Origin of the sequence: Pseudomonas sp. AN-B15, from assembly GCF_019056475.1 — a bacterium.
Lineage (GTDB): Bacteria > Pseudomonadota > Gammaproteobacteria > Pseudomonadales > Pseudomonadaceae > Aquipseudomonas > Aquipseudomonas parakoreensis.
The window spans coordinates 113789-171008 of record NZ_CP049737.1 but is presented as its reverse complement, the minus strand read 5'-3'; the positions used below and the strand labels follow the sequence as shown (position 1 = coordinate 171008).

The 57220-nt window shown below is 59.3% G+C and carries 49 protein-coding genes, 2 tRNA genes and 4 rRNA genes (2 of these 55 cut by a window edge); 33 read left to right on the top strand and 22 right to left on the bottom strand.

Features of this window, described 5'->3' with window-relative positions; genetic code table 11:
* Positions 1-2366 carry the 3' end of a retention module-containing protein gene (locus tag GTQ41_RS00815; RefSeq protein WP_217325407.1) on the top strand. Its footprint begins 11470 nt before the window's first position, so the window shows 2366 of its 13836 coding nt (coding positions 11471-13836); its start codon lies beyond the left edge, outside the window; the stop codon is at positions 2364-2366.
* A 147-nt stretch (positions 2367-2513) separates the two neighbouring features.
* A complete protein-coding gene (locus tag GTQ41_RS00810) occupies positions 2514-2852 on the top strand; it encodes a hypothetical protein (RefSeq protein ID WP_041070910.1) in 339 nt (112 codons plus the stop codon).
* Positions 2853-2979: 127 nt separating this feature from the next.
* Here the strand turns inward: GTQ41_RS00810 and lapD are convergent, their stop codons facing one another.
* Together lapD and lapG are read right to left on the bottom strand one after the other, a co-directional pair.
* Complete coding sequence (gene lapD, locus GTQ41_RS00805) at positions 2980-4926, bottom strand: cyclic di-GMP receptor LapD (protein ID WP_217325406.1); 1947 nt, start codon at positions 4924-4926, stop codon at positions 2980-2982.
* 14 nt (positions 4927-4940) lie between these two features.
* Positions 4941-5633 (bottom strand): cysteine protease LapG, encoded by a 693-nt coding sequence (lapG, locus tag GTQ41_RS00800; protein ID WP_217325405.1) that lies wholly within the window; start codon positions 5631-5633, stop codon positions 4941-4943.
* Positions 5634-5830: 197 nt separating this feature from the next.
* Between lapG and GTQ41_RS00795 the strand changes: the two genes are divergently transcribed.
* The 5 genes from GTQ41_RS00795 (at position 5831) to GTQ41_RS00775 (ending at position 12908) form a co-directional block, all read left to right on the top strand.
* Entirely contained in the window at positions 5831-6541 is a 711-nt protein-coding gene (locus GTQ41_RS00795) for a GntR family transcriptional regulator (protein ID WP_047290711.1), read from the top strand.
* A 768-nt stretch (positions 6542-7309) separates the two neighbouring features.
* Positions 7310-8086 carry a DUF3050 domain-containing protein gene (locus GTQ41_RS00790; RefSeq protein WP_047290710.1) on the top strand — a complete coding sequence of 259 codons (777 nt, stop codon included), beginning with the start codon at positions 7310-7312 and terminating at the stop codon, positions 8084-8086.
* A complete protein-coding gene (locus GTQ41_RS00785) occupies positions 8083-9012 on the top strand; it encodes a diiron oxygenase (protein WP_217325404.1) in 930 nt (309 codons plus the stop codon). The genes GTQ41_RS00790 and GTQ41_RS00785 overlap by 4 nt, the downstream gene beginning before the upstream one ends.
* A gap of 13 nt (positions 9013-9025) precedes the next feature.
* A complete protein-coding gene (locus GTQ41_RS00780) occupies positions 9026-12418 on the top strand; it encodes a non-ribosomal peptide synthetase (protein WP_047290708.1) in 3393 nt (1130 codons plus the stop codon).
* A 22-nt stretch (positions 12419-12440) separates the two neighbouring features.
* Entirely contained in the window at positions 12441-12908 is a 468-nt protein-coding gene (locus tag GTQ41_RS00775; RefSeq protein ID WP_047290707.1) for an SRPBCC family protein, read from the top strand.
* 146 nt (positions 12909-13054) lie between these two features.
* Here GTQ41_RS00775 and GTQ41_RS00770 read toward each other — a convergent pair whose 3' ends face one another.
* Positions 13055-14935, bottom strand: coding sequence for a methyl-accepting chemotaxis protein (locus GTQ41_RS00770; protein ID WP_047290706.1), 1881 nt, complete (start codon positions 14933-14935; stop codon positions 13055-13057).
* Between the two features lie 311 nt (positions 14936-15246).
* On the opposite strand from GTQ41_RS00770, the gene GTQ41_RS00765 reads away from it, so the two are divergent.
* The 3 genes from GTQ41_RS00765 (at position 15247) to GTQ41_RS00755 (ending at position 19337) form a co-directional block, all read left to right on the top strand.
* Positions 15247-15747 (top strand): sigma-70 family RNA polymerase sigma factor, encoded by a 501-nt coding sequence (locus GTQ41_RS00765; RefSeq protein ID WP_047290705.1) that lies wholly within the window; start codon positions 15247-15249, stop codon positions 15745-15747.
* A complete protein-coding gene (locus GTQ41_RS00760; protein ID WP_047290704.1) occupies positions 15747-16748 on the top strand; it encodes a FecR domain-containing protein in 1002 nt (333 codons plus the stop codon). The genes GTQ41_RS00765 and GTQ41_RS00760 overlap by 1 nt, the downstream gene beginning before the upstream one ends.
* Positions 16749-16835: 87 nt before the next feature.
* Entirely contained in the window at positions 16836-19337 is a 2502-nt protein-coding gene (locus GTQ41_RS00755) for a TonB-dependent siderophore receptor (protein WP_047290703.1), read from the top strand.
* Between the two features lie 243 nt (positions 19338-19580).
* Here GTQ41_RS00755 and rrf (GTQ41_RS00750) read toward each other — a convergent pair.
* The 8 genes from rrf (GTQ41_RS00750) to GTQ41_RS00715 form a co-directional block, all read right to left on the bottom strand.
* Positions 19581-19696 (bottom strand): 5S ribosomal RNA (gene rrf, locus GTQ41_RS00750).
* Between the two features lie 105 nt (positions 19697-19801).
* Positions 19802-19917 (bottom strand): 5S ribosomal RNA (gene rrf, locus GTQ41_RS00745).
* Positions 19918-20070: 153 nt separating this feature from the next.
* A 23S ribosomal RNA gene (locus tag GTQ41_RS00740) occupies positions 20071-22962 on the bottom strand.
* 237 nt (positions 22963-23199) lie between these two features.
* Positions 23200-23275 (bottom strand) — tRNA-Ala (locus GTQ41_RS00735).
* Between the two features lie 9 nt (positions 23276-23284).
* Positions 23285-23361, bottom strand: a tRNA-Ile gene (locus GTQ41_RS00730).
* Positions 23362-23485: 124 nt separating this feature from the next.
* Positions 23486-25022 (bottom strand): 16S ribosomal RNA (locus tag GTQ41_RS00725).
* The 16S, 23S and 5S rRNA genes sit together here with 2 tRNA genes alongside, the layout of an rRNA operon.
* A gap of 642 nt (positions 25023-25664) precedes the next feature.
* Positions 25665-26885 carry a CaiB/BaiF CoA-transferase family protein gene (locus GTQ41_RS00720; RefSeq protein ID WP_047297499.1) on the bottom strand — a complete coding sequence of 407 codons (1221 nt, stop codon included), beginning with the start codon at positions 26883-26885 and terminating at the stop codon, positions 25665-25667.
* Positions 26886-26898: 13 nt separating this feature from the next.
* Positions 26899-28080 carry an acyl-CoA dehydrogenase gene (locus GTQ41_RS00715; protein ID WP_003220420.1) on the bottom strand — a complete coding sequence of 394 codons (1182 nt, stop codon included), beginning with the start codon at positions 28078-28080 and terminating at the stop codon, positions 26899-26901.
* Positions 28081-28237: 157 nt separating this feature from the next.
* Here GTQ41_RS00715 and GTQ41_RS00710 point away from each other — a divergent pair, with 157 nt between their 5' ends.
* From GTQ41_RS00710 to GTQ41_RS00660, 11 genes are all read left to right on the top strand, one after another.
* Entirely contained in the window at positions 28238-29137 is a 900-nt protein-coding gene (locus GTQ41_RS00710; RefSeq protein WP_047297498.1) for a LysR family transcriptional regulator, read from the top strand.
* Between the two features lie 434 nt (positions 29138-29571).
* Positions 29572-30693, top strand: coding sequence for a Re/Si-specific NAD(P)(+) transhydrogenase subunit alpha (locus GTQ41_RS00705; RefSeq protein ID WP_047297497.1), 1122 nt, complete (start codon positions 29572-29574; stop codon positions 30691-30693).
* Between the two features lie 15 nt (positions 30694-30708).
* Positions 30709-31029 (top strand): NAD(P) transhydrogenase subunit alpha, encoded by a 321-nt coding sequence (locus GTQ41_RS00700; protein WP_003220416.1) that lies wholly within the window; start codon positions 30709-30711, stop codon positions 31027-31029.
* Positions 31029-32462, top strand: a complete 1434-nt coding sequence (locus tag GTQ41_RS00695) for an NAD(P)(+) transhydrogenase (Re/Si-specific) subunit beta (RefSeq protein ID WP_047297496.1) — start codon at positions 31029-31031, stop codon at positions 32460-32462. The genes GTQ41_RS00700 and GTQ41_RS00695 overlap by 1 nt, the downstream gene beginning before the upstream one ends.
* A 214-nt stretch (positions 32463-32676) precedes the next feature.
* Positions 32677-34170 carry an acetyl-CoA hydrolase/transferase family protein gene (locus GTQ41_RS00690; protein ID WP_047297495.1) on the top strand — a complete coding sequence of 498 codons (1494 nt, stop codon included), beginning with the start codon at positions 32677-32679 and terminating at the stop codon, positions 34168-34170.
* Between the two features lie 320 nt (positions 34171-34490).
* Positions 34491-34706, top strand: coding sequence for a DUF1127 domain-containing protein (locus GTQ41_RS00685; protein ID WP_003220409.1), 216 nt, complete (start codon positions 34491-34493; stop codon positions 34704-34706).
* 254 nt (positions 34707-34960) lie between these two features.
* Positions 34961-35170: a DUF1127 domain-containing protein gene (locus tag GTQ41_RS00680; RefSeq protein ID WP_047297494.1), complete on the top strand. Its 210-nt coding sequence runs from the start codon at positions 34961-34963 to the stop codon at positions 35168-35170.
* A gap of 133 nt (positions 35171-35303) precedes the next feature.
* Positions 35304-35621 carry a DUF2388 domain-containing protein gene (locus GTQ41_RS00675; RefSeq protein ID WP_007962831.1) on the top strand — a complete coding sequence of 106 codons (318 nt, stop codon included), beginning with the start codon at positions 35304-35306 and terminating at the stop codon, positions 35619-35621.
* Positions 35622-35728: 107 nt separating this feature from the next.
* On the top strand, positions 35729-36037 hold the full coding sequence (locus tag GTQ41_RS00670; protein WP_047297493.1) for a DUF2388 domain-containing protein: 309 nt from the start codon (positions 35729-35731) through the stop codon (positions 36035-36037).
* A 43-nt stretch (positions 36038-36080) separates the two neighbouring features.
* A complete protein-coding gene (locus tag GTQ41_RS00665) occupies positions 36081-36401 on the top strand; it encodes a DUF2388 domain-containing protein (protein WP_007911662.1) in 321 nt (106 codons plus the stop codon).
* Positions 36398-38359 carry a DUF4105 domain-containing protein gene (locus tag GTQ41_RS00660; RefSeq protein ID WP_047297492.1) on the top strand — a complete coding sequence of 654 codons (1962 nt, stop codon included), beginning with the start codon at positions 36398-36400 and terminating at the stop codon, positions 38357-38359. Before GTQ41_RS00665 ends, GTQ41_RS00660 begins: the two co-directional genes overlap by 4 nt.
* 85 nt (positions 38360-38444) lie before the next feature.
* On the opposite strand, the gene GTQ41_RS00655 is transcribed toward GTQ41_RS00660, so the two are convergent.
* The 3 genes from GTQ41_RS00655 to trpB form a co-directional block, all read right to left on the bottom strand.
* Positions 38445-38885 carry an anti-virulence regulator CigR family protein gene (locus GTQ41_RS00655; RefSeq protein WP_047297491.1) on the bottom strand — a complete coding sequence of 147 codons (441 nt, stop codon included), beginning with the start codon at positions 38883-38885 and terminating at the stop codon, positions 38445-38447.
* A gap of 123 nt (positions 38886-39008) precedes the next feature.
* Positions 39009-39821, bottom strand: a complete 813-nt coding sequence (gene trpA / locus GTQ41_RS00650) for a tryptophan synthase subunit alpha (protein ID WP_047297490.1) — start codon at positions 39819-39821, stop codon at positions 39009-39011.
* Positions 39821-41053 (bottom strand): tryptophan synthase subunit beta, encoded by a 1233-nt coding sequence (trpB, locus tag GTQ41_RS00645; protein ID WP_041074734.1) that lies wholly within the window; start codon positions 41051-41053, stop codon positions 39821-39823. The genes trpA and trpB overlap by 1 nt, the downstream gene beginning before the upstream one ends.
* A 113-nt stretch (positions 41054-41166) precedes the next feature.
* Between trpB and GTQ41_RS00640 the strand changes: the two genes are divergently transcribed.
* On the top strand, positions 41167-42084 hold the full coding sequence (locus GTQ41_RS00640; RefSeq protein WP_047297489.1) for a LysR family transcriptional regulator: 918 nt from the start codon (positions 41167-41169) through the stop codon (positions 42082-42084).
* Here GTQ41_RS00640 and GTQ41_RS00635 read toward each other — a convergent pair.
* Positions 42057-42383 (bottom strand): YqjD family protein, encoded by a 327-nt coding sequence (locus GTQ41_RS00635; RefSeq protein WP_003220391.1) that lies wholly within the window; start codon positions 42381-42383, stop codon positions 42057-42059. The genes GTQ41_RS00640 and GTQ41_RS00635 overlap by 28 nt on opposite strands.
* A gap of 157 nt (positions 42384-42540) precedes the next feature.
* Between GTQ41_RS00635 and GTQ41_RS00630 the strand changes: the two genes are divergently transcribed.
* Positions 42541-42756, top strand: a complete 216-nt coding sequence (locus GTQ41_RS00630) for a dodecin (RefSeq protein ID WP_027610201.1) — start codon at positions 42541-42543, stop codon at positions 42754-42756.
* A gap of 124 nt (positions 42757-42880) precedes the next feature.
* Entirely contained in the window at positions 42881-43105 is a 225-nt protein-coding gene (locus GTQ41_RS00625) for a DUF1161 domain-containing protein (protein ID WP_047297488.1), read from the top strand.
* 166 nt (positions 43106-43271) lie between these two features.
* Here GTQ41_RS00625 and GTQ41_RS00620 read toward each other — a convergent pair whose 3' ends face one another.
* Positions 43272-44273: an LLM class flavin-dependent oxidoreductase gene (locus GTQ41_RS00620; protein WP_047297487.1), complete on the bottom strand. Its 1002-nt coding sequence runs from the start codon at positions 44271-44273 to the stop codon at positions 43272-43274.
* A 240-nt stretch (positions 44274-44513) separates the two neighbouring features.
* Between GTQ41_RS00620 and GTQ41_RS00615 the strand changes: the two genes are divergently transcribed.
* Together GTQ41_RS00615 and GTQ41_RS00610 are read left to right on the top strand one after the other, a co-directional pair.
* Positions 44514-44945 carry an OsmC family protein gene (locus tag GTQ41_RS00615; RefSeq protein WP_047297486.1) on the top strand — a complete coding sequence of 144 codons (432 nt, stop codon included), beginning with the start codon at positions 44514-44516 and terminating at the stop codon, positions 44943-44945.
* A 242-nt stretch (positions 44946-45187) separates the two neighbouring features.
* Positions 45188-45427 carry a DUF1161 domain-containing protein gene (locus GTQ41_RS00610; RefSeq protein WP_047297485.1) on the top strand — a complete coding sequence of 80 codons (240 nt, stop codon included), beginning with the start codon at positions 45188-45190 and terminating at the stop codon, positions 45425-45427.
* A gap of 6 nt (positions 45428-45433) precedes the next feature.
* On the opposite strand, the gene GTQ41_RS00605 is transcribed toward GTQ41_RS00610, so the two are convergent.
* Together GTQ41_RS00605 and GTQ41_RS00600 are read right to left on the bottom strand one after the other, a co-directional pair.
* Positions 45434-45853 carry a lipoprotein gene (locus GTQ41_RS00605; RefSeq protein WP_047297484.1) on the bottom strand — a complete coding sequence of 140 codons (420 nt, stop codon included), beginning with the start codon at positions 45851-45853 and terminating at the stop codon, positions 45434-45436.
* A 40-nt stretch (positions 45854-45893) separates the two neighbouring features.
* The gene (locus GTQ41_RS00600; protein WP_047297483.1) at positions 45894-46316 is read right to left on the bottom strand and encodes a hypothetical protein; all 423 of its coding nucleotides are present in this window, start codon (positions 46314-46316) and stop codon (positions 45894-45896) included.
* Between the two features lie 58 nt (positions 46317-46374).
* Here GTQ41_RS00600 and GTQ41_RS00595 point away from each other — a divergent pair, with 58 nt between their 5' ends.
* Positions 46375-47451 (top strand): aminopeptidase, encoded by a 1077-nt coding sequence (locus GTQ41_RS00595; protein WP_047297482.1) that lies wholly within the window; start codon positions 46375-46377, stop codon positions 47449-47451.
* A 54-nt stretch (positions 47452-47505) separates the two neighbouring features.
* On the opposite strand, the gene GTQ41_RS00590 is transcribed toward GTQ41_RS00595, so the two are convergent.
* The gene (locus GTQ41_RS00590) at positions 47506-48156 is read right to left on the bottom strand and encodes an HAD family hydrolase (RefSeq protein ID WP_047297481.1); all 651 of its coding nucleotides are present in this window, start codon (positions 48154-48156) and stop codon (positions 47506-47508) included.
* A 28-nt stretch (positions 48157-48184) separates the two neighbouring features.
* Positions 48185-48730, bottom strand: coding sequence for a gamma carbonic anhydrase family protein (locus GTQ41_RS00585; RefSeq protein WP_047297480.1), 546 nt, complete (start codon positions 48728-48730; stop codon positions 48185-48187).
* An 89-nt stretch (positions 48731-48819) separates the two neighbouring features.
* On the opposite strand from GTQ41_RS00585, the gene prlC reads away from it, so the two are divergent.
* Positions 48820-50871: an oligopeptidase A gene (gene prlC / locus GTQ41_RS00580; RefSeq protein ID WP_047297513.1), complete on the top strand. Its 2052-nt coding sequence runs from the start codon at positions 48820-48822 to the stop codon at positions 50869-50871.
* The gene (locus GTQ41_RS00575) at positions 50868-51152 is read left to right on the top strand and encodes a YheV family putative zinc ribbon protein (RefSeq protein WP_007962808.1); all 285 of its coding nucleotides are present in this window, start codon (positions 50868-50870) and stop codon (positions 51150-51152) included. Before prlC ends, GTQ41_RS00575 begins: the two co-directional genes overlap by 4 nt.
* Before the next feature lie 45 nt (positions 51153-51197).
* Here the strand turns inward: GTQ41_RS00575 and GTQ41_RS00570 are convergent, their stop codons facing one another.
* Positions 51198-51842: a dual specificity protein phosphatase family protein gene (locus GTQ41_RS00570; RefSeq protein WP_047297512.1), complete on the bottom strand. Its 645-nt coding sequence runs from the start codon at positions 51840-51842 to the stop codon at positions 51198-51200.
* Between the two features lie 306 nt (positions 51843-52148).
* Here GTQ41_RS00570 and GTQ41_RS00565 point away from each other — a divergent pair, with 306 nt between their 5' ends.
* Genes GTQ41_RS00565 through GTQ41_RS00555 form a run of 3 tightly spaced genes read left to right on the top strand, consistent with a single transcriptional unit; the run spans position 52149 to position 55996 of the window.
* Positions 52149-52895 (top strand): gluconate 2-dehydrogenase subunit 3 family protein, encoded by a 747-nt coding sequence (locus GTQ41_RS00565; RefSeq protein WP_047297479.1) that lies wholly within the window; start codon positions 52149-52151, stop codon positions 52893-52895.
* A gap of 2 nt (positions 52896-52897) precedes the next feature.
* Positions 52898-54682, top strand: coding sequence for a GMC family oxidoreductase (locus tag GTQ41_RS00560; protein WP_047297478.1), 1785 nt, complete (start codon positions 52898-52900; stop codon positions 54680-54682).
* 12 nt (positions 54683-54694) lie between these two features.
* The gene (locus GTQ41_RS00555) at positions 54695-55996 is read left to right on the top strand and encodes a cytochrome c (RefSeq protein WP_047297477.1); all 1302 of its coding nucleotides are present in this window, start codon (positions 54695-54697) and stop codon (positions 55994-55996) included.
* A gap of 73 nt (positions 55997-56069) precedes the next feature.
* On the opposite strand, the gene GTQ41_RS00550 is transcribed toward GTQ41_RS00555, so the two are convergent.
* Positions 56070-56372 (bottom strand): hypothetical protein, encoded by a 303-nt coding sequence (locus GTQ41_RS00550; RefSeq protein WP_047297476.1) that lies wholly within the window; start codon positions 56370-56372, stop codon positions 56070-56072.
* Positions 56373-56597: 225 nt separating this feature from the next.
* Here GTQ41_RS00550 and GTQ41_RS00545 point away from each other — a divergent pair, with 225 nt between their 5' ends.
* Positions 56598-57220, top strand: the 5' portion of a protein-coding gene (locus GTQ41_RS00545) for a PA0069 family radical SAM protein (protein WP_047297475.1). 436 nt of this gene lie beyond the right edge of the window; the window shows 623 of its 1059 coding nt (coding positions 1-623); it begins with the start codon at positions 56598-56600; the stop codon falls past the right edge of the window.

Below are 57220 nucleotides of genomic sequence, written 5' to 3'. Positions count from 1 at the left end.
ACGGCAGCGTGACCGCCGGCACCGCGTCGAAAACCTCGGGCCTGATCTATCTGGAAGCCGGCAAGACCTACAGCTTCAGCGGCGTGGCTGACGACAGCCTGCTGATCACCATCGGCGGCAAGAGCGTGGCTTCGGGCACCTGGGGCGCGGGCGGTACGATCAGCGGTTCGTTTACCCCGACCACCAGCGGCTACTACACCCTGGACATCTACCACCACAACCAGAGCGGCCCGGGCAGCTATGACGTGAACCTGTCGGTCAACGGCAGCACGCCGATCGACCTGAGCAGCGCCGGCGTGCCGATCTACACCGGCGTGCAGGATCTGGTGAACGCCGGTGTGACCGTCTCCGACCTGCACGGTACCAACGGCGAAGGCTATTACGACGGCTACAAACTCAACACCGGCGCCGAAGGCACCACGGTGAAACTGTCGGCGATCAACACCGCGCTGACCGACACCGACGGCTCGGAAACTCTGAGCGTGAAGATCAGCGGTGCGCCGGTCGGTTCGGTACTCTCCGACGGCCATGGCCACAGTTTCACCGTCACCGCGGGCAACGGCGAAGCCAACGTCACCGGCTGGAGCCTCGGCAGCCTGACCGTGACCCCGCCGACCTACTACAACGGCCAGTTCAACCTGACCGTGACGTCGACTTCCACTGAGATGGTCGGCGGCTCGGCCAGCAGCACCGCGACGATTCCGGTCACCGTGGTGCCGGCGGTGTACAACGCCGTGGTCGGTACTTCGGGCGATGACACCTTCAACGGCACCGACGGCAACGACATCATGGTCGCCGACATCGGCGGTCTGACTGTGGTGCCGGGTACCAACTACAACATTGCGTTCATGGTCGACAGCTCGGGCAGTATGAGCACCTCGTCGATCAACGCGGCCAAAGACTCGCTGACCTCGGTGTTCAACACCCTCAAGCAGAGCCTGGGCGGCAGCAACTCGGGGACCGTGAACATCTTCCTGGTGGACTTCGATACCCAGGTCAACAAGTCGGTCTCGGTGAACCTCAACGACCCGAACGCGCTGACCCAGCTCAAAGCCGTACTCGACTCGATGACCTCCGGTGGCGGCACCAACTACGAAGACGTGTTCAAGACCACGGCCAACTTCTTCCAGAGCACGGAAGCGCTGGCCAACACCGGGGCGAAGAACCTTACCTACTTCATCACCGACGGCCAGCCGACCTACTACCAGAGCGGCGAGCAGACCAACCCGACGCTGTATGGCAGCGTGAAGTTCGACAGTGTGGTCACGACCAGCAACTACAAGCTGGGCGATACCTTCAGCACGTACATCGACAACACGCATTACCTGAGCATCAACTCCAGCGGTTATGCCCAGTTGCAGACCTACAACGGCCGCGGCTGGACCACCACCAACCTGGGCACGGTTCACGCTCAGGGTGACGGCACCTACGAGCTGTCGAGCCTGGCCGGCACTGGTAACAGCACCACGACTGCCACCACCGACAACTCCAGCAGCAGCTTCGCCTTGCTCAGCGGTCTGTCGAACGTCGAAGCCATCGGTATCAACAGCGGTGTCAGCCTCAACGACCTGAAACCGTATGACTCGGATCACTTGCCGCAAACCAACATCGATCCGAAGGATCTGGCCAACTCGATCATCGGCCATACCGAAGCGACGATGCCGGGCAACGACACTGTCAGCGGTGGCGACGGCAACGACATCCTGTTCGGCGACCTGGTGAGCTTCAACGGCATTGCCGGTGAGGGTTATCAGGCGATGCAGGCGTTCGTGGCCAAGGAAACCGGGGTTGACGTCAGCAAAGTCACCACCAGCAACGTGCACCAGTACATCACCGAGCACTATCAGGCGTTCGATGTCTCCGGTGCGCACGATGGCAACGACACGCTGCTGGGTGGCGCAGGCAATGACATCCTCTTCGGCTCGGGCGGCAACGACCTGCTCGACGGCGGCAAGGGCAATGACATCCTGCTCGGCGGCACCGGCAACGACACGCTGATCGGTGGCCAGGGCAACGACATCCTGATCGGTGGTTCCGGTGCCGACACCTTCGTCTGGAAAGCAGGCGACACCGGCAACGACGTGATCAAGGACTTCAACGCCAGCGAAGGCGACCGCATCGACCTGCGTGACCTGTTGCAGGGCGAAACCGGCAGCACCATCGACAACTTCCTGAAGATCACCACGGTTGATGGCACGTCGTCGCTGCAAGTCAGCTCGGCGGGCAAGTTCAACTCCGGCGACGCGGCAGCCGCCACGCCGGACGTGACGATCAAACTGGAAGGCAACAACTGGTCGAGCGCCAACATTCACAACCTGATCGCCGGCAGCGATCCGACCATCAAGGTCGACCACAACAACAGCTGATGCGTGTACAAAACGGCCGCCCCTTGGGGCGGCCGTCACGTTTGCGGCTAACTCGGCGGTGACGATTTCGTCGCCAGCCCGCATACTCGCGCGCAGTTGGCCTATGCTGCTGACAGCATGACGCTGGTTCTTTCTGAGGGATGCTCAATGTTTTACGTGCAACGCGATGCGCAGGGTCAGTTGATTCGCGTGGAAGCGGCGGCCTACGCCGAGGCCACGGAAACGCTGCCGGCCGACCACCATGACATCCAGGCCTGGTTCGCCAACGCGGCCGTGGAAAACAGCCTCAAACAGCTCAAGCAGAGCGACTTTGAAATGATTCGGGTACTCGACGACCTGATTCAGGTGCTGACCCAGAAGGGCGTGATCCGCGTCACCGACCTGCCGCCGGCGGCGCAAGCCAAACTGATGGACCGGACCCAGGCACGGGAAGCGTTGGGCGGGTTGAGCCAGTTGATCGATGAAGATGAAGGCGGGCTGATCTGACCCGCGATCTTCAGTGACCTGACAGTCCCCTTCGCGAGCAGGCTCGCTCCCACATTGGAATGCATTTCAAATGTGGGAGCGAGCCTGCTCGCGAAGACGGCATCAATGACGCCGCCGCACTAAAAGTTTAATTCCAGGGCTTGGGCTCACCAAACAGCTGCCCCTGCACCCCATACAAGCCCATCTCGCGAATCACCGACAATTCCCCTTCAGTCTCGACGCGCTCGGCAATCAGCGGCAGATCAATGCTATGCGCCGCCCGCTGAATGGCTTCGATGAACAAGCGCTTGTCACTTTCCTGATCGATCGCACGAATATAGCTGCCATCGATCTTCAGGTACGCCAGCCCCAGCCGCGCCAGGTTGCCGATCATGCTGAAGCGTCCACCAAAGCGCTGCAGGCTGAGGGAGAAACCGAGTTCACGCAGACGCCGGGTCAACTGCTCCAGCACCGCTTGCTCCGGCAGTTGCTCCTCACCGATCTCCAGCGTCAGACGCTCGCCGAGGTCGGAGTGTGCGCGCAGAATCTCGAACACTTTGTTCAAGGCCTGTGGATCGGCCAGGGTTGCCGAAGACAGATTCAGCGCCAGCGAATCTTCATGCGCCTTCATTTGCTCCAGCACACGCTCGAGCATCAAACGGTCGAGTCGTGCGGTCCAGCCGAAACGTTCGAGCCACGGCAGGAAGCGCCCGGCGGGAATGGTCTGGCCCTGCTCATCCAGCAAGCGCGAGAGCACTTTGTAATGCAGCACCAGTTGCGTGTCCTGAGCGGCCACCACCGGTTGAAAGTACAGCTCGAAGCGCTGATGGTTCAGCGCCTGATCGAGCAATCGATGCCAAGCGTGGTGATCGTCGCCGACTTCGGCCACCAGGCTCTGATCGATGCACGCCCAGTTCTGCTCGCCCTGCCCCTCGGCCTGCGCCAGCGCCTGATCACCCAGTGTCAGTACCGCTTGCGGTGAATCGCCGTGGGCAAACGGAGCGAGCCCGATGGAGGCCACAGCCGGCACATCGGTGGCGCCGGTGGCGTGCAGGCTGCTCAACGCACTGTCGAGGTTCTGCGCCAGTTGCAGCGCTTCTTCACGCACCAGCCCCGGCGCCAGCACGGCAAATTCCCCACCGCGAATCCGGGTGACGAGGTTCTGGGTTTCCGGGTATTTGGCGCACTCGCGGGACAGTTGCTCGCCGACCGCTTTCAACAATTCATCCGTGCGCTGACCGCCCAGGCGCTGGTTGAGCCCGGCCAGATCCTTGACCCGCAACAGCAGCAGATAACCGGAACTGGCCTGCTCCGGGTTGCTCACGCGGTTGTGCAGTTGCATCTCGAAATAGCGCCGGTTGGCCAGTCCGGTGAGGTTGTCCTGATAAGACTCGGCGCGCAGTTTTTCACTGCGCTCGGCCTGTTCCTGGAACAACGCCTTGAGCTTCTCGACCATCTGGTTCATCGCCTGCACCACGCGCCGCAGTTCCGGGGTGCGCGGCAGCTCCGGCAGGCTGAGGAACTCGCGACGGGCGATGGCGTGGGACTGTTTGACCATGTAATCCAGCGGGCGCAATTGTCGGCGCAGCAGCAACGCACCGAGCACTGCACTGACCGCGCCGCACAGCAACAGCCAGCCGAGGCTGCCCAACGCGCTCTGCCACAGCTTGGCCACGGCAAACATCGGGTGGCTGACCACCTCGACCCGCGCGGCCTGCTCCCAGCCACGGCTGACCAAGGCATCGCCACCGGCTGGTTCCAGGCCGATCAGTTTGACGAACCAGTCGGGCACATTGCTCACCGCCGGAATCCCGCTGCGCTCGACGATGGTCTGGTCGGTCTTGAGGCCGACCACACGGATGCTCGCGTAATAACCGCTGTCGAAAATCGAGCTGACCAGCAGCTCGACCATCGCCGGGTCGTCGATATTCGGCGTCAGCGACAACGCCAGCGCCGTGGCAGCGTCCTGGGCATGGGAGCGCAGCTGGTTGACGTACTGGGTGCGCGAGCTCTCCAGACTGACCATGAAGCTGCCAGTGAAGGCGACCACCAGGAACAGACAGATAGCGATCAACAGCTGTTTGAACAAAGACATCTGAGCGCGTGCTCCTAGTTAGTCGTTTCGACCGGAAAACCTTCGGCCTGCATTTTCTTCAGCACATCCTGCCAGCGCGACAGGCGTTTGGTGTCACCGACCTTTTTGTTGCCCTTAGCGCCCGGTAGGTACAGACCTTCGGCATTGAAAGAGTAGACCGGCAGCAAATCGGTCCGCTGGGACGCAGGCTGAATCGGATCGATCAGACTGTCGAGCACCAGCGGCATGGCATCGGGGGTGGCGTAGTAAGTCAGTACCATGTGCGCGCGATTCTGGCGCAGCGCCTTGACGTAGGTGATGCGCAGCTTGTCACTGGAGACCCCGAGATGGCGCAGGCTGAAATACTTGGCGATCGCGTAGTCTTCGCAATCGCCGGCGCCTTTCCACAGCGCTTCGATGGGCGTCTCCCAATAATCGACCTGGCCCCACAGATCGATGTCCTCTACATAGCGCACCTGTTTGTTGAAAAACAGGTTCACGACTTTCAGTTTTTCCATCTCGCTGACCTGTTTCTGCGTGGCCAGCAGGTTCTGCCAGGCATCGATCCGCTGCTGCCCGGCGCCCAGCGGCCCGTACAGCGCCGTGGCTTTGCGGCTGATCGCGGAAAAATCCCAATCGGCATGCAGACCGCCCAGCATGACGCCGGCCAGCAGCAGTGCGCCGCCTAGCCAGCGCAAAGTCCGAGGGATCGCGAAACGTACCGCCACAGCAGGTTTCCAAGGGGGCAGGAAGGAAAGCGTTTGATGGTGAAGCTTAGCCCGGCAAAAAACAATGGCACCATGAGATCATCGCCAGCGCGCTAAACTTTACTCAGGACAGCAATCCTTTACATGGTTTGACAACCTGTAGAGCAATCACTAGTGTCTTTGGATCCAAATTCCGTCTTCATTCAGGGTGAGTAGTTGTGACACAGAAGCCCAACCCGCTGCACAGCATCAAAGTCGATGGGCCGATTCCTGCACATCTTGCCCGTTCGATCATCGAGGAGACGTTGCGCTCGGCGATCCTTGACGGTCGTTTACCGTGCGGCACCGCCCTGCGTCAGCAGGATCTGGCTGACTTGTTCGGGGTCAGCCGCATGCCGGTGCGCGAGGCTCTGCGTCAGCTGGAGGCCCAGGAGCTGCTGAGCGTCACGACCCACAAAGGCGCTGTGGTTGCCCCGTTGATTCAGGGCGACGCTACTGAAACCTACGAGTTGCGAATCCTGCTCGAATCCGAAGCCATGCGCCAGTCGGTTCCGCTGCTGACCAGCGCGGATCACGCGCTTGCCGCCGGTTATATCGAAGCACTCGAGACCCAGCACGACTACAGCGAAATCGGTCGACTCAATCGCCTGTTCCACATGGCCTTGTACCGCAAGGCGCCAAATCAGCGGTTGCTGCGACTGGTCGAAGACGGCCTGAACGAAGAAGAGCGGTTTCTGCGTTTCAACCTCGAAGCCATGGGACTGGGCAAACTGTCCCAGGAAGATCACCGGGCGATGCTCCAGGCCGTGATCGAACGCGATGTCGAACTGTCGGTGAAGCTGCTCACACAACACCTCAACCGTGGCGTCGAGGTGATCACCCGTTACCTCGCCAGCCCTGCCGGACAACACCGCAAGGCGGTCCGTTGATGCCTTCAACGCCGGTCTCAGTCGCTCGCAGCTGACCGGCGAATAACCCGCTTACAAATCCTCTCTACGGTCTGCCGCAAACCCGGTGGCGGATTCGCCTGTTCGCTCTAACCTCCCAGCGCCCCCATAAGTCCGGCAATGCAGCTCGCCGCGGACGAATCGGTCATAGCCGTCCCGCCAATTTACCCGCACTCTTGAACAGCCAACCCATGAAGAACGGGGACGCACCGCACCGCCGGCGCAGTCCTCGCACCAGGAACCTACGGAAGGAGCCTTGCCACGGGATAAAAGGAAGTTACGGCGCCGTTCCCGGCCAACTTTCACCCCTATACATAACTTCAATCCTTGTATCGAAAAGTTGCTCTGAGTGAGGCATTCACTCTTGTCTTCAATTTTGGCCACCGTTCGCCGAAAGGAGTAACTACGCCCAAGTAAAACTTAATTTATAAGTTTTACCAGACCAACTCATACTTAAAAAACAGCAAACTTAAAATAATTAAAAATAAACTTGTTAAGTTATTTGATGATGTATTAGTTTTTCCTCGCCGAGCAGGTTAAACCCCGCAAACACGGCACGGCTCTGCACTCAGCTGACAGCCATGGCAAATAGTTGCCCTGACACAGCCCAGAGCCTCCAATGCACTTTTCACACGTTCATTTAACTGAATGAGGCCTGCGCTCGCCACTATAAAAGTTTAAAACCCAGACAGTCTGCGTTGACGCACCGAACGAGCAACTTTCTCTATTCCAATAACACTGAGGTTAGCCATGACGCCAACTAAAGAACAACTCGCCCTGATAAAAGCTCAATTGAGCGTTCATCCGATCTTTACTGAAATCGATTCGTTATCGGTACTGCGCCGGTTCATGGAATCCCACGTCTTCGCCGTCTGGGATTTCATGTCGCTGACCAAGCGTCTCCAACAAGAACTGACCTGCACCCGTCTGCCGTGGCTGCCGCCGCGTGACCCGCATGCTGCGCGGCTGATCAACGAGATCGTGCTCGGCGAAGAGTCCGACGACCGTCCCGCTCACGGCCATTACAGTCATTTCGAGCTGTATCTGGACGCCATGCGCGAAGTCGGTGCGAGCACCACGGCAGTCGAACGCTTTGTCGCGCTGCAACAGGAGGGCGTGAGTTACGACGTCGCCCTGCAAAGTGTGGAAGTGGATCCGGCAGCAGCAAAATTTGTTCGCGAGACGCTGAACACCGCGCTGCATGCGCCAGGCCACAGCGTCGCTGCCGCGTTCCTGCATGGTCGCGAGAGCGTCATCCCGACCATGTTCCAGCGCATCCTCGATGACTGGGGGATCGGTATCGAACAGGCGCCGACCTTTCGCTATTACCTGGAGCGCCACATCGAGGTCGATTCCGAAGATCACGGTCCGGCGGCGGAGCAACTGCTTGAGCGTCTGGTCGATGGCGATCCGCAACGCGAAGCCGAAGTCTACGCCAGTGCCATCGCGGCGGTGGAAAGCCGCATCGCCTTGTGGGACGGCCTGCGTCTGAGCATGCGCGAATCGTTGGCGGAGGTGGCCCAATGAACGCCGCCGATTACCAATCCTTCGCCGACGCCTGGGAAAGCCGCGCCACCATCCGCACCCGGCCACGGCGCTTACTGGAAGACGATGAGCGCCTGATCTATCCGTTGAGCCGCCAGCCCCTGGTGCTCAGCGACACCTTCCTGCGCGAGTACCCGCAACAGCGGGATTTTGCCCTGGTGCAGACGCTGTACAAGTTCATCAACGACGTGGTGATTTTCGAAACCGAGATCGTCGACAAGACCGCGCGCAGTATCGCCAAGAATCGCTTTGCCGTGGTCTTCCCGTTCGCCTGTCGCTACGACGCCATGACCGTGGTGGTGGACGAGGATTACCACGCGCTGGTGGCGATGGACTTCATGCAACAGACCGTAGCCATGACCGGCATCGAGCCGATCGAACTGCCCACTGAAATTGAACTGAGCCGGGCGATTCCTGCCGCTGTGGCGTTGGCGCCCGAGCACCTGCGCAGCGCGGTGGAGCTGATCTGCGTGGCGATCGCCGAAAACACCGTGACCGGCGACGTCGCCGCGTTTGCCCGTGACGACACGGTCAAGCCGTCGATCAAAGGCCTGATGGCCGATCACTTGCTGGATGAGGGACGGCATTCCAGTTTCTGGGCGCGCATGGTGCGCATCTATTGGCACACCGCCAGTGACGCGGACCGGGCAACCATCGCGCAGATCCTGCCGGTGTTTATCGGCCATTACCTGACCAACGACATTCAAAAGTCCTTCGATCTGCGCCTGATCGACGCCTTGCCGGTCAGCGATGCCGTGCGCCGTTCCCTCAAGGACGAGATGGCCGGCCTGGCCTTCCCGATCAATCGCCATCATCCGCTGGTGGGCAACATCGTGCGTTTTTTCCACAGCAGCTCGCTGCTCGACACGCCCTGCGTGCAGCACGCCCTGCGCGACTATCTGGTTTGATGAGGAGGCTGACATGAGACGTCTCGACATTTTGCTGATTGGCGCCAGCCAGGCCATGACCGACCTGGCGCAGGAACTCGAACAACACGGTCACACCTTGCTGCGCAGCGGCGCGGCGCAATCGCCGGTGGATCTGATCATCGACGATGGCTTCATCGGCGCCGGCGATTTCTGCGCCATCCCGCACTTGCACCTGCGCCTGGGTATCGCTGCGCAGAGCCTTGGCGGTTTACCGACGCTCGACCTGCTGTGCTTCCTCGGCTCGTCTCTGATCAGCCGTGTGCCGATTGGCGATGAGCCGTCCGGCAACGGTCAGGCTCTGCGTCAGCGGGTGCTGACGCAGGTGGTTGACGAAGTCGCGCTGCTGGTCAGCCGTTTCTCCCGCGATGCGGAGTATTTCCAGCAGGTGATGCCCGCCACGGCAGCGGATTTCGAACAGGTGGAAGACCTGCGGTTTCTCGACAGCCTGGCCTACGTCCATCGCCTTAACGACACGGCCAACCCGATGCTGCTCAAGCAGGCGCAGATACCGCTGATCGAGCGTCTGCAACGCAGCCTGATCGAACACGCCGAGCGACCGGCGCTGCACCTGGCCGAGCAGTCACTCAGCTATCGCCAGTTACACGCCCCCAGCTGTGCGATCCAGCAACGCCTGCTGCCATTGCTCAAGCAACATCCGCAGCCGTGGATCGTAGGTATCTGTCAGCCGAAAAGCCCGGCGCTGTTTGCCTCGATTCTGGCGGTGCTCGGCAGTGGCGCGGTGTACCTGCCGCTGGAGCCGAGCCATCCGTTGCAGCGCCAGCAATACATCCTGCAGAACGCTGGCGCGGTGTTGTTGCTGCACGATGGCGAGCACCCGCTCAGTGAGTCAATGCCCGGTCTGGATGTCAGTTGTATCGACAGCGCGGATGCGGATCTCAGCCAACCGTTGATGCGTCAACGGGCGACGCTTGAAGCACCGTGCATGGCGCTCTACACCTCAGGCACTACCGGGCATCCGAAGGGCGTGCTGCTGAGCCAGGCGAACCTCGCGCACTTCACCGCGTGGTACGCCGATTACGTGCAGTTGCGCGCCGAAAGCCGGGTGTTGCAGTTCTCTTCGCTGAGCTTCGACTCATCGCTGATCGATATCTTTCCGACGCTGCTGCAGGGCGCCGAACTGGTGGTGCCCGACGACACCCAGCGCCGCGATCCGCTGCAACTGGTGGCGTTGATCCGCCGCCGGCAACTGACCCACGCGTTCCTGCCGCCAGCGCTGCTGAGCATCCTGCCGTTGGAGCAATTGCAAGGCGTGGAGGTGATGACCGGTGGCGACGTCTGCGAGCCCTTCGTCATCGAGCAACTGACCCGTCAGGGCAAGCTGCATAACCTGTACGGCCCTACCGAAACGACGGTGCTGATTACCGCCCGGCAACTGCAACCAGGTGACAGCAACCGCACTCTTGGCGCACCGATTGCCAACAGTCAGGTGCTGATTCTCGATGACGACCTGCAACCAGTGACGGAGAACACCGTCGGCGAATTGTTCATCGTCGGTCCCGGCGTCTGCCTCGGTTACTTGAACAACCCACAGCAGACCGCCGAGCGCTACCTGACCCTGCAACTGCCGCACGGTGAGAACTTGCGCGCCTACCGCAGTGGCGACATGGCCAAGTGGGGCGAACACGGTATCGAGCTGTGCGGACGGCGCGACAATCAGGTGAAAATCCGTGGTTTCCGGGTCGAGCCGGAAGAGATCGAACGCTGCCTGCGCGAGAGCCAGTTGTACCGTCAGGTGGCGGTGGTGATCGACAGTCAGCGGCGGATTCTGGCGTTCCTTGCGCAGCCGCAATCGGACGCTGCCCGCGATCTATTGAAGGCGCATGCCCAGCAGTTTTTGCCGGACTACATGCAACCGGTGGCGTGGACTGAACTGCCGCACATGCCATTCGCCAGCAACGGCAAGGTCGACCGCAAGGCGTTGCTGGAACTGCCGGTGAGCGTGCAGGACAGCGGCCCGAAATGCCTGCCGGCAAATGCCGACGAAGCGCTGCTGCTGGAGATCTGGGCGGAACTGCTGGAGCTGCCCACCAGCGATATTTCCACCGACGAAAGTTTCTTCAACCTCGGTGGGCATTCGATCCTGCTGTCGCGCATGTTGCTGCGTTTGCGTGAGGAATTCGGCCGTAGCATTTCGATCAACCGCTTCATCGAATTGCCGACCATCATCAAGCTCGCAACGCTGGTGCGCGGGACCGATGACAGCGCGGTGCTCAGCGCCCAGGCCATGGCCGACGCCGAACGCCCGCTGAACATCGAGCCGTTGCCGATCAGTCGCCTGGGCGATGTGCACAAAGTGATCGTCACCGGCGCCAACAGTTTTGTCGGCGTACACATTGTCGAAGCGCTGCTCGGCTGGGGCGCCAGCGAGGTGGCGTGTCTGGTGCGTGACGGTGGCGGACAAACGGCGGCGCAGCGGTTTGCCCAGGCGTTGCGCGAGAACCGCCTGGAGCATCTGGACCTGAGCCGGGTGCGGATCTACTCGGCAGACATCACCCGTCCGCAACTGGGCTTGGCCGATGCCGATTATCAGCGCCTGGATCGCGAGTTCGGCGCACTGGTGCACAACGCCGCCAACGTCAACCATGTGCTCGATTACGAGTCGCTGGCCGCGGATAACGTCGAGCCGATTTTCGAGCTGCTGCGCCTGTGTGAAGGGCGCAGCAAAAAGGTCTTCAACTTTGTCTCGACGCTGTCCGCTTCCAGCACCGTCGATAGCGAAGGCCGCGTACTCGAACTGCCCGCCGCACCGACCCCGCCGATCTACATCCGCAATGGCTACAACCTGTCGAAGTGGGTCGGCGAGCGCATCCTTGAGCGGGCGCGCGAGCGTGGGGTGTGGGTCAACCTGTATCGCCCCGGCAACATCAGTTTCAACAGCCTGAGCGGCGTCTGCCAACCGCACAAGAACCGTTTGATGCTGATGCTCAAGGGCTCGATCCAGCTCGGTCAAGTGCCGGCCTTCGCACTGAATTTCGACCTGATGCCGGTGGACTTTCTCGCCCGTTTCATCGCCTTCCACGCCAGCCGTTATTCGAGCGAGCGAGCGGTGTTCAACCTGCACAACCCCGAGCCGCTGAGTTGGGATGCCTACGTCGCGTCGTTCCGCGAAACCGGCAGCGAATTTTCGCTGGTCAGTGTCGCCGACTGGCAACAGCAACTGGGCCGGGTCGACGCCGACAACGCGCTGTTCGGCGTGCTTGGTTTCTACCTCAACGGCTTCGAGGAAGACATCGGCGACATCTCCCTGATCGGCCACGCCAACGCCCACGCCGGGGTGCAACAGATGGGCGCGCAATACCCGGAAAAATCCCCGGCGCTGCTGCGTCGCGGCTGCGATTACCTGAAACAGATCAACTTCATCTAGTTCATCAAAAAGGAGCAACACCATGAGCAATCTGCAACCCGACACCTTGATCAAAAACCCGCACGGCTGCCACGTTGTGTCGTCGGTGGAAGTGCCGGCGGACGCGGCGCAGGTTTGGGCGGTGGTCGGCAATTTCGCCGCTTTCGACCGGTTTATTCCGGCGTTGTCGCACATCGAAATGACCGGTGAAGGCGTGTCCTCGCTGCGCAAGAAGGTCTTCAAGGACGGCAACGTGGTGGTCGAGCAACTCAACTCCCGCGATGAGCAGGCGCGCGCCATGACCTGGACCACGATCTACAACACGCTGGGTGTGGCCAATCTGTGGGCGGCGATGAATGTGGAATCTTTGGGGGCGGGCAAGTCGCGGGCGACCTGGACAATCATTGCCGAACCGGCCAGCGGAGGTGCCGAGGCGCTGCCGGGGTTCAAGGATTTCGTGCAGGGGTTTGCCGATGATGCGATGGGGAATGTGCTGAAGCTGTTTGTCTAAGGCTTCGGATTGGCAGTGATTGCACCGCCACTATCGCTGGCAAGCCAGCTCCCACAGGCTCCAGGTCGGTCACAGATGTTGTGTTCGCCAGAAATCCTGTGGGAGCGGGCTTGCCCGCGATGAACGATAACGCGGTCTGCTAGACGTCAGATCTTGAAGCTGTCGACCAACTGCTTCAACCGATTCGCCTGCTGCGACAACGCATCACAATCCTTCAACGTTTCATTGAGGTTGGCGACGCTCTGCTGGTTCAGCAGGTTGATCTGGTTGACGTCGACGTTGAGGGTTTCCACCACCGCCGTCTGCTCCTCGGTCGCGGCAGCCACCGACTGGTTCATGCCGTCGATTTCACCGATGCGCTGGGTCACGCTGACCAGGCGCAGGCCCGCCTGATTGGCCACTTCAACGCTCTCTTCGCTGGACGCCTGACTGGCGTTCATGGTGGTCACCGCTTCACGGGAACCGACCTGCAACGAAGTGATCATCTTGTGGATCTCCTCCGCCGACTCCTGGGTGCGATGCGCGAGGTTACGCACTTCGTCCGCCACCACGGCAAAACCGCGTCCGGCTTCACCGGCACGGGCCGCTTCGATGGCCGCGTTGAGCGCCAGCAGGTTGGTCTGCTGCGAGATGCCTTTGATCACATCGAGGATGTGGCCGATGTTGTCGGTGCTGGCATTGAGGGTTTCGATCTGAGTGCACGACAGGCTGATCTTCTGCGACAGCTCGGTCATCGCCTGAATGGTCTGCTCGACCACCTGACGACCGTCATCAGCCTGTTCGCTCGCGCCGCTGGCGTGTTGCGAAGCGTCGGCGGCGTTGCGGGCGATTTCCTGAGTCGCGGCGCCCAACTGGTTGATCGCGGCGGCCACGCTATTGGTACGGGCGCTTTGTTCGTCGGAACCAATGATCGAGGCGTTGGACGATGCCATCACCCGTTGCGACAGGTCGTGTACATGACGGGTGGCCGACGACACTTCGGAGATCGACGCGTGAATGCGCTCGACGAACTGGTTGAACGAACTGCCCAGTTCAGCGAACTCATCCTTGCCTTGCACGACCAGACGACGAGTCAGGTCGCCTTCGCCCTGGGCGATGTCCTGCATCGCACGACCCATGGTGGTCAGCGGACGCATCAGAACGTTGATCAGCAGGCTCAGCAGCAGCGCAATCGCAGCGACCGCGACGAACATCGCGATCAACGCCGAAGTGCGGAACTGGCTGAGCGCGGCGTAGGCCTTGTCACGATCGATCGACAGGCCGATGTACCAGTCGGCATTCGGCAAGCCGCTGACCGGGGTGAACGACAGGATGCGCTCCTGGCCGTTGAGTACCACGTTCTGGTTGCCCTTCTCGATGCGCACGCCGGCGTTCGGGTAGATGTCCTTGAGGTTCTTCATTACCTGGTCTTTGTCCGGGCTGACGATCACCTGGCCGTCACCGCTGACGAGGAATGCGTGACCGAGGCCACCGAAGTCCACCGAATTGATGATCTTCACCAGGGTTTCCAGGCTCAGGTCACCGCCGACCACACCCAGCAGTTCGCCATTGTTTTTCACCGGCATGGCGATGGTCACCACCAGACCACCGACCGCCGCCATGTACGGCGGCGTCAGCATGGTTTTGTCGGCAGCGACGGCTTGCTTGTACCAAGGGCGCTGACGCGGGTCGTAACCGTCGGGCATCTTCGCGTCAGGGCGCTGGGTGAACACCCCGTTGGCTTGACCGACGTAGGTGAACTGGAAGTTCGAGGTGAAGGCCGGTTGATCGACCAGCCCCGGGAAGTCGGCGTTCTTGCCCTGATGGGCAACGTTTTGCGCAAGGTTTTCCAGCACCAGAATTCGCCCGCTCATCCAGTTCTGCACGCTGCTGGCGGTCAGATCGCCGGCCTGCTGCACGGACGACTGGAGATTCTGGCCGATGGTGTTGCGCTGCAGATAGTCGTTGTAGAGGGTGAACAAAGCGAAAGCCAGGACCACGACGCCCGAGGCGGCCAACAGGATTTTATGGCTGAACTTGAGATTCATTTCATGGGACTTCTTATGCAAAAGTGGGGATGCGTTCCGGGATGCAACATTCCATGTACAGCGCAGGCGGCGTTCTGACGGCCGCTCTACTTTGGTGCACGCATGTCTCACCAGTCTTTCGGCACGCGTCGGAGAAAACTTAGCGCTTTGCAGGAAATGGACGGCATTTCTGCCAGATTCCCGCCGAACGGCGTGCCAGAGCGTTCGTCTGTCATTTTTTGATGACTGTTTTGCAGCGCCGGTTGCAAATTCTGTAGCCCTTGATGACAATGCGACTAATTATCATTTGTGACGTTTGGGCTGTTGCGTTCATGTCCTCACCTGAGTTTGCAGTGCAGGCGCTTTACAGGAGTCATCACGGCTGGCTCAACGCCTGGCTGCGAGCGCGACTGGGCAATGCCGCGGATGCGGCGGATCTGGCCCAGGACACCTTCGTCCGTCTGCTGCAGCGCAGCGAACGCCTGGAACTCAAGGCGCCTCGGGCTTTTTTGCGCACCATCGCCCGTGGTCTGGTGATCGACCTCTGGCGTCGTGAAGAAATCGAACGCGCCTATCTCGAAACCATCGCCCACTTGCCCGAAGCCGAAGCCCCAAGCGCCGAAACCCGCGCGCTGGTAATCGAATTGCTTGAGGACATCGCGCGCATGCTCGAAGGCTTGCGGCCGAAAGTGCGTCAGGCGTTTCTGCTGGCGCAGTGCGAAGGCTTGACCCACAAGCAGATCGCCGCGCGAATGGGCTTGTCTCTGCGCTCAGTCGAACGTTACATCGCCGCTGCGCTGTATCACTGCTACGTGTTGCGGTACGCAAGTTGATGCCAGTGGATAACAACTCGGTCGGGCGTCGCGCCGAGCCGCCGCAACAGGTGGTCAAGCAAGCCATCCACTGGTTGCTGCGCCTGCGCAACAACCATGGCAATGCGCGCCTGAGTCATCAGTGCGATGCGTGGCGCGCCGAACATCATGAACATGAACTGGCCTGGCAGCGCGTGCAGTCGCTGCAGGCCGAACTGAGCCATAACCTGCGCGCAGCGCCCGGCGCCCAGGTCGCGTTCAATACGCTGGAAAACAGTGCGCAAGGACTGGGCCGGCGACAAGCCTTGAAGCTGCTGTCCGGCGCGGTGCTGATGGGCTCCGCGGCATGGCTGGCCAAGGACACCTCCGTGTGGCAGCAGTGGCGCGCTGATTACGCTACGGCGACCGGCGAGCGTCGCGGGTTCCAGCTGCCCGACGGCACGCGGATCGAGCTGAACACTGCCAGTGCGGTGGATCTGGACTACACCGCGCAGCAGCGGTTGATCAAACTCAATCGCGGCGAAATCATCGTCACATGCGGTGGTAACGATGAAGGCGCGGCGTTCAATCGGGCGCTACGCGTACAAAGTCGTCACGGCGTTTATGAGCCGACCCACGCCCGCTTCATCCTGCGTCAGGACAGTGATTGCACGCGGCTGAGCGTCACCCACGGCCGTGTGACCATTCATAGCGCTGGCACCTTGGTTGAGTCACTCGCCGGGCAGACCTACCTGATCGATCACCACCAGGTACGCCCGGCGCCGCCACCAGATATGGACGCGGGCGCGTGGGTCGACGGTCTGATCGTCACTCGCAATATGCGCCTGGGCGATTTTCTCAACGAGGTCGGACGTTATCGTCCAGGTTTCGTGACGTGCGCGCCGGCGGTGGCAGATTTGCGCCTGTCCGGCGTGTTCCGCCTGGAGGACACCGACAAGCTGTTGGCCATCCTGCCGCAGACGTTGCCGGTGCAGTTGCGCTATCGCACCCGGTGGTGGGTAATGATTGAGGCAGTGGCCTGAAATTATTTTGGCGGTTTTTTGCGGCAAATCCGGCTTGGTCAGTAAGCACCTCCATTCCGCTTTAGCGACTTGCCACGGAAACCGACAATGACTGTCCGCATCACCTGTAAGAAACCTCTGCCTTTCACTGCCGAATCAGGCCTGTTACGCCACGCCGTTCGCGCCGCCCTGCTCTCCACTGCTCTGGGCACCGGAGTGTTGCCTGCCCTGAGCCTCGCCGCTAATGCCAGTGAAGCGAGCAGCCATCGCTACAACATTGGCGCCGGCCCCTTGGACGAAGCACTGAACCGGTTTGCGCGCGAGGCGGGTATTACCTTGTCGATGACACCCCAGCAAACGCAGGGGCGGCAGTCGCCAGGCGTGCAGGGCGAATATTCAACCGATCAAGCGTTGAGCCATTTGCTGAGTGGCTCGGGTCTGGAAGCGGTCAGCCAGGATGGCAGCAGCTACATTCTGCACTCGGTCAGCGACAGCGATGCACTGGCGCTGCCGGCCACTGATATCAAAGGCTTCGCTCTCGGAAATGCACTGGGCAGCATGGAGGGCTACAACGCCACCCACAGCCAGATCGCCACCAAGACCAGTACCGCGCTGCTGGAAACGTCACAAAGCGTATCGGTGGTGACTCGCGAGCAAATGGACGATCAAGGCTCGCAGACCGTCTCCCAGACGATGCGTTATACCCCCGGCGTGCTGACCAATCCTTACGGCGCGACGCATCGATACGACTATGTGGCGATGCGCGGTTTCAACGACGGTTCGGTGGACAACATCTATCTCGACGGCCTCAAGTCGATGGGTGACAGCGGCACCTACAGCACCATGCAGGTCGATCCGTATTTCCTTGAACGCGTGGATATTCTCAAAGGCCCATCGTCCGTGTTGTACGGTCGCAGTTCGCCCGGTGGCCTGGTGGCGCTGACCAGCAAAAAACCGTTGTACGAGGCCTATCATCAAGTTCAGGCCACGGTCGGCACCCAAGGCCAGCGCGGTGTCGGTTTTGACTTCAGCGGTCCGGTCGATGACGACAAGCGCATCGCCTATCGTCTGACCGGTTTGACGGATCAATCCGACACGCAATTCGACCACAACAAGGAAAAACGCTTCGCTCTCGCCCCAACCCTGAGCATCGATTTCACTGAAGACACTTCGCTGACACTGCAGGCGTATCTACAACACGATCCGGATGGCGGCTACCACGGCGGCGTGCCGGCAGACGGGACGATTCATCAGCGCAACGGCAACCGCATCTCGCCGCACTTCTTCGAGGGCGAGCCGGGAGTTGATGGGTACTCGCGGAATCAGCAGTCGTTTGGCTATCAGTTCGAACATCGCTTCAACGATGTCTTCACGGCGCGGCAGAATTTCCGTTACCTCGACTCCAAAGTGAACATGGATCAGGTCTACGCCTATGGCTGGACGACGCCAACCAGCAACGAACTGAACCGCTATTACACCGGCGGCGATGAGCGTCTGCATGCGTTCATCGTCGACAACATGCTGCAGGCCGAATTCTTCACCGGTGCCACCAAGCACACCGTGTTGATGGGCGCAGATTATCAACGGCGCAAAACCGTGGTCGACTGGACCAGCGGCGGCCTGGCGCCGATCAATGCCTTCGACCCGGTCTACGGCAATTCGGCGATCGACATGTACGGCGAGACCCGTTATCTGCGCCGCCTGGAACAAACCGGCGTATACCTGCAAGACCTGATCGAGATGGACCAGTGGCGCTTCTCACTCGGCCTGCGTCAGGACTGGGTCGAGACGTCGGATGAGAACCGTATCGCCGAAGCGGGACGGCCAGTGGGCACCGAAATCAACGACCGCCGCACCAAACTGACCGGCCGCGCTGGCGCCTTGTATCTGTTTGAAAACGGCTTGGCGCCGTACATCAGCTATTCCGAGTCGTTTAACCCGAACTCGTATGCTGACAGCGCCGGCAATCCACTGCCGCCAACCGACGGAACGCAATGGGAAGTCGGCCTGAAGTACCAGCCGCCGGGCACCGACAATCTGTTCACCGCCTCGCTGTTCCATATCGATCAGGAGAACCTGGCGACCAAGCTGCCCCAGGAAAATTTCTACCGTGCTGTCGGCGCCGTGCGTTCGCAAGGTCTGGAACTGGAAGCGCACATGCAGGTGACCGACAACCTGAAAGTGCTCGGTAGCTATACCTTCACCGATATCGAGTATTCGAAGTCGATGGTCAGTACCCTGAGTACGCCGACCGACGTAATCGAAAACAAAGGCAACTCGCCGACTCAGGCACCGCGGCACATGGCATCGTTGTGGGCCGACTACAAGTTCGATAGCGCGGCACTCGATGGCCTGCGTTTAGGCGGTGGTGTGCGTTATGTCGGTTATAGCTGGGCGGATGCGGAAAACACACTGAAGGTGCCGTCTTACACGTTGTTCGACGCATCGATCGGTTATGACCTGGGCAAGGTCGGCTTGAAGGGCGTCGACGTTCGATTGAATGCGAATAACCTGACCAACGAGTCTTACGTGGCCTCCTGCGCCAGTCTGAGCTTTTGCTACATGGGCGAAGAGCGCAACGTCGCGGCCACGGTCAGCTACCAGTTCTGAACCTTAGCCTTATGCATAAAAAAGCCAGCCCCTGATCATTCAGGGGCTGGCTTTTTCGATTTTAAGGGCGCAGTTCAAACGGCCTCAGCTGAGGCGCTGTGATTACCCCCGTGACAAACCGTTCCGGAAGAAGTAATCGGTTGCGTGGAAGATCAATACGGCTCGCAAAGCGGCCTGATTTTTTATTTCCCTGAAACGACAAAACCCCTGTCTGCGTTAGCAGACAGGGGTTCTGGAATTTAATCTTGACGATGACCTACTCTCACATGGGGAAACCCCACACTACCATCGGCGATGCATCGTTTCACTTCTGAGTTCGGGATGGGATCAGGTGGTTCCAACGCTCTATGGTCGTCAAGAAATTCTGTATCTGACCCGTCAACACGGTAACGTGCCAGCAAAATCGGTGACTTCTACTAAAACAAAACCCCAACTGCTTTCGCAATTGGGGTTTCGGAATTTAATCTTGACGATGACCTACTCTCACATGGGGAAACCCCACACTACCATCGGCGATGCATCGTTTCACTTCTGAGTTCGGGATGGGATCAGGTGGTTCCAACGCTCTATGGTCGTCAAGAAATTCGGGTACTGACTCGTGACCAACTGGCCTCGCTTCAGCAAATCGGGTATGTGATACAGGTGTTTGTGAACAGCGCGAACTTTCGGTTCATTGCGTCTTCACACACCGCAATCTGGTCTCTTTCGAGCATTCAGATTGCTTGGGTGTTATATGGTCAAGCCTCACGGGCAATTAGTATTGGTTAGCTCAACGCCTCACAGCGCTTACACACCCAACCTATCAACGTCGTAGTCTTCGACGGCCCTTCAGGGAACTCAAGGTTCCAGTGAGATCTCATCTTGAGGCAAGTTTCCCGCTTAGATGCTTTCAGCGGTTATCTTTCCCGAACATAGCTACCCGGCAATGCCACTGGCGTGACAACCGGAACACCAGAGGTTCGTCCACTCCGGTCCTCTCGTACTAGGAGCAGCCCCTCTCAAATCTCAAACGTCCACGGCAGATAGGGACCGAACTGTCTCACGACGTTCTAAACCCAGCTCGCGTACCACTTTAAATGGCGAACAGCCATACCCTTGGGACCGGCTTCAGCCCCAGGATGTGATGAGCCGACATCGAGGTGCCAAACACCGCCGTCGATATGAACTCTTGGGCGGTATCAGCCTGTTATCCCCGGAGTACCTTTTATCCGTTGAGCGATGGCCCTTCCATACAGAACCACCGGATCACTAAGACCTACTTTCGTACCTGCTCGACGTGTCTGTCTCGCAGTCAAGCGCGCTTTTGCCTTTATACTCTACGACCGATTTCCGACCGGTCTGAGCGCACCTTCGTACTCCTCCGTTACTCTTTAGGAGGAGACCGCCCCAGTCAAACTACCCACCATACACTGTCCTCGATCCGGATAACGGACCTGAGTTAGAACCTCAAAGTTGCCAGGGTGGTATTTCAAGGATGGCTCCACGCGAACTGGCGTCCACGCTTCAAAGCCTCCCACCTATCCTACACAAGCAAATTCAAAGTCCAGTGCAAAGCTATAGTAAAGGTTCACGGGGTCTTTCCGTCTAGCCGCGGATACACTGCATCTTCACAGCGATTTCAATTTCACTGAGTCTCGGGTGGAGACAGCGCCGCCATCGTTACGCCATTCGTGCAGGTCGGAACTTACCCGACAAGGAATTTCGCTACCTTAGGACCGTTATAGTTACGGCCGCCGTTTACCGGGGCTTCGATCAAGAGCTTCGCGTTAGCTAACCCCATCAATTAACCTTCCGGCACCGGGCAGGCGTCACACCCTATACGTCCACTTTCGTGTTTGCAGAGTGCTGTGTTTTTAATAAACAGTCGCAGCGGCCTGGTATCTTCGACCGGCATGAGCTTACGGAGCAAGTCCTTCACCCTCACCGGCGCACCTTCTCCCGAAGTTACGGTGCCATTTTGCCTAGTTCCTTCACCCGAGTTCTCTCAAGCGCCTTGGTATTCTCTACCCAACCACCTGTGTCGGTTTGGGGTACGGTTCCTGGTTATCTGAAGCTTAGAAGCTTTTCTTGGAAGCATGGCATCAACCACTTCGTCACCTGAAAGGTAACTCGTCATCAGCTCTCGGCCTTAAGATCCCGGATTTACCTAAGATCTCAGCCTACCACCTTAAACTTGGACAACCAACGCCAAGCTGGCCTAGCCTTCTCCGTCCCTCCATCGCAATAACCAGAAGTACAGGAATATTAACCTGTTTTCCATCGACTACGCTTTTCAGCCTCGCCTTAGGGACCGACTAACCCTGCGTCGATTAACGTTGCGCAGGAAACCTTGGTCTTTCGGCGTGGGTGTTTTTCACACCCATTGTCGTTACTCATGTCAGCATTCGCACTTCTGATACCTCCAGCAAGCTTCTCAACTCACCTTCACAGGCTTACAGAACGCTCCTCTACCGCATCACTTGCGTGATACCCGTAGCTTCGGTGTATGGTTTGAGCCCCGTTACATCTTCCGCGCAGGCCGACTCGACTAGTGAGCTATTACGCTTTCTTTAAAGGGTGGCTGCTTCTAAGCCAACCTCCTAGCTGTCTAAGCCTTCCCACATCGTTTCCCACTTAACCATAACTTTGGGACCTTAGCTGACGGTCTGGGTTGTTTCCCTTTTCACGACGGACGTTAGCACCCGCCGTGTGTCTCCCATGCTCGGCACTTGTAGGTATTCGGAGTTTGCATCGGTTTGGTAAGTCGGGATGACCCCCTAGCCGAAACAGTGCTCTACCCCCTACAGTGATACATGAGGCGCTACCTAAATAGCTTTCGAGGAGAACCAGCTATCTCCGAGCTTGATTAGCCTTTCACTCCGATCCACAGGTCATCCGCTAACTTTTCAACGGTAGTCGGTTCGGTCCTCCAGTCAGTGTTACCTAACCTTCAACCTGCCCATGGATAGATCGCCCGGTTTCGGGTCTATTCCCAGCGACTAGACGCCCTATTAAGACTCGCTTTCGCTACGCCTCCCCTATTCGGTTAAGCTCGCCACTGAAAATAAGTCGCTGACCCATTATACAAAAGGTACGCAGTCACAGAACAAAGTCTGCTCCCACTGCTTGTACGCATACGGTTTCAGGATCTATTTCACTCCCCTCTCCGGGGTTCTTTTCGCCTTTCCCTCACGGTACTAGTTCACTATCGGTCAGTCAGTAGTATTTAGCCTTGGAGGATGGTCCCCCCATATTCAGACAAAGTTTCTCGTGCTCCGTCCTACTCGATTTCATGACTAAGAGACTTTCGCGTACAGGGCTATCACCCACTATGGCCGCACTTTCCAGAGCGTTCCGCTAATCTCAAAGCCACTTAAGGGCTAGTCCCCGTTCGCTCGCCACTACTAAGGGAATCTCGGTTGATTTCTTTTCCTCAGGGTACTTAGATGTTTCAGTTCCCCTGGTTCGCCTCTTGCACCTATGTATTCAGTACAAGATAACCATCTTATGATGGCTGGGTTCCCCCATTCAGACATCTCCGGATCAAAGTCTGTTTGCCGACTCCCCGAAGCTTTTCGCAGGCTACCACGTCTTTCATCGCCTCTGACTGCCAAGGCATCCACCGTATGCGCTTCTTCACTTGACCATATAACCCCAAGCAATCTGGTTATACTGTGAAGACGACATTCGCCGAAAATTCGCAAAACTCTTAAGAGTCACTCACAAATTTTACCTTAGCCTGATCCGTTACCAGTGAAAGTAACGTTCAGTCTATCTTTCTATCACATACCCAAATTTTTAAAGAACGATCTAATCAAAGACTAGAAATCAATATTCACGCCGGAATATTCATTTCTAAGCTCTAACAAGTAGAAGCAGTTAATGGTGGAGCCAAGCGGGATCGAACCGCTGACCTCCTGCGTGCAAGGCAGGCGCTCTCCCAGCTGAGCTATGGCCCCATACAAAATTGGTGGGTCTGGGCAGATTCGAACTGCCGACCTCACCCTTATCAGGGGTGCGCTCTAACCAACTGAGCTACAGACCCAATTTCGAGCGCGTAACTGATTAGCTCAGAGCTATCAGCTTGGAGCTTAAAGCTGCTTCTATCGTCTTCTTCAATGAATCAAGCAATTCGTGTGGGAACTTATGGAGCAGCTGATGTCGTCGATTAAGGAGGTGATCCAGCCGCAGGTTCCCCTACGGCTACCTTGTTACGACTTCACCCCAGTCATGAATCACACCGTGGTAACCGTCCTCCCGAAGGTTAGACTAGCTACTTCTGGTGCAACCCACTCCCATGGTGTGACGGGCGGTGTGTACAAGGCCCGGGAACGTATTCACCGCGACATTCTGATTCGCGATTACTAGCGATTCCGACTTCACGCAGTCGAGTTGCAGACTGCGATCCGGACTACGATCGGTTTTGTGGGATTAGCTCCACCTCGCGGCTTGGCAACCCTCTGTACCGACCATTGTAGCACGTGTGTAGCCCAGGCCGTAAGGGCCATGATGACTTGACGTCATCCCCACCTTCCTCCGGTTTGTCACCGGCAGTCTCCTTAGAGTGCCCACCATAACGTGCTGGTAACTAAGGACAAGGGTTGCGCTCGTTACGGGACTTAACCCAACATCTCACGACACGAGCTGACGACAGCCATGCAGCACCTGTCTCAATGTTCCCGAAGGCACCAATCCATCTCTGGAAAGTTCATTGGATGTCAAGGCCTGGTAAGGTTCTTCGCGTTGCTTCGAATTAAACCACATGCTCCACCGCTTGTGCGGGCCCCCGTCAATTCATTTGAGTTTTAACCTTGCGGCCGTACTCCCCAGGCGGTCAACTTAATGCGTTAGCTGCGCCACTAAGAGCTCAAGGCTCCCAACGGCTAGTTGACATCGTTTACGGCGTGGACTACCAGGGTATCTAATCCTGTTTGCTCCCCACGCTTTCGCACCTCAGTGTCAGTATCAGTCCAGGTGGTCGCCTTCGCCACTGGTGTTCCTTCCTATATCTACGCATTTCACCGCTACACAGGAAATTCCACCACCCTCTACCATACTCTAGCTTGCCAGTTTTGGATGCAGTTCCCAGGTTGAGCCCGGGGATTTCACATCCAACTTAACAAACCACCTACGCGCGCTTTACGCCCAGTAATTCCGATTAACGCTTGCACCCTCTGTATTACCGCGGCTGCTGGCACAGAGTTAGCCGGTGCTTATTCTGTCGGTAACGTCAAAATTGCAGAGTATTAATCTACAACCCTTCCTCCCAACTTAAAGTGCTTTACAATCCGAAGACCTTCTTCACACACGCGGCATGGCTGGATCAGGCTTTCGCCCATTGTCCAATATTCCCCACTGCTGCCTCCCGTAGGAGTCTGGACCGTGTCTCAGTTCCAGTGTGACTGATCATCCTCTCAGACCAGTTACGGATCGTCGCCTTGGTGAGCCATTACCTCACCAACTAGCTAATCCGACCTAGGCTCATCTGATAGCGCAAGGCCCGAAGGTCCCCTGCTTTCTCCCGTAGGACGTATGCGGTATTAGCGTTCCTTTCGAAACGTTGTCCCCCACTACCAGGCAGATTCCTAGGCATTACTCACCCGTCCGCCGCTGAATCCAGGAGCAAGCTCCTCTCATCCGCTCGACTTGCATGTGTTAGGCCTGCCGCCAGCGTTCAATCTGAGCCATGATCAAACTCTTCAGTTCAAACATCTTTGGGTTTTTAAGAAACCCTAAACTTGGCTCAGCAATCGTTGGTTACATCTTTGATTTCTCGCGGAGTAACTTGTGATGCTGATAATCTTGTTGACTATCAGTCTGACTCCACAAGCACCCACACGAATTGCTTGATTCAGTTGTTAAAGAGCGGTTGGCTAAGATCTTTCGTCTCAACCGAGGCGCGCATTCTACAGCAGCCTCATTTGCTGTCAAGTGATTATTTTCAGAAGCTTTCGAAGAATTCTTCAACAACTTCAACCACTTGCGCTTCCGATCTCTCGTTAGCGGGAGGCGAATTCTACAGCGTTACACGCTGCTGTCAACACCTCTTTTTCACCGCTTTCGACCGAGAAGACCGAACCGTCAAAAGAGCCAAACATCACCGCTCCTTCAACTCCTTCCAGGCTTCGATGAACTGAAGCGATCTGCCGTCGAAAACTGCGTAACTCGTTGAATCTCAAGGAGTTTTCCGTTTCGACTGCGCCGGAAGTGGGGCGAATTATAGACCTCCAGAATCTGCCGTCAACCGTTAATTTCAGTTTTCTTTCAACAACTTACAGACCGGTTAAAAAACACACAGCTGCGCCTATATAAGTTGGAAAAACCACTCCCTCTATATAGAGGAGTATTTCAAAGGACCCCATCAGCCTTGAGCAACTCCACGGCGCCAGCGCCCATACCCAACACCCGCTGCAGAACCTCCAGCGTATGCTCGCCCAATAAAGGAGGCGCGCGACGGTATTCGACAGGCGTTTGCGACAGCCGGATCGGACTTGCCACCTGCGGGACCATTCCTGCCAGTGCGTGCGGCAGCTCTATCGCCAACCCACGCGCCTTCACCTGCGGATCGTCAAACACCTGGGACAGATCATTGATCGGCCCACACGGCACGCCCGCCTGCTCCAACTGCGCCACCCATTCGGCGGTGGTCTTGAATACCGTTGCCTGACGAATCAGCGGAATCAACACCGCGCGGTTAGCCACCCGCAGCTTGTTAGTCGCGAAACGCGGATCGTCCGCCCACTGCGGCTGTCCAGCCACCTCGGCAAACTTGCGGAACTGGCCGTCATTGCCAACGGTAAGAATGAAATCACCATCAGCCGTCGGGAAGTCCTGATAAGGCACGATGTTCGGATGCGCATTGCCCAGACGCTTGGGCGCATTGCCCGTAGTCAGGTAATTCATCGCCTGATTGGCCAGGCAGGCGACCTGCACATCCAGCAAAGCCATATCGATGTGTTGCCCGCCGCCATCGTGATCACGATGAGCCAGCGCTGCCAGAATCGCCACCGTCGAATACAGACCTGTAAGGATGTCCGTCAGCGCTACCCCCACCTTTACCGGCCCGGCGCCTTCATCACCTTCAGGGCGACCGGTCAGGCTCATCAGCCCGCCCAGCCCCTGGATCATGAAGTCGTAACCGGCGCGCTTGGCATACGGCCCGGTTTGACCGAAGCCGGTGATCGAGCAATAGATCAGGTCCGGATTGATCGCCTTCAGCGACTCGTAGTCCAGACCGTAGGCGGCCAGCCCACCGACCTTGAAGTTCTCGATCAGGATGTCCGACTTCGCCGCCAGCTCACGCACGAGCTGTTGACCTTCAGGCCGAGTGAAGTCGATCGTCACCGATTGCTTGTTGCGGTTGGCCGACAAGTAGTAAGCCGCCTCGCTGGTGTTCTCCCCATAAGCGTCCTTGAGGAAGGGCGGCCCCCAGGCGCGCGTGTCATCGCCATTGCCCGGACGCTCGACCTTGATCACCTCGGCGCCAAGGTCGGCAAGTATCTGCCCGGCCCACGGCCCGGCCAGCACGCGCGATAAATCCAGTACCCGCAGATGCGACAGCGCGCCCATGGTCGCTCTCCTGTTAATAGAACGCCTGCAGACCGGTTTGCGCGCGCCCCAGGATCAACGCGTGAACGTCGTGAGTACCTTCATAGGTATTCACCACTTCCAGGTTGACCAGGTGACGGGCCACACCGAACTCGTCGGAAATACCGTTGCCCCCCAACATGTCACGGGCCATCCGGGCAATATCCAGCGACTTGCCGCAGGAGTTACGCTTCATGATCGAGGTGATTTCGACCGCCGCAGTGCCTTCATCTTTCATGCGCCCCAGACGCAGGCAACCTTGCAGTGCCAAGGTGATTTCGGTCTGCATGTCGGCCAGCTTCTTCTGGATCAGCTGAGTCGCGGCCAATGGGCGACCGAACTGCTGACGATCAAGGGTGTACTGGCGAGCGGTGTGCCAGCAGAATTCGGCAGCGCCCAACGCGCCCCAGGAGATGCCGTAGCGCGCCGAGTTGAGGCAAGTGAACGGACCTTTCAGACCACGCACGTCGGGGAAGATGTTCTCTTCCGGTACGAAAACGTTGTCCATGACAATTTCGCCGGTGATCGATGCGCGCAGGCCAACCTTGCCGTGAATCGCCGGTGCGCTCAGGCCCTTCCAGCCTTTCTCCAGGACAAAGCCACGGATGTCGCCGGCATCGTCTTTGGCCCAGACTACAAATACGTCGGCGATCGGGCTGTTGGTGATCCACATCTTGGCGCCGGTCAGGCTGTAACCGCCGTCGACTTTGCGCGCACGTGTGATCATCGCACCCGGATCGGAACCGTGGTTGGGTTCGGTCAGACCGAAGCAGCCGATCCATTCGCCGGACGCCAGTTTCGGCAGGTATTTCTGTTTCTGCGCTTCGGTGCCGAATTCGTTGATCGGCACCATCACCAGCGAGGACTGTACGCTCATCATCGAACGGTAGCCGGAGTCGACGCGCTCCACTTCACGGGCAATCAGACCGTAGCTGACGTAGTTCAGACCGCTGCCACCGTATTGCTCAGGGATGGTCGCGCCGAGCAGACCGACTTCGCCCATTTCGCGAAAGATCGCCGGATCGGTTTTCTCATGGCGGAAAGCTTCAAGCACGCGTGGCGCCAGGCTCTGCTGAGCGAACTGGGCGGCGGTGTCACGGATCATGCGCTCCTCTTCGGTGAGCTGTTGATCCAGCAGCAAGGGATCGATCCAGTTGAAGCTAGCTTTACCGCCCATGAGTGTGTCCTCGCAAATCGGTGAATTAACGTGGCATTGATCCTAGGCCCGCTTCGCCAACGCGGCAAACGAGGATTTCGCATCCTGTTGTGCTAATTTCTCACTCCGAAACGTCGCTGAATGCCTTTTATGCGGCGCATTAGTGAGGTTGACGTACATGCGCAGGAAGATACCCAGCACCACAGCCCTGATTAGCTTCGAAGCCGCCGCTCGCCACGAAAGCTTTACCAAGGCCGCCGAAGAACTTTCACTCACCCAGGGCGCCATTTGCCGACAGATTGCCAGCCTTGAGGAGTTCCTCAGTGTGGAACTGTTCCGACGCTCGCGACGCGGTGTGAAGCTGACAGAAGCGGGGCTGTCCTACAGCCGTCGGGTGGCCACGCAACTCGATGCCGTCGAGCGCGACACGCTCTCGGTCATGGGTCAACAGGGCACCAACGTGATCGAACTGGCGGTAGTGCCCACTTTCGGCACGCAATGGCTGCTGCCACGGCTCAAGGATTTCCAGCTCAAGCACCCGGAAGTGACAGTTAACCTCACCAACCGCACCCGCCCGTTCCTGTTTGCCGATACTGATTTCGACGCGGCGATCTACTTCGGCGACGCCGATTGGTCGGGTACCGAATCCCACAGACTGATGGGCGAAAATCCGATGCCGGTGTGCAGCCCTGCCCTACTCGGCAATAGAACGCATCTGACGGCTGACGAGATCGCCGAACTGCCGTTGCTGCAACAAACCACTCGCCCTTACGCGTGGCGCCAATGGTTTAACTCACAGCACCTGAACATCCCCCGCGACATGACAGGCCCACGCTACGAGCTATTCTCCATGCTGGCCCAGGCGGCCATGCACAACATGGGTATCGCACTGATTCCGCCGTTCCTGATTCAACGCGAACTGGCCGAGAAACGCTTGGTGATCGCCAACCCGGATGCACTCTCCAGCATCAAGGCGTATTACCTGATGATTCCGGAGCGCAAGGTCGAATCGGCGTCACTCAAGGCATTTCGCGATTGGCTGGTCAATCAGGCAAACAGCTACAGCCTAGAAGGATAAAGGCTTACAACAATTACTAACCCGGTAGTCAGGAAATCCAAAGCCCTACAGATATAAGTATTTGTCGCAAAATCGCAGACTGTATCCGAAAGTCGTACAGACGTCCCACAAGCGCCTGCTGACGTGGCTTTGAGCCCCTATTGACGACTCATTACGTCCTATTCACGTCGCCGATGAGAATTTTTTTCAGATTCGGCCAGAATCCTTGTAAGGCACGGCCTACAAGGGATTCAACTGGCCATCTGCGACATTCGGTCACGGGATGACTTGTAGTTAATTTTCCGTCACCCGTCATAATCCCTTGAAGGGCATAAAGTTCGCCTGCAAAATGCCGCGCCCCGCCCTGATTTGGCGGGATCGTGCTGATCGGCCGCCCCAGTCGCACCATCCGCAGTGCCTGGGTTTACTCAATAAGATCACGCAGGAGATTTGACGTGCACATTGGTGTTCCTCTCGAAACCCAGACCGGTGAAACACGGGTTGCTGCAACCCCGGAAACCATTAAAAAGCTGATCAGCCAAGGTCATAAGGTCACTGTGCAAACCGGCGCCGGCGTCAAAGCCAGCGTTGTCGACAGTGCCTATGAAGCGGCGGGCGCAACCATTGGCAGTGCCAGCGATGCGTTCGGTGCCGAGCTGATTCTCAAAGTAGTCGCCCCCAGCGACGCCGAACTGGCGCTGATAAAGCGCGGCGCGGTGCTGGTTGGCATGCTCAACCCCTTCAATAACGAAACCATCGCCAAAATGGCCGAGTGCGGGATTACCGCGTTCGCCCTGGAAGCGGCGCCGCGTACGTCTCGGGCGCAGAGTCTCGATGTGTTGTCGTCGCAGGCGAACATTGCCGGCTACAAGGCTGTGTTGCTGGCCGCGCACTACTATCCGCGCTTCATGCCGATGCTGATGACCGCTGCGGGTACCGTGAAAGCGGCGCGTGTGCTGATTCTTGGTGCCGGCGTGGCCGGGCTGCAGGCGATTGCCACGGCGAAACGTCTGGGCGCGGTGATTGAAGCGTCTGATGTGCGTCCGGCGGTGAAGGAACAGATCGAATCCCTCGGCGCCAAGTTCGTTGACGTCCCTTACGAAACTGACGAAGAGCGCGAATGCGCGGTCGGTGTCGGCGGTTACGCGCGGCCAATGCCGGTAAGCTGGATGCAGCGTCAGGCCCAGGCTGTGCATGAGCGCGCCAAGCAGGCCGATATCGTCATCACCACCGCCCTGATCCCGGGCCGCAAGGCACCGACGCTGTTAAGCGCAGACACCGTGGCACAGATGAAGCCGGGCTCGGTGGTAATCGACCTCGCGGCAGCCCAGGGCGGCAACTGCCCGCTGACCGTCGCCGATCAGGTTGTGGTCGAGAACGGCGTGACCATCGTCGGCCCGACCAACCTCGCCGGTGAAGTCGCCGCCGATGCTTCGGCGCTGTACGCCCGCAACCTGCTGGACTTCCTCAAGCTGGTGTTCACCAAAGAAGGCCAGTTCGACGTCAACCTCGAAGACGACATCGTCGCCGCGTGCCTGATGTGCCGCGACGGCCAAGTCATCCGCAAAAACGCCTAAGCAGGGATTCAGACGATGGAAGAGCTTATCTCCCCCGGTATCTACAACCTGATCATCTTCGTGCTGGCGATTTATGTCGGTTATCACGTGGTCTGGAACGTTACACCCGCGCTGCACACGCCACTGATGGCGGTGACCAACGCCATTTCGGCGATCGTAATCGTCGGCGCCATGCTCGCTGCTGCGCTGACCGTCACACCGCTGGGCAAGACCATGGGCACCCTCGCCGTGGCACTGGCTGCGGTCAATGTGTTCGGTGGCTTTCTGGTCACCCGCCGCATGCTTGAGATGTTCAAGAAGAAAGCCCCGAAAGCAAAAGAAGAGGCGCCGAAGTAATGAGCATGAATCTCGTCACGACGCTCTACCTGATCGCGTCGATCTGCTTTATCCAGGCCCTCAAAGGCCTGTCGCACCCAACCACCTCGCGGCGCGGCAATCTGTTCGGCATGCTCGGCATGGCGCTGGCCATTCTCACCACCATCGGCCTCATCTATAAGCTGGGTGCCGAGCTTGCAACTGCCGGTATCGGCTATGTGATCGTCGGCCTGCTGATCGGCGGCACTGCCGGTTCGATCATGGCCAAGCGCGTCGAAATGACCAAGATGCCGGAGCTGGTCGCCTTCATGCACAGCATGATCGGTCTGGCGGCGGTGTTCATCGCCATTGCTGCGGTGGTTGAGCCGCAATCGCTGGGCATCGTCAAGCAACTGGGTGATTCGATCCCGGCAGGTAATCGTCTCGAACTGTTCCTCGGTGCGGCGATCGGTGCGATCACCTTCTCCGGTTCGGTGATCGCCTTCGGCAAGCTGTCGGGCAAGTACAAGTTCCGCCTGTTTCAGGGTGCACCAGTACAGTTTACCGGTCAGCACAAACTGAACGCGGTACTCGGTCTGGCGACGCTGGTGCTGGGTGTGACCTTCATGCTCACCGGCAACCTTGCCGCGTTCGCGCTGATGCTGGCCTTGGCGTTCGTGATGGGCGTGCTGATCATCATCCCGATCGGCGGCGCCGACATGCCGGTGGTGGTGTCGATGCTCAACAGCTATTCGGGCTGGGCGGCAGCGGGTATCGGCTTCTCGCTGAACAACTCGATGCTGATCATTGCCGGCTCGCTGGTGGGTTCGAGCGGTGCGATCCTCTCGTACATCATGTGCAAGGCGATGAACCGTTCCTTCTTTAATGTACTGCTCGGTGGTTTCGGCAATACGGCCGACGCAGGACCTGCCGGTGCGAAAGAAGCCCGTCCGGTGAAATCCGGTTCGGCGGATGACGCGACCTTCCTGCTGACCAACGCCGACACCGTGATCATCGTCCCGGGCTACGGCCTGGCGGTGGCCCGCGCGCAGCATGCGTTGAAAGAGCTGACCGAGAAGCTGACCCACCGTGGCGTGACCGTGAAGTACGCGATCCACCCGGTGGCCGGTCGCATGCCTGGGCACATGAACGTCCTGCTCGCCGAGGCCGAAGTGCCTTACGACCAGGTGTTCGAGATGGAAGACATCAACTCCGAGTTCGGCCAAGCCGACGTGGTGCTGGTGCTCGGCGCCAACGACGTGGTCAACCCCGCCGCCAAGAACGATCCGAAATCGCCGATTGCCGGCATGCCGATCCTCGAAGCGTTCAAGGCCAAAACCATCATCGTCAACAAGCGCTCGATGGCCAGCGGCTATGCGGGTCTGGACAACGAACTGTTCTATCTGGACAAAACCATGATGGTCTTCGGCGACGCGAAGAAAGTCATCGAAGACATGGTCAAAGCGGTCGAGTAATCCTCCGCAGTAGCACCGGACGCCCCGACTTGTCGGGGCGTTTTCGTTTGCGCAAAGCGTCGGACAATTTGCCGCGTTGTTGCAGATCCGGTAACGGTGTTTTACTTCAAACCCGCTAAATAGACGCCTCGTTTGCGACCTTGGTAGCGGGACAGACGCCCGCGAAATTCACTAGACTGCGCATCCTGCTACTCGCTTCCCGAGATAATAATCCATGTACCGTGACCGTATTCGCCTGCCTTCGTTGTTGGATAAAGTGATGAGCGCCGCCGACGCAGCCGCTCTGATTGAAGACGGCATGACCGTCGGCATGAGCGGCTTCACCCGCGCCGGCGAAGCCAAAGCCGTCCCTCACGCACTGGCCGAGCGAGCCAAGGTCACGCCGCTGAAGATCAGCCTGATGACCGGCGCCAGCCTGGGCAACGACCTCGACAAACAGCTGACCGAGGCCGGCGTGCTGTCGCGACGCATGCCATTTCAGGTCGACAGCACCTTGCGCAAGGCAATCAACGCCGGCGAAGTGATGTTCATCGACCAGCACCTGTCGGAAACCGTCGAGCAACTGCGCAACCAGCAACTGAAGCTGCCAGACATCGCGGTAATCGAAGCCGTGGCCATCACCGAGCAGGGCCACATCGTGCCGACCACTTCGGTGGGCAACTCGGCAAGCTTCGCGATTTTTGCCAAACAGGTAATCGTCGAGATCAACCTGGCGCACAACGCCAACCTCGAAGGCCTGCATGACATCTATATCCCGACCTACCGCCCAACGCGCACGCCGATCCCATTGGTTAAAGTCGACGACCGTATCGGCAGCACCGCAATCCCGATCCCGCCGGAAAAGATTGTCGCCATCGTCATCACCCAGCAGGCAGATTCGCCGTCCACGGTGTCGACCCCGGATGTCGACACCAACGCCATTGCCGAACACCTGATCACCTTCTTCAAACAGGAAGTCGATGCCGGGCGCATGACCAACAAGCTTGGCCCGCTGCAGGCCGGGATCGGCAACATTGCCAACGCGGTAATGTGTGGCCTGATCGATTCGCCGTTCGAAGACCTGACCATGTATTCCGAAGTACTGCAGGACTCGACCTTCGACCTGATCGACGCCGGCAAGCTGAGTTTCGCGTCTGGCAGCTCGATCACTCTGTCAGAGCGGCGCAACAGTGATGTGTTCGGCAATCTGGAGAAGTACAAGGACAAACTGGTGCTGCGCCCGCAGGAGATCTCCAACCATCCGGAAGTGGTGCGTCGTCTGGGCATCATCGGCATCAACACTGCGCTGGAGTTCGACATCTACGGCAACGTCAACTCCACCCACGTCTGCGGCACACGGATGATGAACGGCATCGGTGGTTCCGGAGACTTCGCGCGTAACGCACACCTCGCGGTGTTTGTGACCAAGTCGATCGCCAAGGGCGGGGCGATTTCCAGCGTGGTGCCGATGGTCAGCCACGTTGACCACACCGAGCATGACGTCGACATCCTGGTGACCGAAATCGGTCTGGCCGACCTGCGCGGCCTGGCCCCGCGGGAACGTGCCCGGGTGATTATCGATAACTGCGTACACCCCGATTACCGCAAGGCGCTGAATGATTACTTCACCGCCGCCTGCGCCATCGGCGGTCATACCCCGCACATCCTGCGCGAAGCCTTGAGCTGGCACATGAACCTGGAAGAAACCGGTCGCATGCTCGCGGTGTAATTCGTACAGTCAAACCGCTGATGCAAACACAGTTTGTGTCAGCGGTTTTTTCATCCTTCCTATTCGACAAAAACTGTACTGCTGTACTGGTTGTTTCCTACGGCTTTTGCCTACTCTCTCCCTCAATTTGAGCAGAAATGCACCACAAAAGTGCGGACAGGTACAGTTTGCTCAATTTTGACCCATACACCACCTATAAACAGTTAACTGGTCACTCACAATACAGTTGAACTGTATCTAGAGAGACTAGGCAAACGAGAGGATCATGGGCACCAGTTAAACCACTACCTGATCCCGCCACAAGCGGAAGGATGTCAACCATGGAACGTACACTCAGTTCCGAACTGTTCTTCGAAGACAAAGCTGCAAAAACCCAGGCTTCCCTGCCTCTGCGCGTTATCGCCAACCTGATGTTGTGGCAGCGCCGCATCTCCAGCCGCCACCAACTGGCTCGTCTGGATTCGCGTCTGCTGGCTGACGCCGGTATCAGCGAAGCACAACGCTACGAAGAGTTGAGCAAGCCGTTCTGGCGCTAAGTAGCGTCGCTGGCTCTGGTCGCTAGACCCACCGCCAGCAACCCGAATTGAACACACAAGACCCGTCGCGGGAAACCGCGACGGGTCTTGTCGTTTCAGGGTTCGAAAGGCCCGTACAGCAGGTTGTTCAAACAACAGGTACAGTTCTAAAGAATCAAAATCTGAACCAGTACAATTCTTCATCGGTGTATCTGTCGGCAAAACTGCATCGGGCGCAGCCTGTCCTTAACCCTCCTCGGCTTAAGGAAAATGCCATGAAAGACTTACAGGATGTTTCGACAGCGTCGATTCAACCCCTCGTTCACTCGCACCTGCTGCGGCGCCTGGTTCGTAGCCTGTGGCAGGGATTGGAGCGCGCCAGGACGCGGCGTCTGTTGGCCCAGCTGGGGCAGCGCGACCTCGCGGATCTGGGTCTGAGCCACGCCGATCGGCTCAACGAACTGGAGAAACCCTTCTGGCGCTAGCATTCTGCCCACTGTCCGAACCTTGCGCGCAGGCCTAATATCCATGGCAGAACGTGGCGAATCTTCTGTAACCCGCGTCTGAGTCTCAGACACAAGCCACCTCTCAATACGGTTTACTATCAGGAGATACACCATGTCCCGTCTTCGCCTGCTCAGCGCTGCCGCCTTGCTGGCCGTGGCTGCCAACGCCAGTGCCTCGAGCTTCATCGTCACCACCGACGCCGTGGTTGGCGCGCTGAAGTCCTCTTCGGACGCCACGTCCGACGTCAGCTCTTCGCTGCGTGACAACAAAGTCGTGATCGCCGCCCGTGACGACGCAGCCAGCTTCGTCGCCAGCGAAGGCCAGATCCGCGGCGTGAAACTGGAAAGCGCCCTGGACCTGATCCGCCACCAGGCACCACAACTGAACGCGACCGACTTCCAACTGGCTCAAGCCATTCTGGCGATCTGATCAGACGTTGCCGGACGGGACACGCCAGTCGTGTCCCGATGTTTCGCCACTGGCTCTGGCCCGGGCATTACGCTAGCCTTGAGATTCGCTAGCCGTTATCGAGTCCCATGCGTTTTCTGACCAAACTGCTTATCCCCTGTGCCTTGTTCAGCACCTTCTGGGCGACCTCGGTCGATGCCTTTGATGTCTCCACGCAAAATACTGTGGTGACGGTATGGGCCACCGGAATGGTGTCTTCCGCGCCATTCGACCGTAAACTGATCATCGCCGCTCACGATGACGCGGCGGCGTTTGTTGCCAGTGACGGCGAATTGCGCGGCGCGCAGCTCGAATCCGCCCTGCATTACCTGCGCAAATCCCGACCAAAACTTCATGTCAGCGACCTTGAACTGGCACAGGCAATTCTCGTCCAATAGTTATCTCAGTCCTTCGTTATCATTGCCCTTCCGGAGTCGTTCCATGCGTAGCCCGCTGATTGCTGCCGCCCTTGGCCTGTTTTTATTGGCCGACGTGGCCCAGGCGCACACCCTGGTAGCCACCAGTAACATCATCGTTCGTGCCTCCCAGCGCACCATCGATTTCACCTCCGATACCACCACGTCGATTCGCGATTCGAAAATCATCCGCGAAGCCCATGACGATGCCGCCAGTTTTGTTGCCACCAACGGCGATATCCGTGGTGCGCACCTGGAAGCCGCCCTCAACACCTTGCGCACGCGAGTGCCGGAAGCCCGCGACGCCAGCGATCAGGTGCTCGCCGAAGCCATTCTTGCCCTGTGAAGTCACTCGGCGCCTGGCTACTGGCCGGGGCGTTGTTGCTGCTTGGCAACAGCGCCCACGCCAGCCTGCAACTGCGGCTCAAGACCGACGGCCTGAGCCCCGCCCAGCAACAGGCCAGTCAGGCGCTGCTCGATGAAGCGATGCAGAAGCTGCCGCCCAGCTTCGTCGAACAGCTGGACCGGCGCATCGACGTCGGCTGGTCCGACGACATGCCCGGCAACGCCTACGGCCAGGCGACCCTGGTTGCCGAACTCGACCTGAACCGCAAACTGCTCGCCGGCCTCACCGACGGCAGCGCGGCCAAAGAAAAAACCAATCGCCCTCACGGCACCGTGCGCCAGGAACTGCTGGCAACCGTGTTGCACGAGCTCACCCACATTTATGACCGCGCGCGCCTGTGGCCCACCGCCGAGCGCACGCTGATCCAGCGCTGCACTCGCCGCAGCAACAGCGCCGGCCTGATCGGCATTCCCGACGAGTGTCGCGGCCAGACCGAACGCCGCTTCACCCTCAGCGATGACCCGCGCCTGCTCGACCTCGCCGGCTGGCAACAGTACGTCGGGCGGCGCGGCGAGCGTGAACAGCACAACCGCCAGGTGGCCCGAAGCCCGGATCTGTATGAGATTTCCAGTCCGAAAGAGTTTGTCGCGGTCAACATGGAGTATTTCCTCCTCGACCCGAGCTACGCCTGCCGACGTCCTGCGCTCTACCGCTACTACAAGGAGCGCTTCGGCTGGGCACCGCCGGCCAAGGACACCTGCAGCAACACCTTCGCCTTCCTCAATGCCGGCAACGACTTCGCCAAACAGCCACTGGGACAGGTCGATCCGGAGCGGGTGTATGCCGTCGACTACTTGCTGGCCGAAGCCAACCAGAATTGGGTCAGCCGCTGGGGCCACAGCATGCTGCGCCTGGTGATCTGTGCGCCGGGACGACCACGGGGCCCGGATTGCCGGCTCGACCTCGACCAGCATCTGGTGTTGTCGTACCGCGCATTTGTCGGTGACGTGCAGCTGTCGAGCTGGGACGGACTGGTCGGCAAGTACCCGTCACGGCTATTCGTGCTGCCACTCGCCCAGGTCATCGACGAATACACCAAGACCGAACTGCGCAGCCTCGCTTCGGTACCGCTGAACCTGTCGCGCAAGGAAATTGAAGAAGTGGTCGAACACGCCGCCGAGATGCACTGGAGTTACGACGGCAACTACTTCTTCCTGTCCAACAACTGCGCCGTGGAAAGCCTCAAGCTGTTGCGCAGCGGCAGCAATAACAAGCAACTGATTGGCCTGGACAGCATCATGCCCAACGGTTTGCTTGAAGTGCTCAAAGGCCGTGGCCTGGCCGACACCAGCGTACTCGACAATCCCAAGGAAGCTCTGCGCCTGGGTTATCGCTTCGATTCGTTCCGCGATCGCTATCAGGCGATGTTCGATGTCTTGAAGAAGCAGTTGCCGATCAAACAGACCACCGTCGAGGACTGGCTATCGCTGTCTGCCGAAGAACGCCGGCAGTGGTTCGAGCGCGCAGACCTGCGCACCAGTGCAGCGTTGTTGCTGCTGGAACAGGCGAGTTATCGCCGCCAGTTGCTGCTGGCCCAGGATGAGGTCAAGCAACGCTACCTCGGTGCCCGGGAGCTGGAGAACGGTGGCATGGACAAGGCCAACGCAACCCTGCAGGAAATTCTCGCCAACAGTGGCTTCCTCAGTCGTCCGGCGGAACTGCTCGACAGCCGCGGTTACGGTTTGCCGCAACCGAGCGAGTTCAAGCGCCTGCAGGACGAAAGCAGCCAGCGCCAGAAGCAACTGCTGGCGCTGAGCGGTGATCTGGACAAGGAAGTGCGCAAGTTACTGGAGCCACAGCGAGCGGCCGAGATTGCCGCCAGCGAAGCCAACGTGAAGCAGATCGGCGAGCATCTGCGCAAATTGCACAAGACCTCCGGCGGGCTGGAGTTGCCTTAAAAGCAAAAGATCGCAGCCTGCGGCAGCTCCTACAGAGATAAATGTAGGAGCTGCCGCAGGCTGCGATCTTTTTACTGCCTGTAAATCAGTACAAAACACCGTCCAGAATTTCGTAAACGATCCCGGTACCCACCGCGATCAGCACAATGTCCCCACCGGCCCGGCGCCACTCATAACCCGGATACACCGGCAGACGGCTCAGCGCCCGCCCGTCCAGCCGCTCGCCATAGTAACCGTGCGGCAACGGTCGGCCGCGTTCCAGATGGATGCCCGGCGGTGGCGGAGCGCCACGTACGAAGTAGCCGTGGTTGTCGCGAATGGTCTGCCGCACCGGGCCGAAGTCGTGTGGCGGGCCACCACGGTGATCGTTCTGCGGACCACGGTGATCGTCACCACGGTTATCGTAGTGGCCCGGTTGCGGGCCGCCGTGGTCATGATCATCGCGTGGATCGGCGCTGGCCAGCAGCGGCGTCGCGCTGAGCATCAGCACGCCCAGTCCGGCAATCAGACGTTTCGGCATTTTCATCGGGTCTTTCCTCACGGCACCAACAGCAAAAAAGGGATTCAGAACGTGGTTCTGAATCCCTCGGTCTTGCTCAATTAGGCTGTGTTGGGAGGGGGTAATTCCTCTGTATCAGGAACTTTACCTTCAGCTGACGCGGGCCTGACGAACGCCTTCGGACAGCGCCTTGCACAGACCCAGCACACCATCGACCGCCTGGGCCGGCGTGGTCGCATTGGCGATGTGATCGATCAGTGCCGAGCCCACCACCACACCGTCCGCCAGGCGGGCGATGGACGCTGCTTGCTCAGGAGTACGGATACCGAAGCCGATGCTGATCGGCAGATCAGTGTGTCGACGCAGGCGAGCCACCGCTTCTTCGACATGCTCCAGAGTCGCGGCACCGGCACCGGTCACACCGGCCACCGACACGTAGTAGACGAAGCCCGAGCTGCCATTGAGCACTTTCGGCAGACGCGCATCGTCAGTGGTCGGGGTGGTCAGGCGGATGAAGTCAAGACCGGCAGCCTGTGCCGGGTCGCACAGTTCATTATTGTGCTCTGGCGGCATGTCGACCACGATCAGACCATCGACACCAGCGTCTTTGGCATCAGCGATAAAACGTTCAACGCCATACATGTGGATCGGGTTGAAGTAGCCCATCAGTACCAGCGGCGTGTCGCTGTTGCCTTCGCGGAACTCACGCACCATCTGCAGGGTTTTCGCCAGATTCTGCCTGGCGCCCAAGGCACGGATGTTCGCCAGTTGAATCGCCGGGCCGTCGGCCATCGGGTCAGTGAACGGCATGCCCAGCTCGATCACGTCGGCGCCAGCGCCGGGCAGGCCTTTGAGGATCGCCAGCGAGGTGTCGTAGTCCGGATCACCGGCGGTGACGAAGGTCACCAGCGCGGCGCGATTCTGTTGCTTGAGGTCGGCAAAACGGGTTTGCAGGCGGCTCATCAGTGTTTCTCCTGCTTGGACTGTTCCATGTGATGCATGACGGTCTGCATGTCTTTGTCGCCACGGCCGGACAGGTTGACCACCATCAGGTGATCCTTCGGCAGTTTCGGCGCGCGCTTGAACACTTCAGCCAACGCATGAGCGCTTTCCAGTGCCGGGATGATGCCTTCGAGGCGGCAGCACTGGTGGAACGCAGCGAGGGCTTCGTCGTCGGTGACCGAGGTGTACTGAACGCGGCCGATGTCATGCAACCAGGCGTGCTCAGGGCCAATGCCCGGATAATCGAGACCGGCGGAAATCGAGTGGGCGTCGATGATCTGGCCATCGTCGTCCTGCAGCAGGAAGGTACGGTTGCCGTGCAGCACACCCGGCACGCCGCCATTGAGGCTGGCCGCATGCTTGCCGGTTTCGATGCCGTAACCGGCTGCTTCGACGCCGATGATCTCGACGCTCTGGTCGTCGAGGAACGGGTGGAACAGGCCCATGGCGTTGGAACCGCCGCCAATGCACGCCACCAGGCTGTCCGGCAGACGACCTTCCTGGGCTTGCAGCTGCTCGCGGGTTTCCTTGCCGATCACGGCCTGGAAGTCGCGCACCATGGCTGGGTACGGGTGCGGGCCGGCCACGGTGCCGATCAGGTAGAAGGTGCTGTCAACGTTGGTCACCCAATCACGCAGCGCTTCGTTCATTGCGTCTTTCAGGGTGCCGGTGCCGGCCACCACCGGAATCACTTCGGCGCCCAGCAGCTTCATGCGGAACACGTTGGCCTGCTGCCGCTCGATGTCCGTGGTGCCCATGTAGATCACGCAATCCAGACCGAAACGTGCGGCCACGGTAGCGGTCGCCACGCCGTGCATGCCGGCACCGGTCTCGGCGATGATGCGTTTCTTGCCCATGCGCCGCGCCAGCAGAATCTGGCCGATGCAGTTGTTGATCTTATGCGCGCCGGTGTGGTTCAGCTCTTCGCGCTTGAGGTAAATCTTCGCGCCGCCGCAGAACTCGGTCAGGCGCTCGGCGAAGTACAGCGGGCTCGGACGCCCGACATAATCACGCTGGAAGTAGGCCAGCTCTTCTTTAAACGCTGGATCTTCCTTGGCCGCTTCGTATTCACGGGCCAGATCGAGGATCAACGGCATCAGGGTTTCCGCCACGTAGCGGCCGCCGAACGCGCCGAACAGGCCGTTATCGTCAGGGCCGCTGCGCAGGTTGGAGGTGTTCGAAGTCTGGGTCATGATGTGCTCCAGGTGAATTCGGGTCATAAGACAATGACGCCACTCTACCCCTGACCTTCCAGGCTGAAAACCGATAAGATCGCCACAACCTGTCAGGAAAACTCACAGATACCATGAGCCATGACCTTCCTCCGCTGAACGCCTTGCGCGCATTCGAAGCCACCGCCCGACTGAACAGCGTCAGTCAGGCGGCCGAACAGCTGCACGTTACTCATGGCGCAGTCAGCCGGCAGCTCAAAGTGCTTGAAGCGCATCTGGGCGTGAGCCTGTTCGTCAAGGATGGTCGCGGCTTGAAACTCACAGATGCCGGAGCTCGTCTGCGCGATGCCAGCGGCGAGGCCTTTGATCGCTTGCGCAGTGTGTGTGCCGAGCTGACGCAGAGCACCGCTGACGCGCCGTTCGTGCTTGGCTGCTCGGGAAGCCTGTTGGCGCGCTGGTTCATTCCACGCCTGGGCCGGCTGAATGCCGACCTGCCGGACTTGCGTCTGCACCTGTCGGCTGGCGAAGGTGATCTCGATCCACGGCGCCCGGGTCTCGATGCCTTGCTGCTCTTCGCCGAGCCACCATGGCCGGCAGACATGCAGGTCTACGAACTGGCCGCAGAACGCATCGGCCCGGTGCTGAGCCCGCTGTTCAGCGGTCATCAACGCCTGCAGGCAGCGCCGGCGTCAGCCTTGCTCAGCGAGCCGCTGCTGCACACCACATCGCGTCCGCAAGCCTGGCCGAGCTGGGCACAGCAAAATCACCTCGACGCCAAGGCGTTGAAGTTGGGGCAAGGTTTTGAGCATTTGTATTATCTGCTGGAAGCCGCAGTGGCCGGACTCGGCGTGGCAATCGCGCCCGAGCCGCTGGTGGCCGAAGACCTGAAGGCCGGTCGCCTGGTTGCACCGTGGGGCTTCTGCGAAACCCCGGCGCAACTGGCGTTGTGGCTACCCAAGCGCGCCGCAGACGGGCGCGCCCGGCAACTGGCGCAGTGGCTCAAGAACGAGCTGCGCCAGACGGATCACTCGCCGCGCTTGAACAGCAGGTAAGCGGCCAGCAGACCGATCGCACCGACGGCCACACCGGCAGTGGTCCAAGGATGTTCCTGAGCGTAATCGCGGGTGGCGATGCCGGTCTCGCGGGTTTTCACTTTGACTTCTTCATAGGCGTCGCTGAGCAGGCTGCGCGAATGTTTCAGCGCGCTTTCAGCGTTGCTCTTGAGTGCCTTGAGCGTCTTGCGCGACTCGTCCGAAGCGTCGTCTTTGAGGCTTTCCAACGATTTGAGCAGACTCTCGATCTCGGCTTCCATGCTTTGCAACGAGGCTTTACGTAAAGAGGTGTTGGCCATGGTGGCTCTCCTGCATTGGTGATGAGTGGCGTGTGTTGGTTGGGACTTCAGCGGTTTGAGAAAGTGCAGAAAATCTGAACTTCGCGTGCATCGAGCCGCCGAAATCAACAGTGCAGATTCACTGCTAGTCTCAAATCCACACGTCAAGGAGATCGCCATGAGTGACCATCACACCTACAAGAAAGTCGAGCTGGTCGGCTCGTCCACCAGCAGCATCGAAGACGCCATCAACAACGCGCTGGCCGAAGCCAACAAGAGCATCAAGCATCTGGAGTGGTTTGAAGTGGTCGAGACGCGTGGCCACATCAAGGACGGCAAGGCTGCGCATTTCCAGGTAACCCTCAAAGTCGGCTTCCGCATTGCCAGCAGCTGAGTTTGGGCTACGCTTCTGAACTTGCGCGCTGGCCGAGTGCCATAGGAATGGCAAAGCGCTACAAGGTGAGCGCATCGGCATAGCCGGTGCCCGCCTCTTTTAATCCGACCAGGGAGTGCGACCGATGAAGAAGTTCATATTGGCAGTAGGTTTGTTGAGCCTTGCGGGTGGCGCGTTGGCTGCTGGCAAGCCTTGTGAAGAGTTGAAAAGCGAGATCGCGGCGAAGCTGGATGCCAAGCACGTTTCCGGGTATTCGCTGGAAGTCGTCGACAAGGGTGCGGCCGCTGACGGCAAAGTCGTCGGCACCTGTGAAGGGGGCGCCAAGGAAATCGTCTACAAACGCGGTTGATTGCGCCTGAAATGCAAAAGCCGACGCGAAGGCGTCGGCTTTTTTGTGGGCGATGATTTACATGCAGGAGCTGCGGCACGCTGCGATCTTTTGATCGTGGCTTTGAAAAATCAGATCAAACGATCGCAGCCTCGTTTCACTCGACAGCTCCTACAGGGCGCCGCGTTTATCCTTTCATGACCTGCGCCAGCAGTTCGTAGGAATGCAGGCGATCGGCGTGTTCATACAGGTCGCAAGTGAAAATCAGCTCGTCGGCCTGGGTCTGCTCGACCAGCACTTCCAGTTTCGCGCGAATCTTCTGCGGGCTGCCGACCATCGCCAGGCCGAGGAAATCCCCCACCGCCTCGCGCTCATGGGGCAGCCACAGGCCGTCCATGGTTTTCACCGGTGGACGTTGCACCAGACTCTGCCCACGCATCAGCGCGAGGATTCGCTGGTACACCGAGGTCGCCAGATAATCGGCCTGCTCATCGGTATCCGCCGCCACCAGCGGCACCCCGAGCATCACGTACGGCTTGTCGAGCACCGCCGACGGTTTGAAGTGGTTGCGATAGACGCGAATCGCCTCATGCATGAAGCGCGGGGCGAAGTGCGAGGCGAAGGCGTAGGGCAACCCGCGTTCACCGGCCAGTTGCGCGCTGAACAGGCTGGAACCAAGCAACCAGATCGGCACGTTGGTACCGGTGCCGGGCATGGCGATTACCCGTTGGTCCGGGGTACGCGGGCCGAGGAAACGCGCCAGCTCGGCAACGTCTTCCGGGAAATCGTCGGCACTGCCGGAGCGTTCGCGGCGCAGAGCGCGGGCCGTCATCTGATCGGAGCCGGGCGCGCGGCCCAGCCCCAGGTCGATGCGTCCCGGATAGAGGCTTTCAAGAGTGCCGAACTGCTCGGCGATCACCAGCGGTGCGTGGTTGGGCAGCATTACTCCGCCAGAGCCGACGCGAATCGTCGAAGTCCCCCCGGCCAGATATCCCAACAGCACCGAGGTGGCGGAGCTGGCGATGCCGTCCATGTTGTGGTGCTCGGCCACCCAGAAGCGGGTGTAGCCGAATTTCTCGACGTGCTGCGCCAGGTCCAGCGAGTTGCGCAGCGATTGCGCCGGGCTACCGTTCTCGCGCACCGGCACCAGATCGAGGGTGGAAAACTTTACGTCGGACAGTTGCTTCATAAACCTGCGTCTCCGAGTGGGGTGCAGGTTTTTTCTTGCGAACGAAAACCTGCCGAATTCATAAGCGTGTTCTGTGCAATGAGGGCATATACCCGAGTTTCAATAGCTGAGGGAAAAATCCTACTAAAAAAGTCAACGATTCACCTGAGCTGAACTTTGTCCCGGCGTCTATCCTCAGAAGCCTTGCAAGCAAAAACCACGACGGCGCGGCGTTCCGCGCCAGTTCTTGAGGAGGCAGACATGGCTATCGTGAAGAAAGCATCCGCACATTGGGCAGGCGATCTGAAAACCGGCATCGGCTCGATCTCTACCGAGACCGGCGTCCTCAGAGAAGCGCCTTACGGCTTCAAGGCCCGCTTCGAGGGCGGCAAAGGTACGAACCCGGAAGAACTGATCGGCGCCGCCCATGCCGGCTGTTTTTCCATGGCGTTTTCAATGATTCTCGGTGATGCGGGCCTGAAGGCCGAAAGCATCGATACTCAGGCAGAGGTCACACTGGACCAAGTGGATGGCGGCTTTGCCATCACTGCAATCAAACTGATTCTCAAGGCGAAAATCCCGGGCGCTACTCAGGCGCAGTTTGAAGAACTGAGCACCAAGGCCAAGGAAGGGTGCCCGGTATCCAAGGTATTGAATGCGAAGATTACCCTTGAGGCTTCGCTGGTCAGCTGATTTGCGCAGTCTTCGACAAAGGCGTTGCTGGCACAGACGCCTTCGCGGGCAAGCCCGCTCCCACAGGATTTGGGTCGGCCCCTAACCTGTGGGAGCGGGCTTGCCCGCGAAGGCGATTTGAATAGCACCGCAATTGCTGAAGATGTGAGCGACATCAGAACCTGCGCTGCAAGAATATGGTCGAATAAGTGACAGCAGCTTCAGCGCACGCCCGTGCGCGCTGCCCCATGGAGCTTCAGGATATGAAACGTATTGGCTTGGCGATCCTCTGCAGTGCACTGGCCACTTCGGTTTTTGCGGCACCGAAAGACTGCGAAGAACTCAGGAAAGAGATCGAAATAAAGATTCAGGCTAAAGCAGTGCCGTCCTACACACTGGAAATCGTCAGCAAGGAAGAAGCCGCAAAACATGACATCGCCATGGTGGTCGGTTCATGTGAGAACGGCAGCAAGGCGATCATCTATCAGAAGAACGACAGCTGAGTCGTCTCAGTTAATGCAGTTGTAGTCGCGATCCTCGGCGACGATTTCGCGTTTGGCGTTGTACAGTCGGGCACTCGGGGTGAACCCTAGCGAACGACCTTCCAGCAGATAACGCTGGCCGGCTTCGAAATGGTCGTAGCGGATGTACAGGTAGCACAGGCGCTCGACCGGGCCAGTCATTAGCGCACCGCCGCCTCCAAACACCTCGAAGTCAAACCGCACACGCAGCTCGTGGCTACCAGGCGTGACCTGAAAGAAACGCCCATCGGTCAGCCGTTGATTGTCCAGGCGCTCGGCCATCAGCAATTTGCCGCCCGGGGTCGGGGTTGAGAAGTCGACCCAGGCCATTTGCGGATCGACCGGTGGCAGTGGCGTCTGGCAGCCGGCGATAGCGCCGACTGCGAGCAACAACATCAACTTGCGCATGATGGATGTCCAAGGATTCAGACCTCCAGCATAGCGCTGATCACGTGCGCTGACAGCCTGCCGGCGTGCCTTGGCCGACCACGTTGCGCTGCTCGTCATAGAGCTTCGCCCATGGCCGGAAGCCGATGCTGCCAGCTTGCAATTGATAACGCTGTCCGGCGTTGAATTCCTTGAATGTCAGCTTCAACTGGCAGTCGCGCCACAGAGGCTCGGCGTCGGGGCCGATGTTGGTGGCTTCGACCGGGAATTGGTAGCGCACCTTCAATTCGTGGCTGCCGGGCTGCACTTCGAAATAACGTTTGTCGACCGTGGCCCGGCTATCGACCTGCAGCGCTTGCAGCGCGGTGTCCTGTTGACGGGCATCGAGATCGATCCAGGCTTGCGAGGGGTCAGGGTCGGGCATTCCGAATCCGGCACATCCGGCCAGCGTCAGCAGGCCTCCTGTCAGCAACAACATGCGCATAGCGAAGCTCCAAATGGCGGGATAGTCTTGCGGGCAGACTTTCCAAAGGATTTTTATTTTGAGCAGGCCGCTTCCAAGCCATGGGTTACTTGATCGCGTTTTTCGGATTTTGTTTCCGGGTGTGATGTTTTTGTTGCTCAACGGTTGTTCCAGCGTCAGCTATTACAGCCAGTTGGCGAGCGGCCAATTGCAGTTGCTGCGCGCGCGCGAGCCAGTGGCCAAGGTGATCGCCGACCCGAGCCGCGACGCCAAGCTGCGCACGCACCTGAGCCAGTCACAGAAGGCCCGGAGCTTTGCCAGCGAACACCTGCACCTGCCGGACAACCAGAGCTATCGGCTGTACGCCGACATTGGCCGGCCCTATGTGGTGTGGAACGTGTTCGCCACCCCGGAGTTTTCCCTGAAGCCGCAGAACCATTGCTTCCCGATCGCCGGATGCGTGGCCTATCGCGGCTACTACAGCCAGAGCGCCGCGCGCGGCGAAGCGGCGATCCAGCGTCTGCAAGGCATGGATGTGTCGATTGGCGGCGTCGAGGCCTATTCGACCCTCGGCTGGTTCAATGACCCGATCCTCAATTCGATGATGGGCTGGGGCGATGAGCGCCTGGCCACGCTGATCTTTCACGAACTGGCGCATCAGCGCTTCTACGTGAAGGACGACACCGAGTTCAACGAGTCCTTTGCCACGTTTGTCGAGCAGGAAGGCACCCGCCAGTGGCGGGCGTTTCGTGGCCTGCCTGCGGATACCGACTCGCGGCTAAAGCAGCGTGATCAGTTCATTGAGCTGGTGCTGGAAACACGCTCACGCCTGGAAAAGCTCTACGCTCAGCCGCTACCGGCCGAGCAGATGCGCGAACGCAAAGCGGCGACGTTCGAGCAGTTTCGCCGCGATTACCGGGTCATGCGCGACAACCAGTGGGCTGGGGACAAGCGTTATGACGCTTGGGTGAATCTGCCGCTGAACAATGCGCGGTTGTTGCCGTTTGGGCTGTATGACCAGTGGGTGCCGGCGTTTGCGGCGCTGTTCAGGCAGGTTGGCGGGGATTGGGTGCGGTTTTATGTTGAGGTCGAGAAGCTAGGCGGGTTACCTGTCGCGGAGCGTAAAGCGGCCTTGAAAACTTTGGCCGGATCTTGAACTGATGTCGGCTGATCCGGCCTCATCGCTGGCTTGCCAGCGATGGCGCTATGATCAACGCCGCAAAAACGCCTGATGCAACTCGGCCAACGTCTCAAAGTGATAAGCCGGCGCCTCGGCACTCAACTCTTCAAAACTGCCAAACCCATACCCCACCGCCGCCGCGTCCACGCCGTTGCTGCGCGCGCCGATCAGATCATGCTTGCGATCGCCGATCATCAGCGTGTTGCGCGGATCCAGCCCTTCCTCAGCGATCAGGTGCGCAATCAGCTCGACCTTGTTGGTCCGCGTGCCATCCAGCTCACTGCCGTAGATCACCTTGAAGTGTTTGGCGAAGTCGAAGTGCCGGGCGATTTCCCGGGCGAACTCCCACGGTTTGGACGTCGCGATATACAGCTGTCGCCCTTGGCCGCTCAGGGTTTCCAGCAGCGGCGTGACGCCGTCGAACACACGGTTCTCGTACAGGCCGGTGACCTTGAAGCGCTCGCGGTAGAAATTCACCGCCTCCCAGGCCTTGGCCTCGTCGAAGCCATAGAACTGCATGAACGCCTGCAACAGCGGCGGGCCGATGAAGTGTTCAAGTTTGCTCAGGTCCGGCTCGTCGATGCCGAGCTTGCTCAAAGCGAACTGGATGGATCGGGTGATGCCCTCTCGCGGGTCGGTCAGGGTGCCATCGAGGTCGAACAGTACAGTCTGATAATGCATGAGAAATCCTGAGCAGGTGTAGGTCGATTCAGGGCCGGTCGTAGCCTTCGGCCAGATGCAGGTCCTTGAGCTTCACGTAGTTCGCCGCGCTGTAGGTGAAGAAGGCGCGTTCCTTGTCGGTCAACGGACGGACCTGTTTCACCGGGCTGCCCACGTACAGGAAGCCGCTTTCCAGGTGCTTGCCCGGTGGTACCAGGCTGCCGGCGCCGATGATCACGTCGTCCTCGACCTGCGCGCCGTCCATGACAATGCTGCCCATGCCGATCAACACGCGACTGCCGACGCTGCAGCCATGCAGCATGACCTTGTGAGCGATGGTCACGTCATCGCCGATCAGCAGCGGGAAACCGTCCGGGTTGAACGGCCCGGCGTGGGTGATGTGCAGCACGCAGCCGTCCTGCACGCTGGTGCGCGCACCGATGCGGATGCGGTGCATGTCGCCACGGATCACGGTCAGCGGCCACACGGAGCTGTCTTCGCCGATTTCGACGTCGCCGATCACCACCGCGCAGGCGTCGACAAACGCGCCTTTACCGAGCTGCGGGGTGTGATTCTGGTACTTGCGAACGGACACGATAATTTCTCTCTCTGTCGCCGATAGCTGCGGTGAGTGCCGATTGTAATTAAGATGGGCGCATGTTTCTCCCAGCCAAGGTGCCAACCGTGAGCGTGAACAACCCTCTTCTGCAGTCCTACGACCTGCCGCCGTTCTCCACGATCCGTGCCGAACACGTGCTGCCAGCCATTGAAACGATCCTGGCCGACAACCGCGCCGCCATCGCCGAAATCCTCAAGACTCAAGTCGAGAACCCGACCTGGGCCGGCCTGGTATTGGCGATGGACGAACTCAATGATCGCCTCGGCGCTGCGTGGAGCCCGGTCAGCCACCTCAACGCCGTGTGCAACAGCGCTGAACTGCGCGAGGCCTACGAGTCGTGCCTGCCGGCCCTGAGCGCCTACTCCACCGAAATGGGTCAGAACCGCGAGCTGTTCCAGGCTTATGAAGCGCTGGCCAACAGCCCGGAGGCGGCCAATTTCGACGTGGCGCAAAAAACCATTCTTGAACACGCCCTGCGCGATTTCCGTTTGTCGGGTATCGACCTGCCGGAAGCCGAACAGAAGCGTTACGCCGAAGTGCAGAGCAAACTGTCCGAGCTGGGCAGTCGCTTCTCCAACCAGTTGCTCGACGCCACGCAAGCCTGGACCAAGCACATCACCGACGAAGCCGCCCTCGCCGGCCTGACCGACTCGGCCAAGGCGCAAATGGCCGCTGCCGCCCAGGCCAAAGGCCTTGATGGCTGGCTGATCACCCTGGAGTTCCCGAGCTACTACGCGGTGATGACCTACGCCCAGGATCGTGCCCTGCGGGAAGAAGTCTACGCTGCCTACTGCACCCGTGCGTCGGATCAAGGCCCGAACGCCGGGCAGAACGACAACGGCCCGGTGATGGAAGAGATCCTCGACCTGCGTCAGGAACTGGCAAAACTCTTGGGCTTCGCCAGCTTCTCCGAGCTGAGCCTGGCCACGAAAATGGCCGAGTCCAGCGATCAGGTGCTGAGCTTCCTGCGCGACCTGGCCAAGCGCAGCAAACCGTTTGCCGCGCAGGATCTGCAGCAGCTGCGCGCCTTCGCCGCCGAACAGGGCTGCGCCGATCTGCAGAGCTGGGACAGCGGTTTCTACGGGGAAAAACTCCGCGAGCAGCGCTACAGCGTCGCTCAGGAAACCCTGCGCGCCTACTTCCCGATCGACAAAGTCCTCGGCGGCCTGTTCGCCATCGTTCAGCGTCTGTACGGCATCGAGATCGCCGAGCTGAAAGGCTTCGACACTTGGCACCCGGATGTTCGCCTGTTCGAAATCAAGGAAAACGGCCAGCACGTCGGGCGCTTCTTCTTCGACCTCTACGCCCGCGCCAACAAGCGTGGCGGCGCGTGGATGGACGGCGCCCGCGACCGTCGCCGCACCGTCGACGGCGTGCTGCAAAGCCCGGTGGCCAACCTGGTGTGCAACTTCACCCCGGCCGACAGCGGCAAGCCTGCGCTGCTGACCCACGATGAAGTGACCACCCTGTTCCACGAATTCGGCCACGGCCTGCATCACCTGCTGACCCGAGTTGATCACGCCGGTGTTTCCGGGATCAACGGCGTGGCGTGGGATGCGGTCGAGCTGCCGAGCCAGTTCATGGAAAACTGGTGCTGGGAACCGGAAGGCCTGGCGCTGATTTCCGGTCACTACGAAACCGGCGAGCCGCTGCCGCAAGACCTGCTGGAGAAAATGCTCGCAGCGAAGAACTTCCAGTCCGGCCTGATGATGGTGCGGCAGCTGGAATTCTCGCTGTTCGACTTCGAACTGCACGCTACCCATGGTGACGGCCGCAGCGTGGCGCAAGTGCTGGAAGGCGTGCGCGACGAGGTGTCGGTGATGCGTCCACCGGCGTACAACCGCTTCCCCAACAGCTTCGCGCACATCTTCGCCGGCGGTTACGCGGCCGGCTATTACAGCTACAAGTGGGCGGAAGTGCTGTCGGCGGATGCCTTCTCCAAATTCGAAGAGGATGGCGTGCTCAACGCCGACACCGGTCGCGCCTTCCGCGAAGCGATTCTGGCGCGTGGCGGTTCGCAGGCCCCGATGGTGCTGTTCGTCGACTTCCGTGGCCGTGAGCCATCGATTGACGCACTCTTGCGCCATAGCGGCCTGAGTGAGGACGCAGCAGCATGAGTGAGGCACCTGTGATTACCAAGAAGCGCTTTATCGCCGGGGCTGTCTGCCCGGCGTGCAGCGAGCCGGACAAACTGATGATGTGGAACGAGGACAGCGTGCCGCACCGCGAGTGCGTGGCCTGCGGTTACTCGGATACGCTGAACGAGCAAGGGCTGTCGGTTCCCAAGGAACTGGGCACGCGGGTCAATACCAGCGCGCTCAAGCCGGCGCCGGACAAGACGGTCCAGGCCGTGCAGTTCTTTCCGAATCCGAAGCTGAAGAAAAAGTCCGAAGACTGAGCCGGCAAATAACCCTCCACGGTGCAATGCCGTGGAGGGTGCGGCTTACTTGAGGTTGACTGACTGGAACCAGCTCTTCATCGAGCAAGTGGCAAAGGCACTGGTGCTGCAGTCGCCGTTGGCCAGCGCGGTGCGCAGTTTGTCGACATCGGCCTGCATCACGTAGCGCACGCCATCCTTGAAATGGCCGCTTTCACCAAAACCGCCCTGCGTCATTTCATTCAGCGCGTCTTCCTTGCTCCAGCCCTGCACCACGATTCGGTACATCGCCGCCATCAGGCCGGTGCGGTCGGAACCGTGTTTGCAGTGCATCAGCACCGGGCCGTTGGCTTCGGCAGCCTGAATCGCGCGCAGCGTCTTGAGCACATCGGCGTCATCGACGTGGTTGGTGCGATAAGGCAGTTGCACTTGATTGATGCCCGGCTCGGACAGCCAATTGCTGTCGGCTTCCGGCAGGAAGTTGATCACCGTCGCCACTTTGAGATTTTTCAGCAACGGCACCGCGCCGCCATCCGGCAAGGCACTGCGGTACAGCGTTGGCGACATCTGGAACAGGTTGTACTGCACTTCCACCGGTTGCGCCCACTCCGGCGGGCGCGATGTGACAGCGGCATCAGCCTGGGCCGGCATCAAGTGCAGCAGAGCGACAAGCGACAAACACAAAACAGGAAAAAGACGCACTCGAGACATGCTGGGCTGACCGTAATCGGAATTCATCAATGAAAGGCCTCGCAGCTTCCACGTCTGACGGTCAAAGCCCTGTGAGGCTCTTGTCAAAGAATTGTGAATCCGGGCGATTTCATTGAGTGCCGGGTAAAAAACCGAGGCTTTTTCCCACTGAATCGGTTCATCCCGATGATTAGCCTGCTACCATTTGTCACACGATGTTGCAGGCGTCCCCCTTTTCCCGGTCAAACGGGCCGCGCGCTGCGACGAAAAAATGCTCAAGCCGTTCGCAGAAACGGACAACCATCAATGCCTGATGAGGTGCACCCCATGTCTGATGCAGATCGAGACAACCCGCGGCGTGAGTTTTTGCGCAAATCCCTGACACTGATTCCCGTGGTTACCCTCGCCGGCACCGGCTTGGGCAGCAGCGTGTTGCAAGCTGCCCCTGAAGCCACTCCGACGGCGCCCGCAGCAACCCCGGCCAAGGCTGACGCCAGCGCTTATCAGCCGAGCTATTTCACCGCCGAGGAATGGGCCTTCATCAACGCCGCCGTGGCGCAATTGATCCCCAATGACGAGCAAGGCCCGGGTGCCCTGGAAGCCGGCGTGCCGGAATACATCGACCGCCAGATGAACACCCCGTACGCCGCCGGCGCCCTGTGGTACATGCAGGGTCCGTTCAACGCCGACGCTGCGCCGGAGATGGGCTGGCAGAGCAAACTGGTGCCCAAAGAGATCTATCGCCTGGGCATCGCTGCCACGGATCAGTGGGCAAAATCCCTCAACGGTAAAACATTTGCCGAGCAAGACAGCGCTACCCGAGACGATTTGCTCAAGCAACTCGAATCGGGCAAACCGCAGTTCGATGCGGTTCCGGCGAAGATTTTCTTCAGCCTGTTGCTGCAAAACACCAAGGAAGGGTTCTTCTGCGACCCGATCCACGGCGGCAATAAAGGCATGGTCGGCTGGACCATGATTGGCTTCCCCGGCGCCCGCGCCGATTTCATGGATTGGGTGGAACGCAACGAGCAGTACCCCTTCCCGGCAGTATCGATTCGCGGCGAGAGGGCTTGAGCATGGCAACCGTAATGAAGAAGGTCGACGCGGTGATCGTCGGTTTTGGCTGGACTGGCGCGATCATGGCCAAGGAGCTGACCGAAGCCGGACTCAACGTGCTGGCGCTGGAGCGCGGGCCGATGCAGGACACCTACCCTGACGGCAACTATCCACAGGTGATCGACGAACTCACCTACAGCGTGCGCAAAAAACTCTTTCAGGACATCTCGAAAGAAACCGTCACCATCCGCCATAGCGTCAACGATATCGCCCTGCCGAACCGCCAGTTGGGCGCGTTCCTGCCGGGTAATGGCGTCGGCGGCGCCGGTTTGCACTGGTCGGGCGTGCATTTTCGCGTCGATCCGATCGAACTGCGTATGCGCAGCCATTACGAAGAACGCTACGGCAAACGCTTCATCCCCAAGGACATGACCATTCAGGACTTCGGCGTCAGCTATGAAGAGCTGGAACCGTTTTTCGATTTCGCCGAGAAAGTCTTCGGCACCTCGGGCCAGGCCTGGACCGTGAAAGGTCAACTGGTCGGACAGGGCAAGGGCGGCAACCCTTACGCACCGGATCGCTCCAATCCGTTCCCGCTGGAAGCGCAGAAAAACACCGTTTCCGCACAACTGTTCGGCAAAGCGGCGACAGAGGTCGGTTACAAACCCTACAACCTGCCATCGGCGAATACTTCAGGCCCATACACCAATCCCTACGGCGCACAGATGGGCCCGTGCAATTTCTGCGGATTCTGCAGCGGCTACGTGTGCTACATGTATTCCAAAGCGTCGCCGAACGTGAACATTCTGCCGGCGCTCAAGTCGCTGCCGAATTTCGAACTGCGGCCCAACTCGCATGTGCTGCGGGTCAATCTCGACAGCACCAAGTCCAAGGCCACCGGCGTGACTTACATCGATGGCCAGGGCCGCGAGATCGAGCAGCCGGCGGATCTGGTGATCCTCGGCGCCTTCCAGCTGCATAACGTGCGCCTGATGCTGCTCTCGGGCATCGGCAAACCGTACGACCCGATCAGCGGCGAAGGCGTGGTCGGGCGTAACTTCGCCTACCAGAACATGGCGACCATCAAGGCGTTCTTCGACAAGGACACCCACACCAACAACTTCATCGGTGCCGGCGGCAACGGTGTGGCGCTGGATGATTTCAACGCCGACAACTTCGACCACGGCCCGCATGGCTTCGTCGGCGGCTCGCCAATGTGGGTCAACCAGGCTGGCAGCCGGCCGATTGCCGGCACCTCGAACCCGCCCGGCACGCCGGCCTGGGGCAGCCAGTGGAAACGCGCGACCGCCGATTACTACACCCACCAGGTATCGATGGACGCCCACGGCGCGCACCAGTCCTACAGAGGCAACTACCTCGATCTGGATCCGGTGTACCGCGATGCCTACGGTTTGCCGCTGCTGCGGATGACCTTCGACTGGCAGGAAAACGACATCAAGATGAACCGCTTCATGGTCGAGAAAATGGGCAAGGTCGCCCAAGCCATGGGCCCGAAAGCCATTGCGGTGATCGGCAAGCAGGTCGGTGATCATTTCAACACTGCGGCCTACCAGACCACCCACCTCAACGGTGGCGCAATCATGGGCACCGATCCGAAAAAGAGCGCCCTGAACCGTTACCTGCAGAGCTGGGACGTGCACAACGTGTTTGTGCCAGGCGCGTCGGCGTTCCCGCAAGGACTGGGTTACAACCCGACCGGATTGGTGGCGGCGTTGACCTACTGGTCGGCCAAGGCGATCCGCGAGCAGTACCTGAAAAACCCCGGCCCGCTGGTTCAGGCTTAAGGAGCGATGACCATGAACAATCTCGTTATCGCCACCCTGGCCCTGCTCGGCAGTGCTGCCGTGCACGCCGCCGACGTCGATCAGGCGTTGATCAAACAAGGCGAATACCTCGCCCGCGCGGGTGACTGCGTGGCCTGCCACACGGCCAAGGGCGGCAAACCGTTCGCCGGCGGCCTGCCGATGGAAACGCCGATCGGCACGATCTACTCGACCAACATCACCCCGGACAAAACCGGCGTCGGTGATTACAGCTTCGAGGACTTCGACCAAGCGGTGCGCCACGGCGTCGCCAAAAACGGTAGTACGTTGTACCCGGCGATGCCGTATCCGTCCTACGCCCGGGTCAGCGAAACCGACATGCAGGCGCTGTACGCCTACTTCATGCACGGCGTTGAACCGGTGGCGCAGGAGAACAAGGCCAGCGACATCCCATGGCCGCTGAGCATGCGATGGCCGCTGATGGGCTGGCGCTGGCTGTTTGCGCCGAAAGTCGAGGACTACAAGGCCACTTCGGACGACCCGGTGATCGACCGCGGCGCCTATCTGGTCGAAGGCCTCGGCCATTGCGGCGCCTGCCATACGCCACGAGCCCTGACCATGCAGGAGAAATCCCTGAGCGCGGCAGATGGCAAGAGCTTCCTCGCCGGCAGTGCGCCGCTGGAAGGCTGGATCGCCAAAAGTCTGCGCGGTGATCACAAGGATGGCCTGGGCAGCTGGAGCGAAGCGCAGTTGGTGCAGTTCCTCAAGACCGGACGCAGCGACCGCAGCGCAGTGTTCGGCGGCATGAGCGATGTGGTGACTCACAGCATGCAATACATGACCGACGCCGACCTGACCGCCATTGCCCGCTACCTCAAGTCACTGCCGGCAGTTGATCCGAACGATCAGCCGCACCAGTACGACGAGAAAGCCGCCAAAGCCCTGTGGAACGGCGACGACAGTCAACGCGGCGCAGCGGTGTACATCGACAACTGCGCGGCCTGCCACCGTACCGACGGCCACGGCTACACCCGGGTGTTCCCGGCGCTGGCGGGCAATCCGGTGCTGCAATCGGAAGACCCGACCTCGCTGATCCATATCGTGCTCAAGGGCGGCACCCTGCCGGCCACCCACACCGCGCCATCGACCTTCACCATGCCGGGCTTCGCCTGGCGCTTGTCGGATCAGGAAGTGGCGGACGTGGTGAGTTTTATCCGTGGCAGTTGGGGCAACAAAGGCGCCCCGGTGAGCGCAGACGAGGTCCGTCATCTACGCACCAGCGACATGACCACCACCTCGGCTGATGATCTTGGTCAGGTAACCCGCAGCAACTAAAAAAAGCCCTGCCCGTATTTAATACGGGCAGGGCTTTTTGTTCAGATCACAACTAAGCTGACGCCTGACCAGATTATGGATTCATGATACTGACATAAGCCTTGGCCAGCGCCAGCAACTTGGCTTTATCATCTTCATCAATATCACCATCCCCATCGACATCTTTTTCATTACTGACATCGAACGTTTCGCCACCGTCATAGGACGATGCAATGATGATCCGCGAATCCAGCAGAGAGTCGGTCGACACGGCGTTTTCTGCGTCCCAGCCAGATTGCTTCTGCGCAAACTGCATGGACACCAGTACTTCATCCGGATCAACCGGAGTCGGACCAAGTTTCTGCAAAAAGATGCCGCGATGGTTAAAGTAAGACACGTTTAATTCCTTTTAAAATATTGAATAACAGAAAGACAACAAGACGAATAATAACGACATTGCAAGTTGTACTTCCAGTTGAAAGATGTGTCTTCGGTTTGCGATAAATATATATAAATCCATGAATCACAGAATCCGTGTTCGTGCACCGAATCGCCGAACGGCACTTGGCTGTTTCTCGCGCCAGCGATACTGTATGCACATACAGCAATCAGGACACTTGCGATGCACACGCCCTTGCCTCCTCGTGGTCGCGGCACTGCGACCAACCCGCACAACCGCTTCGCGCCGAACCGTTCGGTGGCCGAGGACGACGGCTGGTATCAGGAAGTGCCCGAAACGCAGAACACCGAAGTGATGATCGAAACGGCAAAAACCATCATCACCCGCAACACTTCGCCGGACCTGCCCTTTGATCGCTCGATCAATCCCTATCGCGGCTGCGAGCACGGTTGCATCTACTGCTATGCGCGACCGAGCCACGCCTATTGGGACATGTCGCCGGGACTGGATTTCGAAACCCGGCTGATCGCCAAGACCAACGCCGCCCAGGTGCTGGAAGAACAGCTTGGGAAAAAAGGTTATCAATGCGCGCCGATCAACCTCGGCTCCAATACCGACCCGTACCAACCCATCGAACGTGAACACCGGATCACCCGCCAGACCCTCGAGGTGCTGCTGCGCTACCGGCACCCGGTGACCATCGTCACCAAGGGCTCGCTGATCCTGCGTGACCTCGATCTGCTCACGGAACTGGCGCAACAACGGCTGGTGGCGGTGATGATCAGCCTGACGACGCTGGACGATGAACTCAAACGCATCCTCGAACCCCGTGCCGCGGCACCCAA

What these genes read in the sequence shown, in the direction of transcription:
- GTQ41_RS00615 (WP_047297486.1), top strand. Translation starts at nt 44,514, where the DNA reads ATGGCTATCGTGAAGAAAGCATCCGCACATTGGGCAGGCGATCTGAAA.
- GTQ41_RS00610 (WP_047297485.1), top strand. Translation starts at nt 45,188, where the DNA reads ATGAAACGTATTGGCTTGGCGATCCTCTGCAGTGCACTGGCCACTTCG.
- GTQ41_RS00655 (WP_047297491.1), bottom strand. Translation starts at nt 38,885, where the DNA reads ATGAAAATGCCGAAACGTCTGATTGCCGGACTGGGCGTGCTGATGCTC.
- GTQ41_RS00555 (WP_047297477.1), top strand. Translation starts at nt 54,695, where the DNA reads ATGAACAATCTCGTTATCGCCACCCTGGCCCTGCTCGGCAGTGCTGCC.
- GTQ41_RS00670 (WP_047297493.1), top strand. Translation starts at nt 35,729, where the DNA reads ATGCGTTTTCTGACCAAACTGCTTATCCCCTGTGCCTTGTTCAGCACC.
- GTQ41_RS00685 (WP_003220409.1), top strand. Translation starts at nt 34,491, where the DNA reads ATGGAACGTACACTCAGTTCCGAACTGTTCTTCGAAGACAAAGCTGCA.
- GTQ41_RS00635 (WP_003220391.1), bottom strand. Translation starts at nt 42,383, where the DNA reads ATGGCCAACACCTCTTTACGTAAAGCCTCGTTGCAAAGCATGGAAGCC.
- GTQ41_RS00715 (WP_003220420.1), bottom strand. Translation starts at nt 28,080, where the DNA reads ATGGGCGGTAAAGCTAGCTTCAACTGGATCGATCCCTTGCTGCTGGAT.
- GTQ41_RS00625 (WP_047297488.1), top strand. Translation starts at nt 42,881, where the DNA reads ATGAAGAAGTTCATATTGGCAGTAGGTTTGTTGAGCCTTGCGGGTGGC.
- GTQ41_RS00680 (WP_047297494.1), top strand. Translation starts at nt 34,961, where the DNA reads ATGAAAGACTTACAGGATGTTTCGACAGCGTCGATTCAACCCCTCGTT.
- GTQ41_RS00665 (WP_007911662.1), top strand. Translation starts at nt 36,081, where the DNA reads ATGCGTAGCCCGCTGATTGCTGCCGCCCTTGGCCTGTTTTTATTGGCC.
- GTQ41_RS00565 (WP_047297479.1), top strand. Translation starts at nt 52,149, where the DNA reads ATGTCTGATGCAGATCGAGACAACCCGCGGCGTGAGTTTTTGCGCAAA.
- GTQ41_RS00810 (WP_041070910.1), top strand. Translation starts at nt 2,514, where the DNA reads ATGTTTTACGTGCAACGCGATGCGCAGGGTCAGTTGATTCGCGTGGAA.
- GTQ41_RS00710 (WP_047297498.1), top strand. Translation starts at nt 28,238, where the DNA reads ATGCGCAGGAAGATACCCAGCACCACAGCCCTGATTAGCTTCGAAGCC.
- GTQ41_RS00765 (WP_047290705.1), top strand. Translation starts at nt 15,247, where the DNA reads ATGTCCTCACCTGAGTTTGCAGTGCAGGCGCTTTACAGGAGTCATCAC.
- GTQ41_RS00675 (WP_007962831.1), top strand. Translation starts at nt 35,304, where the DNA reads ATGTCCCGTCTTCGCCTGCTCAGCGCTGCCGCCTTGCTGGCCGTGGCT.
- GTQ41_RS00600 (WP_047297483.1), bottom strand. Translation starts at nt 46,316, where the DNA reads ATGCGCATGTTGTTGCTGACAGGAGGCCTGCTGACGCTGGCCGGATGT.
- GTQ41_RS00775 (WP_047290707.1), top strand. Translation starts at nt 12,441, where the DNA reads ATGAGCAATCTGCAACCCGACACCTTGATCAAAAACCCGCACGGCTGC.
- trpA (WP_047297490.1), bottom strand. Translation starts at nt 39,821, where the DNA reads ATGAGCCGCCTGCAAACCCGTTTTGCCGACCTCAAGCAACAGAATCGC.
- GTQ41_RS00780 (WP_047290708.1), top strand. Translation starts at nt 9,026, where the DNA reads ATGAGACGTCTCGACATTTTGCTGATTGGCGCCAGCCAGGCCATGACC.
- GTQ41_RS00720 (WP_047297499.1), bottom strand. Translation starts at nt 26,885, where the DNA reads ATGGGCGCGCTGTCGCATCTGCGGGTACTGGATTTATCGCGCGTGCTG.
- GTQ41_RS00770 (WP_047290706.1), bottom strand. Translation starts at nt 14,935, where the DNA reads ATGAATCTCAAGTTCAGCCATAAAATCCTGTTGGCCGCCTCGGGCGTC.
- GTQ41_RS00640 (WP_047297489.1), top strand. Translation starts at nt 41,167, where the DNA reads ATGAGCCATGACCTTCCTCCGCTGAACGCCTTGCGCGCATTCGAAGCC.
- GTQ41_RS00790 (WP_047290710.1), top strand. Translation starts at nt 7,310, where the DNA reads ATGACGCCAACTAAAGAACAACTCGCCCTGATAAAAGCTCAATTGAGC.
- GTQ41_RS00590 (WP_047297481.1), bottom strand. Translation starts at nt 48,156, where the DNA reads ATGCATTATCAGACTGTACTGTTCGACCTCGATGGCACCCTGACCGAC.
- GTQ41_RS00570 (WP_047297512.1), bottom strand. Translation starts at nt 51,842, where the DNA reads ATGTCTCGAGTGCGTCTTTTTCCTGTTTTGTGTTTGTCGCTTGTCGCT.
- GTQ41_RS00605 (WP_047297484.1), bottom strand. Translation starts at nt 45,853, where the DNA reads ATGCGCAAGTTGATGTTGTTGCTCGCAGTCGGCGCTATCGCCGGCTGC.
- GTQ41_RS00690 (WP_047297495.1), top strand. Translation starts at nt 32,677, where the DNA reads ATGTACCGTGACCGTATTCGCCTGCCTTCGTTGTTGGATAAAGTGATG.
- GTQ41_RS00695 (WP_047297496.1), top strand. Translation starts at nt 31,029, where the DNA reads ATGAGCATGAATCTCGTCACGACGCTCTACCTGATCGCGTCGATCTGC.
- GTQ41_RS00575 (WP_007962808.1), top strand. Translation starts at nt 50,868, where the DNA reads ATGAGTGAGGCACCTGTGATTACCAAGAAGCGCTTTATCGCCGGGGCT.
- lapD (WP_217325406.1), bottom strand. Translation starts at nt 4,926, where the DNA reads ATGTCTTTGTTCAAACAGCTGTTGATCGCTATCTGTCTGTTCCTGGTG.
- GTQ41_RS00755 (WP_047290703.1), top strand. Translation starts at nt 16,836, where the DNA reads ATGACTGTCCGCATCACCTGTAAGAAACCTCTGCCTTTCACTGCCGAA.
- GTQ41_RS00700 (WP_003220416.1), top strand. Translation starts at nt 30,709, where the DNA reads ATGGAAGAGCTTATCTCCCCCGGTATCTACAACCTGATCATCTTCGTG.
- GTQ41_RS00785 (WP_217325404.1), top strand. Translation starts at nt 8,083, where the DNA reads ATGAACGCCGCCGATTACCAATCCTTCGCCGACGCCTGGGAAAGCCGC.
- GTQ41_RS00560 (WP_047297478.1), top strand. Translation starts at nt 52,898, where the DNA reads ATGGCAACCGTAATGAAGAAGGTCGACGCGGTGATCGTCGGTTTTGGC.
- GTQ41_RS00760 (WP_047290704.1), top strand. Translation starts at nt 15,747, where the DNA reads ATGCCAGTGGATAACAACTCGGTCGGGCGTCGCGCCGAGCCGCCGCAA.
- trpB (WP_041074734.1), bottom strand. Translation starts at nt 41,053, where the DNA reads ATGACCCAGACTTCGAACACCTCCAACCTGCGCAGCGGCCCTGACGAT.
- GTQ41_RS00630 (WP_027610201.1), top strand. Translation starts at nt 42,541, where the DNA reads ATGAGTGACCATCACACCTACAAGAAAGTCGAGCTGGTCGGCTCGTCC.
- GTQ41_RS00620 (WP_047297487.1), bottom strand. Translation starts at nt 44,273, where the DNA reads ATGAAGCAACTGTCCGACGTAAAGTTTTCCACCCTCGATCTGGTGCCG.